The sequence below is a fragment of the Paenibacillus alginolyticus DSM 5050 = NBRC 15375 genome (genome assembly GCF_000422905.1).
Classification (GTDB): Bacteria; Bacillota; Bacilli; order Paenibacillales; family NBRC-103111; genus Paenibacillus_E; species Paenibacillus_E alginolyticus.
On record NZ_AUGY01000054.1, the window covers coordinates 1 to 54852 of the forward strand.

A 54852-nucleotide genomic window follows, 5' to 3' on the forward strand; every position below is an offset into this window, starting at 1 on the left:
AGAAGAAGCCCAACTGCTCTTTCAAGTGATTGCTGCAAGTTACGAACGACGAAGCCTCATCATTACGACCAATCTCGAATTCTCCAAGTGGGGAGGCATCTTCACCGACGACCAGATGGCTGCGGCGATGATTGACCGTCTTGCTCATCACGGACAGCTCATTGTTTTTGAAGGAGAAAGTTACCGCCTTAAGCACGCATTAATGCGTCAAAAGTGACCGATTAACTGGAAATTCCACAGGGAATTTCATGATAAAACCAGGGAATTCCTGATGATAAAACCAGGGAAAAACCGATGATTATACCAGGGAAAAGCTGTTGATAAAACCAGGGAATTTCACTTGACAAAACACATGCCAAGCTATTATACAGGGGGGATCAGAAGTCATTACCCCTGGATTAATTCATGCAGTTGCAGACAGTAGTTTGAGACTGGTACAACCCTTGTTCGAAAGAATAAGAAGAGGGGATACGGCAGCGTTAGTTGAGTATGAAGATGTAAAGCCCGATTGGACGGAATTTAACGAGTATTTAAAAGAAGTGACTCATAGAGTTTATGTACATGGTGAATTGGCTGAAGAGCATGAACGGGTCATTCAATCTAAGAAAAGGGATGAAATCTTGGCTAATCTCATACAATTTGCAAGTAAGATGGTTGACATTGAGAAGGCCGAGTTACTTTCCAGGACAGTGTTTGACGCTAGTAGTGGAATGGGGGATGTTAGCTCCATGTATCAACAATTAGCGGATCTTATATTGAAGCAAAAGCAAACCAGCACAAGAAAGAGAACGGAAAGTACGAATGCCCTGCCCAAACTTGCGAAAATTAAAAAGGAAAATCCTTTAATGAGTGAGGATGATCTTAGGTTTATTGTGAATAAGGGGGCAATCCAAGGCTTATCTGTAGAAGAATCATTATTTAAGGTTGGTGTAATTAAGATACCAACAGAATTTATCAGTTAAGGGGGATACATGGTGATTGTGTCATTTCCTATGATGTTACCTGATGAACTCTTCTCAGAGACAGATGTGAACACCTCTAGAAAAACAAACGCGGAATCCGACCCCTTGCACCACATGCTTATTCAAGAAAACGAACAAGAATTATTACGGAACTCGCTTTATTCTCTTTCCAAGCAAGCTCGCTCGTTGTTGACTTCGTTTGCTTTAGAGGATGCGACACCGGAAGAATTAGCATTTCGTTACGAAATGAATAAGAGCAATGTCTACAACATTCTCTCCCGTTCTCGAGCAAAAGCCAATGATGAGCGGTTCCGCTGTGAAGTCGATCAACATATTCGGGAACGAAGACGCCTTGGGTTACCTTCTACCCACCAATTGCAGCCTCCTTGTTATAGCCGGCCTTATGCTCTGATATCTATACTAATCGGCGAGGTACTTCGGATGGCAGGTGAGCCTGACTGGACGCTTACCAACCTGATGGGTATTTCTGGTGATGCCTTTCGTTTAAATGTTACAAATGGCTGCAACTGGCGTGGTATTTCGACGTTTGATTGGAGTTATTCGACATATCGTACATTAGAAAGATTAGGTTTAAGCGGGACTTGTTTCGGTAGACCTGGCCGGGCATCCATTTCGCCGGAACACCAAATAGATATGCTATCCACGATACAGGATACTATAGTCCGTGGCTTACCGGTAATTATCTGGAATATGGAGATTAATGAGTTCGGTTTTGTTTACGGTTATAACGATGAGGAACGCACGATCTCTTATCTTAGTTATAATCGTAAAATCCGAAAGTTCCAATACGAACAATTAGGGCGTACAGGACAAGAACCTGCCCTTTTCATAGCGGCCATACGACAACGTGTAGCCTCGCCTGCCTCCGAAAGGTAGGATCGTAAAATGTTCGATTAATTCGTCCAGTTCCCAATTTCGCTTCATGTTATCCCCTCCAAAGTAAAGTTCCTATAACAGTAAGTATCGGAATTTATCTTTCAAAATGAGTATATAGAACCCGCTAATTTTCAGCAATAGTGGATCTCATATCAGTTAAGTTCAATTTCCAAAAATATTCTCGGAACTCAGAAATCAACTAGGAACAAATATTGTAACAATCAGAAATAGTAAATACATGCATGAAATTTATGTCGAATTTTTCCATGTTCTGCCCTTAGAGATCGTGATTATTACCATTTTATTGGTATATATAACTAATTTATACATATTATGAAACTTTTCTTAGTTAGAAGGTGTCTAATCCATTGAACGGAAAATATTTCAAGAAAGTGGGTGTCGCCTATGCATTTATAGGGGTACCGCATGGAATCTGGAGGTGGTTTCTGGAAGAACGCTGAAACGATGTGGCATTCCTGGATGGGTTGCAGCGGATCGGCTCACTTGCGGCGGCCAGACAGAAAAACCATCACGGCGTGCCGTTGGCATCGCAGTAAAGCAGCCGGTCACCCAGCGCTGGCACTTCGGCTCCGGACGAACATCTAGCTCGAGCAAACCGGTATTCCTGGATGGGGCATGATAAAAGTTCTGTAAAACTTGGATGGGTTGTGGTAAGTTGAGTAATTAAATACATTAAGACCAGAGTAACCAGCCACATATTCTCTACCTGTGACTGGAGAATTAAATATAGATAAGACTTTCATTTTCTAGTCTCATCTATAACATTAAATATCTAATGATAATTAGTGAATTTTGGGAGGGTTTGTATGAAAAAGATTCTTATTTGTTTATTTGTTTTATTGCTTGCTCTACCAGTTTCAAGTGCCTTTGCTAAACTATACGTCTATGACGTAACTGCAGATAGTTTGAGTGTACGTACTGGCCCAAGTCCAGTCTATACCAAAATAGCAACCCTTTATAAGGGGGCAGATGTAGTCGAGACTTGCCAGTACAGTTCCAATGGTAGTTGTAAAGTAGATACTACTTATAATGGTGTTTCATTTAGAATGGAAAAAATGTATTATCCAGATTCAAGTGTAGGGTCATATTCTAGTCTTGTGACTGGTTGGATAGCTAGAAAAGAAGGTAGTGTTGAGTACATAAGTGTAAACAATGTTGCAAAAGTAAGCAAAACTGGTGGAACACCAAGCGATTATGGTGGTTATAACCCTAGCCTTGTTTATCCTTCTTCGACACTAGTCCCAAATGGATCTGATGTCTACTCAATTTCCCAAGATAAGATATATGCAGAAGATACTAATCCTAATGCATGGGTAATGATGAATTGGGTAGGTTCTGGTGTTAACACAGTACACATGAATGGTTGGCATTTGAATGCATATGCATATTAATAAAAGGAGGACACTAAATTGAACAAAAAATATATAATTGTTTCAAGTATCGCTTCGGTTTGCGTATTAGGCGCAATTTATATCGGATTTTTTGGTGGAAATACACAAGTTGAAGCAAGTGCTAATGAGATTGCTTCTAAAGCACTTGATACATTAAAGGTAAGCGGTGTTGAACACATTAAAACAACTTCAAAATCTAGTAAAACGGATCATTACAGAGATGTTAAAGGATCGAGAGAAGTTTCGATCGAATATGGGGCTGATGGTTCTTTAATAAAGAAGACCATTGTGGACAAGGCCGGGGAAAGGGTAACAGTTGTTGGCCCTGAGATTGATGGAAAACAGGAAGCATATACTTGGACATTACCAAAGGATATTGCTGAAGAAAATAAGGAATTATTAAAGGCCTCTTTGTTGGATGAAATAAAAAAAGAGCTCGATCAACAATCATGGACTTTTGATGCAAGTGTAAAAACTAAAGAACAGGCAATTGTTTTTAAGCAAGTAAATAAGGACAAAAATGAAAATAATGTAGTGAAAGTCTACACAGATTCTAAGACATCATTCCCAAAAAAGAAAGAAACTTATCAAGTAGTTGATCGAAGTGAGGAATTAGTTAGTACAGAGGAATATAGTATTGAGAGTGACAATGACTCAGTTTTTGACACTTCAAAAATCTCACCAAAAGAAATTCCAGCACCAGTTACAACTGAGGCAACTAAAAAGGGCAATTAAACTTTATCCATCATTAAGACATTTTTCACATATAAAGCCCGGTTTTTCCTTCGTTAAGGATCAATCGGGCTTTTATTTTTTCTTTACCTTCCTAGTTATCATTAAATAAAGCTGCGGATCAACTCCGTAGTAAAGGGACTTTACGAGAGGATTTGCTAAAGCATATGTCCCCACTGGGTTGGGAGCATATTAATTTCCTAGGCGAGTATCGTTTTGATCCAAAAGGGGTTACCACCTTAGAATCATTACGGCCGTTGAACTAAAAAGTAGAAATAAAGCCGGGTTTCACCAAGCTAAAGGTGAAACCCGGCTAATTTTATGGTCAAAATTCCTTAGCGTTGTAAATCCGCGTTTTGCTGGCGGTACCCCTTAATCGATGATTCAAACAGATCTCGGCCAACGGGTTTATCTTCTATGGAAAGGGTGGAGAAATTGCCACAAATCGCATGGAAGATCAAGAGATGTCCGTTTTATCTCTTCATCTACTGCAAAATTGCTTAGTCTAAATTAATCCCATCATGTTCCAGAACGTTTTATCGGAGAAGAAATGGTTTGATCTAATGACTCCGGAAGATTTACGTGCAGTGACACCCTTGATCTATACACACGTTAATCCATATGGAACATTCCGATTGGACATGAAGGAAGGACTTCCATTGGAAGGTGAACTAGCATGATTGAAAAACGCGTATCAGCAAAAAAGAAAGCCCGGGAACTGGCGAAGTATCTTCGCGCAGAACGACCGGACTATGCTTACTTAAAAAGTTTGGTTCAACATTTAAGAAGCGGGCTTGAATTTGAGGTTCCAAATTCATCAAAGAAGCTGCCTTACGTGCCCGCAGAGGAAGAATTAAAAAGATACTATGAAGTGGTTTGGAAGGCTAAGAATTTTTAGGACATGATGATCGTGAAAACCCTCATGTATACAGGTGTCAGGGTCAGTGAGTTAATCAGCATCAAGCTTTCGGACATCGATTTTATTTACTGCCAGATCCGGATCAACAAAGGAAAGGGGTAGCAAAGACCGCATTGTTCCATTTCCTCAGAGTTTCAAAGAGCTGCTGGCCATGCATGCAGATACGATGAAAAAGAAGCAAGCGGCCTATTTGTTTGAGTCCTCATGGAAGAAAAAGTACACAGACAGGGGAATCCGCAAGATTTTGGCCAAATATTCAGAGGAGGCCCAGTTATCTCAAAATCTGTCTCCTCATAAACTTCGTCACTTCCTTTTAACCTGGCTAAAAAAGCAAGGCATCGATGATGCGCTGATTCAACCGTATTCCGGCCATGAAAGCAGAAAGTCGTTAGAAGTTTATTCAAAGCTTGCGATTACCGATGCGCAAAATGAATATAACGAGCTCATTAATAAATTCCCAATTTAATCCATGCGTTTGCGGGTGGTGTCAGCTACGCTGGTACTACCCCGCTAGGCCATTGCAATTGGAGATTGAAAAATTTTTAGTTATATACTGACTATTACCCTAAATTGGGTGTCTATATATGTAGGAGGGAATATTTGTATATTAATATCTCGTTCGGGAGGTATATTGGCATCTAATTGTGATAAGGGTTTGTATTCTGATGTATTGCATATCTTTTTGTAAGGTGGAGGAGTGTTTTGTACCTTTTCAACGAGATCCCGTGCGATGTGTATTCAACATATGAATTTGATACTCATAAAGAGATCAAATACACTCACATGATATTAGGGGTAAATTCTCCAGATTCAGAAGATTGGAAAAGACTTAAAATAGGGGTTGAATCTGGAATAACAACGTACCTCATGGTACGGGACCCCCTATCACAAGAAGATATTAATCGCAATTTGGAAATAGGTGTGAAGAACATCACGATCAATCCTGTTTTACAAATTCTGAATGCCGTTTCGCATTCACCAGAAAACATTTTTTCGTTCTTCATGCAACCGGAGATAAAGATAGCCGAGGAATCACCTGAGCTTTTGTACATCGGCTCCAATACTTATTTTCATCCAAGGCAATATTGGGTCAAATATGAAGACTCCAAACTTGACCTGACTGAGAGGGAAGCTGCTCTGCTGCTTTTTTTTATAGAGCACGAAGGGCGGTTGATCACCAAATACATGCTTGCTGAACATCTATGGGGTGGGTTTATTCAACCCGATGGAATACCAAAAGTCGTATCTCGTCTAAAAAAAAAGCTAGGACCTGCTTGTGATCTTATCTCATCTCGGAGACTGGGCGGATTTCTATACTTACGGAGCTAGCCTGAACATAAATCAAAATAGGAGTGATTATAATTGAAGAATTTCAAACAAACATTGTCTATTGGTATCTGCGCTGTATGCTGCTTCGTCAGCTTAACTGGTGTGGCTACATTTGCAAATGAGAGTTCTTTTTCAGATGTATCACGTGATTATTGGGCATACTCCAATATTCAATGGGCTATGAACCATAATGTCATAAATGGGTACCCAGATGGCACGTTTAAGCCCAACCAAGTAGTCAGTCAAAGCGAGTGGTTTGCAATGCTTATACGAGCATTCCAACCTTCTGATTTTAAAAATGACTCGAAATCATCGGGATGGGATGCTTCTTATCAAGATTATGCTGCAAAGATAGGGTTGACATCTATCGTTTCCGACAAGAGCCACCTGACACGAGGTAATATCGCGGAGTATCTAACTGAAGCAAGCGGAAAACATTATAATACGGATGACTCTATTCAGTATATTCTCGATATTGGACTTTCCGAAGGCAAGAGCTCCAAATCGGTATCGGGATTCAAGAAAAATGATTTTGTAACCCGATCCGAAGCTATTACGTTTATCGAAAGGTTTAACCAGAAATTTAGTCAACTAAGTACTAGCCCTTCCGGCGTTGAAACCTATAAGGGTGCTGAAGATTCAAGCATATATGAAAATACGAAATATAACTTTACTTTGAAGCTTCCTGACAACTGGAAGGATAAATACGAAATAAAGGAGCAAAACAATGCTGATGCTCATATTGACAACGTAGTATTCATTAGCAAGGCAAACAAAACTTCGGGAGGAGTGCTCTTCATGATATCGATATGGTCCAAGGCTGACTGGGATGTTCAGGGGGATGATATTATGAAGAATACCCATACTATAAAACTCGCTGAACGCGGGGACAAAGTATTTACTATAACTACCCCTTCGGATGTTGAGACAGACAGTAGTAATCCTTCTGCCAAAAGTGAGTACAACAACATGTTCAATTCTATAAAGGACATTCAGAGCACATTCACTCTACAATAACGCTTACGATACGAAAAACGGTTGAGCGGAAATCCTCAACCGTTTTTCGTATGTTTTCAAATAGGATTAGTTGATTGCATACGAGGCGCTAATGTAATAGTAATTAAACGTAGATCCGAAGTTCGCAAAGGAAGCCTTTAATCTGTCATTCGTATGAGCACTGAACAGCATTGTAACACCATCGTTTGCTACGACAAACATCACGTGCGAACCGTTTGTCTCAAAAATCCAACCGCCGGCAGAGACTCCGGATTTCGTAGTTTGATAAAAGTAGCCTTTTGTATCGACCATGTATTGTTTCAAACCATTGCTAATCGACTGTCCGGTATTGACCCATGCGATCGCTTCCGGTTTCCAAGTGGTATCTACTGGTATACCGCCTGCAGAAATGGCTTGTGAGACGTAGTTTGCACAGTCAACTCCACCACTCTCTGTGTGATGAGCATATCCTGGGTTCCATTTTGATTCATTGAAGCCATTAGGTACTTCAGAAGTCCATGTGTTTGCGTAATCCCTTGCGGCAAGTCGATCATATTGAATGATAATGGATTGAGGAGTAATAACTCCTGCCGAATTTGTATTGGCTTTCATAACATTTTTTTTGTTTACAGTTATGGCATCAGTTAAATCATCTTCGCCATGTTTAGAAATTGTAGCATCTGTTGCCGGAATGAATGCTGTTGCCGGTACCCAATCCAAGAAATCCAGAAATTCTAACTTAGCATTTTTCAAATCAAGTTTGTCGTTAACAACATTTGCAGTAATCCTGAAGGAATCATTTTGTTCTTGGGCAACGCCAATATACGTGCCGATTTCTTTGGATTTGTCGTTTACAACTTGTTCTGCGTCAGTAACATTGGCGGCCTTTGCTATCTTCAGATCTGATAATTTCTTTTTCAAACCCTTTACATAAGGTACATCATCAACTGTCTTCGCCTTTAACGTCTTTGTTAAAGATATATCAACTTGCGCAGTAAGCACGTTGTTTTGAAGCGTGTAATTCCGAACAGTCAATTTAGTAGAGTTTATTGTGTAGTAAGGGACGTAAGCAGTTTTTACGAAAGACTCCACATCATTTTTAATCGCATTTTGGAGAGCATCGTCCTTCGTAGTGCTTGGTCCAGCAGAATTAGCAAAAGCTGTTGCTGACGTAAAAGTGGTCAACATCAATGCAGTTAAAAGTACTTTTTTCATTATCATAAAATGAAAATCCTCCTCATAATTTTTTTATACAATAATAAACGCTATTTATGAAAAAAACCGTAATAATTTTTGAGAATTCCACCTCCGTATGATCTATCTGACATGAATAACTTAAAGAGCTGCCTTACCCTTATTTCTCCTTTAGTGTAAGGCAATTTAGAACAACTCACTACAGGCAAACCGAGGACAAAGTGCTAGAATCTTAGAGACATATTCTTGATTTTTCTGATTTTTGCATTCAAATGGTTGGATTCTTTGTTTTTTCAACAGGGCAGCCTCATTTAGTTAACCTGGCAGGAATCTTAAAATCTATTCCTTTCCACTATGTATCAGAAATTTTATATTGAATGTATCTTAGTTTATACTCTTCCATTATGCTTTTTTCTATTGATAAATGTAATTTGCTTCCTCGCTATAGTACATGATTTGAAGTACATTGAACTAACTCAGAACAATAGTTGAATAAACCGCGATCCTCTGGCAGCATAGTCTTAGAAGATCCGTTTAGCTCATGTAAAAAGTACTTCAAAACTTATTTGTAATTCGGGTGTTAAACCGGAATATACTACTTCAAAACTTAATTTGTAAATCGATTTTGAAAGAAAAGCCAGCAAACCCTTGAGTTTGCTGGCTTCTTGCACTTCAAAACTTATTTGTCACCCAACATTTCCAACTGTTGGGTGACAAATAAGTTTTGAAGTAGACAATAAAGTCTTGAAGTGACAAATTAAGTTTTGAAGTAAGTAGGCTTTCACTCTATTGGGTGAACTCTTATTATATTTTCTTGTATTCTTAGATCTACTTTCTCTATCATTCTATTTAATTATTTCACTTAAATGAAACAGGGACAGTTGTACAAATTCTCCTTGAATAGTTTTTTGATGAGACTACTGCTCGGACAGGTATCCCACGCAATTCTACTTCTTTGATCATATATATAGAAATATGATATGAATTTAAAAGGAGGATACCTCATGGCTGTTTTAGATACTGGCCCAATTGATAACAGGGCCGTCTCGAGGACAAAACAACTGGTTATTCGGGTTTCAAACGGAGGAAGAGACCCTGCGTCCGCTGCTATCGAAGTCTACACACTTACTTCAACAGGGGAAGGATTTAGCTCCCGATCGTTATATGATCTTAGGTTCTTCTATTTGCCTCCAATCGGCTCGCCGTACAGTGTGTTCACGCATACCGCATTCGCCAATCCAGATGTTTTCGGCGTTCGCATGATTTCAAGCGGACTTGGAGGCAGCAATGTCTCCGTTACAGTCACTGAACTGGACAGCGACGGTCAAACTGTTCAGGATCGCATTCTGGAAGGTGAAGGAGCCCTGATTCCGGACTTATTATTTGCCTACAATGCCAATAATGGTGATGACACCATTACCGTCATCAATATGGAAGCTAATACCATCAACGCCACCATCCCCTTGCCCGCAGGCAGCAGTCCACTCGGCATTGCCATAACTCCTGACGGTACCCGCGCTTATGTCGCGAATTTTGGAACTGATTCCGTTTCAGTTATTGATACGGGGTCAAATACAATAATTGATACCATTTCCCTGCCGGCGGGGAGTCTACCCACCTCAATTGCCATCACGCCCGACAGCTTTCGTGCCTATGTAACCCACTTCACGGATGCCGTTTCGGTCATCGATACAGTTACAAACACACTCATTGCCACAATTCCGTTTCCTGCAGGCAGCCGACCTTTGGGGATTGCAATTACACCTGACGGTACACGGGCTTACGTTACAGATAATGGGAATAACACGGTATCTGTTATCAGCAGGCAGACCAACGTTATTATTGCAACCATCCCTTTGCTCGCAGGCAATGGTCCCAGTGGCATCGCCATCACACCAGATGGCAGCCGTTCCTACTTAACTAATCAAAACTCCGACAACGTTTCGGTGATTGATACAGGGACCAATACGGAGATCACAACCATTCCATTGGCACCTGGTGCTGTTCCCTTTGAAATCGCGATTAGCCCGGATGGGTCGAGAGCCTATGTAGCCAGCAATTTGAATCACACCGTAACTGTGATCAACTTAAGAACGAATGAAGTTATGACGGAGATTCTGACCGGCGGCCAGCCGGTTTCCGTTGACGTGACCCCAGACAATAGACGCGTTTATGTGGCAATTCAAGCCAGCAACGTCGTTTCAGTGATTGACGCAGCAAGTCAGACGGTGATAGCTGTCCTACCTGGAGGGAGTGCACCGAGATCTGTGAAGATTACTCCAATCTTGCTATTTTGATTTGAGCATCTTTCAAGCGGAAACGCTTGTTGATAGAGACCTATAGATGCATTTATGTAAAAAGTACTTCAAAACTTATATGTAAATCTGCATTTTTAGCTAGAAAAACCACTTCAAAATTTTATTTGTAAATCACTTTTATAAGAAAAGCCAGCAAACCCTTGAGTTTGCTGGCTTCTTGCACTTCAAAACTTATTTGTCACCCAACACTTTCTATTGGGTGACAAATAAGTTTTGAAGTAGACAATTAAGTTTTTAAGTAACAAATAATGTTTTGAAGTAAAACTCGAAAAACTGTGCATCATATTTTTGGTTTCCTCAATTACTGGCTGTGGTTTTTTTTAGTGAAAGGGCAGTTTACTATGATATGTGGTGTTAATCATAGAAGCGAAAGACGGCTAAAGTCGTTATATGCATAGTGAAATGTCGTCAAAACGGTAGCTAAGATGGTTGGAATCCTATATGATTTACATTGGCGTACTAATGAATAAAGACGGACTGCTGAGAGTATTCTCGGCGGTCCTTTTAGATTTCCAGAAGGGAGAGACATTAGATGGGACTGCGGCTTCCGCATATAGCATGGAATTCCATTCGGTTCAAGCTAGTAGCCGGGCTGCTCTTTGTGACAGTTCCTCTCATCACGCTACTGATCTATAATAATTTCTACAGCATTCATGTCGTACACAATCAGGTGGCGTTGTCCATCAAAAATTTAATCTCTTTGTATGAGGGGCAAATTGATACCCAACTGCAAGATGCGGATCGAAATTTGATCAGCTTAGTAACTTCGGATAATGATATCCGTTCAATGAATACTCCTAATTCGGAGGACGAATATCAGCTGGCCAAACATAGCGTTTCGGATAAACTAACTAACAATATTATTCTTTATAAATCGGTCGATGCTTTTTTTGTGTATTCACAGTCAAGGCAGGATTTGTTGGACGTTTTCAAAGCATCAGTTACATTTCAAGAGAGGGACCATGTCGAGCAATATTTACATCGTTTGCTGAGCGAACGTCCTAATCTCGCTGAGATCCGCGGTAGCGGCTGGTTTGTTCAGAAAATCGGACAAGACTATTACATGTTGCGCGTCATTCAATCGGATGATCTGTATATTGGAGCATGGGTCAACGCTAAGACACTGCTCATGCCGTTGAATCTAATTAATTTGGGCAGCGAAGGGAGCGCTCTTTTTGTAACAAATCAAGGGGAGTTGATGGTCAGCACCAATCCATTGGCTGATGAAAACATTGATTTCTCGAAAAGCTTTCAGCAGTTTTATATATCGGGAAGCAAGAATAACTTGCTAATTGTCGGGGAGCCCTCGCAAAAAGGCGACTTTAACCTGGTAGCGGTTATTCCGGATAAACAAATTTTACAAAATTTGCCTAGTTTGACGCGCATCATAGAGTTGATTTCACTTGCCTCCATTGTGCTTATACCGATAAGTCTTTTTTTTCTCCGCCACATTCTGCTCGTTCCGCTTAAACGGATGATTGCAGTTATGAGAAGGATCAATGATGGAAACGTGAACGTTCGAATCGAGTCTTATCCGGCTTCTGATGAATTTCTATTGGTCAACCAAACCTTTAACCGCATGATGTCGCAAATCGAAGAGTTGAAAATCAATGTGTACGAAGAACAGCTTAGTAAGCACAAAGTGGAGCTTCAGCACTTGCAGCTGCAGATTAACCCGCATTTTTTCATGAATTCTTTGAACATCCTGTTTAATCTGGCTCAAGTGAAAAACTACGAATTAATTCAGGAAATGACATTATGTCTTGTCCAGTATTTCAGATTCATGTTTCGAAGTAATTTGACGTTTGTTACGTTGCGGGAAGAATTGCAACATGTCCGAAACTATATCCGGATTCAGGAGCTCCGGTTTCCAAACAGCTTAACTTGTACGATCGATTCGCCCGATTTCCTGGTAAATATTCCGATCCCCCCCTTGGTGATTCAAACCTTTTTGGAAAATTCCATCAAGCACAGTGTCACGCTGGACAAACCCGTGCATATTTCCGTTGCCATCGATTTGTTGGAAACCGGACTGGAGCCCTATATCGAAATCATCATTCGCGATACTGGCAAAGGATTTTTGGAAGATGTATTAGCCGAGATTCGTTCTGGAAACCGAGTGGTCGACGAACAAGGCGAACATATTGGTATTTGGAACGTTCGTAAGCGATTGCAACTGTTATATGGAGAGCATGCGGCCATATCCTGTTACAATGGTTTCCCTAGCGGCGCTGTTATAGAAATCAAGCTTCCATATCAATCGGAAAGATAGGAAAGGGGTTCCCTAGTATGCTTCAATTATTGATTGTAGACGATGAAATTCATGCTGTTGAAGGAGTCCGGTCGGGAGTCGAGTGGCAGAAGCTTGGTATAACCGCAGTATTCTCGGCTTTTACCGTAAAACAAGCGAAAGAGCTGTTCGAAAATGAGCGAATCGATATTATGCTCTGCGATATCGAGATGCCGCAAGTATCGGGACTGGAACTGGCGGAATGGGTTATGGAACGATATCCGAGCACCGCGATGATTTTCTTGACCTGCCATGCTGATTTCAAATATGCCCAACAAGCTCTCCAGTTAGGGAGTCTCGACTACATTCTCAAGCCGATTCCTTTCGATGAGTTGGAAAAAACGATCCTCAAAGCGGTCGAGAAAATCAATAAAGATTCGGAATTAGTTGAATTCAGCCAATATGGCCAATTCTGGTTCCAACATCAACCAATGCTGATTGAGCGGTTCTGGCTGGATATCATCAACCAGACGATACCGCCCAGAGCGGAGTCAGTAAGTCGAGCCGCGGCGGATCGCAACATTCCTTATGCCGAGAAAATGACATTTGCCCCGGTGCTAATTAGTATGCAGAGATGGCACAAGCATGTGACGATGCGCGAAGAGAAGATATTGGAATATGCACTAACAAATACGGCTGAGGAAATCATTCTGGAGAACAAAAAAAACGGACAAATTATAACGTTAAACAGCGGAAGATTGCTAGCTATCTTATCTGCCGAAAGTTATTCCGACATCGAGCTGTTGTTGAAGCAATCTTGCGAACGTTACATTGACGCCTGCAGGAAGTATTTTTACTGCGATATTTCCTGTTATATTGGTGAAAAAGTACACGGTCACGAAATGTTTGAGATGGTAAAACGACTTGGTGAAAATGAGAAAAACAACGTGGCCTATAACAATAAGATTTTCCTGCTTTCCGGGGATCAATTACAACCTGTTAGTAGACAACTCCCCGACATGAGCACGTGGTCTATTATGCTGAAGGAGGGGGAGTTCGCTAAAGTATTGGAAGAAGCAACTTCTTTTTTGGATCTGTTGTTGGGGCAGAATGGCTTGGATGCCAACCTGCTCCGCCAGTTTTACCAGGATTTTCAGCAAGCGATGTATTATATGCTCCAGATGAAAGGTATTCAAGCTCACCAATTGTTTAGCAATACTATCTCGCTGGAGTTTTCCGCAAACGCGACCCGCTCGGTAACCGATCTGATCGCATGGATGAACCACGTTGTAAGCAAAGCGATGGCGTATGTGAACACAGTTGAACAATCTTTCAGTGTTGTCCAAAGAGTTATTAGCTACATTAAGCAGCATATTGCAGAAGACTTGTCGAGGGAAGAGATTGCGAATCACGTGTTTTTGAATCCGGACTATTTGACCCGGATCTTTAAAAAGGAAACGGGCATGGCCGTATCGGATTATCTGTTTCACGAACGGCTCAAGATTGCCCAGAAACTGCTTGCGAAAACCGATATGCCGATCAGCGCCGTGGCATCGCATATCGGGTATGCGAATTTCTCCCATTTCTCCCGGATGTTCAAGAAGCATAACGACCTGAATCCGATTGAATACCGCCAACTGCACCAATCACTTCAAAGTGAAAGGTAGTCGGCAAATGCACAGCGAAAAGTCGTGAGCGGAGTAGAGCCGAATCTGCAGCAAAAGTAAAATAGAGATATGCTTGCTGAAGATCCCGAGTATCGCAAACGGTTTCAGTAGGCAAATGCCAACTAGTAAATGGGGGAGTACTATGAAGAAGAGATTCATGTCCGCAAGCGCACTCATTATAGGGTCTATGCTTTTTCTATCCGCATGCGGCAACAATAGTGGAGATACGGCACCAGTAGCCGGGGATAAAACGGCAAAGCCGGAGGAAAAACCGACGGAACTGACTGTTGCTTTTCCGATTTTCGGTGCAGTGCCTAAGGATTTGTCCTTGGTGCAGGATTCCATTAATCAAATCACACAGAAAAAAATCAATGCAACTGTGAAGTTGACGCCGATCAGCTTTGGGAACTGGGATCAGCAAATTAACCTGATGTTGAGCAGCAGCGAAAAGCTGGATTTAATGTTTGTTGGAGGCAACAATTACAGCAGTTATGTTTCCAAAGGTCAAATTGTTGCCCTTAGCAAACTGCTCGAACAGCATGGCCAAGGAATAGCAAAAGCGATGGATCCGGCCTACTTGAATGCAGCCAAGATTTCTGGATCAATCTACGCAATTCCAACTGTCCGCGACTTTGCCGCGTATAATGGTCTGACAATGCGGAAGGATTTGGTCGACAAGTATCAAATCGATGTCAGTAAAATTCGTACGCTAGACGATGTGGAGGCCACATTGAAAACGATCAAGGAGAAAGAGCCAAATGTGACGCCGCTGATTCCAGGCAATATCGGCAGAACGATGCTCGATTCGTATCGGACGTTCGATATGCTCGGTGATTCTCTCGGCGTTCTTCCGAATTTTGATAATAACCTCAAAGTAGTCAATTTGTATGAAACGGAGGAATATGCTCAGTTTGTCAAGAAGATGAGGAACTGGTACACATCTGGCTTGATTCTGAAAGACGCCGCAACGAACAAAACTTCTCAGTTTGATTTGATTAAGTCTAACCGCGGATTCGCCTATTTCTCCAATATGAAGCCAGGGTTTGAGCAGCAGGAAACGAAGAGCAGCGGTGTGCCGGTTGTCACAGCAAGCTTGCTTCAGCCTGTTTCTACAACAACGAACGTCACTGGTGTCATGTGGGGGATACCAATTAACTCCAAGACACCGGAAAAAGCCATGGATTTCCTTAATCTGATGTATTCGGACAAAGATATCGTCAACCTGTTCGATTGGGGTGTGGAAGGGAAACACTATGTCAAATCGGACAATGTCATCGACTACCCTCAAGGCGCTGACGCCAAAACCTCGGGCTACAGCCTGAATATGGGATATATGTTCGGTAATCAATTCCTGTCCTATGTATTTAAGGGTGACGATCCAAAAATTTGGGAGAAGATGGATCAATTCAACAAATCGGCATTAAAGTCGAAGGCGTTGGGCTTTACGTTCGACGCAAATCCGGTCAAGGCTGAATATGCTGCGGTAACCAACGTGGTTACGCAGTACAAGCTTCCGCTAGAGACGGGGGGTGTCGATCCGGAGAAAATCTTGCCAGAGTTTATCTCCAAGCTGAAATCCGCCGGAATTGACAAAATTATCGCAGAGAAGCAAAAGCAGCTCGACGAGTGGGCGAAAAAAAGTAAGTAATCATTTCGCACTTATTCATTTGCCCCGGTCAACATCCTTGTTGGTCGGGGAATTTTTTGACAGAAATACGATCATCAGAAATAACCACTGAAAGGGGAAATTATTATGGTACAAATCATGCCATTAAACGATCACTGGATCTTCACGAAAACTAATAATCCCACCTACGTATTCGAGTCCATACAAGATGGTCAGTCTGTCACACTGCCTCATTCTTGGAACGATACAGACGGTCAAGGTGGTAGCGAAAAGTACTTTCGGGGGCAATGCTGGTATCAGCGGATTTTGGACATTTCCCACGAGGATTTGACCAAACGCATCTACCTTGAAATCGGCGCCGCCGGGAATATGGGTCATGTTTATGTCAATGGCAACATGGCCGGGGAAAGCCGGTGCGGATATGCCATGTTTAGGGTCCCTTTAACCCCCTACTTGAAGGAGGGGGAAAATCTTATCACCATTATGGTTGATAACGGCTATGACAGTACGGTGTTCCCTCTAATGGCGGACTTCACCTTCTATGGCGGCTTGTACAGAGAAATGAGTCTACTTGTCATGGACGAGGTCCATTTTGACCTTATGGATAACGGACGGGATGGTGTCTATCTGACACAGCGGAAAATCTCCCCAGAAACGTTTGAATTGGACGTTCATGGTCAAATCGTGAATGAATCCTCCGTTTTGAAAGAGGGGTCACTTCAGATACAGGTTAGGGATGAAGCAGGAAAAACGGTTTTGGAGGCAAGCTCAGAACTTGCTCTTGGAAATGAAGCGAAATTCAGTATAAAAAGCGAAGTCGCAAATCCGATTCTATGGGACGGCGTAGATCAACCCTATTTATACACGGTAGAGGTATCCGTCCTCTCCGAGGGACAAGTCTGCGATTCGCGGATTATAGCAATAGGTTTTAGAACGGTTGAAGCGACTACGGAACAAGGTCTGCTCTTGAATGGCAAGCCAGTCAAGATAAACGGCGTATGCCGTCATCAGGACTTCGCCGGTGTAGGCAATGCCATTACGAAAACGCATATGGATGAAGATATGGCCTTGATCCGGGAGATCGGAGCGAACAGCCTTCGTCTTGCCCATTACCAGCATGATGACTATTTTTACAGCTTATGCGACCGTTACGGACTGCTGGTATGGGCCGAAATTCCATTTATCAGCATTCCTTCCACCAAGGACCCGGAAAATCATAATGCGGAAGAACAGCTGGAGAAGCTTATTAAGCAGGCCTATAATCATTGTTCTATCTATTGTTGGGGTATTCAAAATGAGATTACAATTGCCGTAGAGACGGAGCAAACCTATAAGACTATCAGAAAACTGGAGGTTCTAGCTAAACATTTAGACCCTAATCGCTTAACTGTTCAAGCCAATATTAACGGCGTTGAAAATAACAGTATTATAAATAGCTTTACTGATCTGATTGGATACAATTTATACTATGGCTGGTATTATGGTGAAATCAAAGATTTGCAAGATCGCCTTGATGAGTTTCATCGAGCTCAACCTAAAATTCCTATAATCGTATCCGAATACGGGGTGGATACGAATCCTAAGTACCATTCTTACACGCCTCAAGTCCAGGATTATACGGAGGAATACCAGCTGTTATTCCATCAAAATGCTCTGGAAACCTTCGATAAGCGAACGTTTGTGTTGGGCGGATATGTATGGAACATGTTTGATTTCGGCAGCGCCAATAGAAATGAAGGCGGCGAAACCGGGAAGAACTTGAAGGGACTTGTTACCATTGACCGGAAAATCAAAAAGGACGCCTTTTATCTTTATAAAGCTAACTGGTCTAAGGTTCCTTTCGTTCATTTAGCCGGCCGACGATTTACGAATAGACACCAAGAGCTTAATGATATTGCGATCCTGTCTAATGTGCAAGATGTTAAAGTTTATTTAAATCATACCCTTCTTACCGAAATTAAGAGCGACTCACCGATGAAAATCATAAAGGATGTTCCATTGATCGCTGGGGAGAATTATGTAAAAGTCGAAGCTGCGGATGAATTTGGCGTCATCCATACGGATGAAATTGTGCTTCATCATGCAGCGGAAATAGATCGAAATTATATCCACGTTAAACCGGAAAAGGAAAAAAATGTCGTTAACTGGTTCGAAAAATTTGATCTGTCCAATGCTGAAACTATCGAATTGAGAGATGGGTACTTTTCTACCTTTGACACGATTGAAGACCTCTATAGCAATGAAGAGGCTAAAGCGGTATTTCTCAAATATTTCGAACATGTGACGAATAATCCTTTCTTTGAGGTGACGAAGGACGTCATATCAATTGAGAAAATGGCCCAATTGACGTTCTACAATATCCCGCCGGAATTAATCCCTGTTATAAATAAGGAACTTAATGCCATCCAAAAATAAAGATTTACGTGCCCTGGTCAATATGCCCGTGACCAGGGCTGTTTTTCGTCAAAAATGGTTGTAAGGATAGTCGTGAAAGTGCAAACCAGAAGTCGTAGAAACAGTAGTGGGACGAACAGGATTTCATTATTATGAGTGTAGAGCAAGATATATGGAAAGGGGAACTTACGGAATGACAAAACGTACACAAAGCAATGCCAGGAAGAGAATATGGAAATACAGTCCACTCTATCTAATGATGCTTCCGGGCATTGCATACTTGATCATCAATAATTATTTACCAATGTTCGGTCTCACGATTGCTTTCAAGGACATCAATTTCGCTAAAGGAATATGGGGGTCCGATTGGGTAGGTTTTCAAAATTTCAAGTTTCTGTTCCAAACATCTGACGCTTATGTCATTACCCGCAATACGATTCTTTATAACGCAGCTTTCATTGTGATCGGCCTCGTCGTTGCGGTGGGCTTCGCCATTCTGCTTAACGAAATCAAGAGCAAGTTTGCGTCCCGTCTGTATCAAAGCATTATTATTCTGCCATTTCTGATTTCGATGGTATTGGTCAGTTATCTCGTATTTTCGATGCTGAGCATCGAGAGCGGATTCATGAATAAGACGGTCCTAACGGCGCTAGGCATCGAGCCGATTTCTTGGTACAACGAGCCGAAATACTGGCCGGTCATTCTGACCTTGGTCCATACCTGGAAGGGCGCAGGGTACGGATGTATCATTTACCTGGCTGCAATCATCGGCATTGATCCAGAATATTACGAAGCGGCGAAGCTGGACGGGGCATCCAAGTGGCAGCAAATCCGTACGATTACGATACCGCTGATCACTCCCGTCATCATCATGCTGACGCTCCTAGCGATCGGGCGCATTTTCTACTCAGACTTCGGCCTGTTTTATCAAGTCCCGATGAATGCAGGAGCACTCTTCAGTACTACGAACGTCATCGATACGTACGTGTTCCGCGGTCTATTGCAGCTTGGTGACATCGGCATGTCATCAGCTGCTGGCTTCTATCAATCGATAGTCGGATTCGTGCTCGTTATCGTCTCCAACTATGTTGTTCGAAAAGTCAATAAAGAAAACGCGCTGTTCTAAGGGGGATATACATGAATAATGAAAATCGTGTTTGGCAGTGGGCCGCACATCTTGTGATGATCTTGTTTTCACTCAGTTGCCTGCTTCCGTTTGTGCTTTTGACAATGTCGTCTGTAACGGATGAAAAGACAATCCTGCAGAATGGGTATTCTTTTTTTCCAAAACAATTCAGTTTAAACGCATACGAATATTTGTGGCAGCAATCGTCGCTCGTTTTTAACGCTTACGGGATTACAATTCTCATAACCATAATAGGGACAACGGTAAGTCTATTAATCACATCGTTGCTCGCTTATCCTTTATCGCGTCGAGATTTGCCGGGCGGAACGTTCTTCGCCTTTCTGCTGTTTTTCACTTTGTTGTTCAATGGCGGCCTTGTTCCAACGTACTTGATTTATACACAACTATTCCATATCAAGAATACGCTGTGGGCGTTGATTGTTCCGGGACTTTTAATGAATGGCTTTAACGTGCTTCTCATGCGAACGTTCTTTATGACGACAATTCCGGTTCCGGTATTGGAATCGGCCAGCATAGACGGTGCAAGCGAATTTAAAATGTATTACAAAATTGTACTGCCACTCTCGCTGCCGATTCTGGCCACCGTCGGCTTGTTTCAAGGATTGGCTTACTGGAACGACTGGAATAACGGATTAATTTATGTAACCAACCCCAAATTGTTCAGTCTACAGAACGTACTCAACCGGATTATGAGCGACATTCAGTTCTTGGCTAGTAACAGCGAGATCGGCTCGCAAGCTGGGGAGAGCATTGCGCAGCTGCCGAGCGAAACATTCCGCATGGCGATTGCGGTGATTGCGGTGATCCCGGTTCTGATCGCATATCCGTTCTTCCAGAAATACTTCGTCAAAGGCATGACCATTGGTGCTGTTAAAGGTTGATTTCATTACATTAGGAGGGTAACCATGAAAAAAAATATTCAAGAATTGATTTCACAAATGACTTTGGAAGAGAAAGCTTCTCTCTGCTCGGGACTTGACTTTTGGCATACGAAAGGGATAGAGCGGCTCGGCATTCCGTCCGTCATGATGACGGATGGGCCTCATGGACTTCGTAAGCAGCGCGCGTCGGCAGATAATTTGGGACTGTTCGATAGCGTTCCTGCTACGTGCTTCCCATCTGCAGCGGGGCTTGCTTCTTCGTGGGATCGTGAGCTGATCGGCAAGGTCGGTGTGGCGCTAGGGGAAGAGTGTCAGACTGAAGACGTCGCCATTTTGCTTGGCCCCGGCGCAAATATCAAGAGATCGCCGCTATGCGGGCGAAATTTCGAATATTTCTCGGAGGATCCGTATTTGTCTTCTGAGATGGCTGCTGCTCATATTCAAGGGGTACAGAGCCAGGGCGTGGGCACGTCGCTAAAGCATTTTGCGGTAAATAATCAGGAACACCGTCGGATGACGACTAATGCGGTTGTGGATGAGCGTACGCTGAGGGAGATTTATTTGGCCAGCTTTGAGGGAGCAGTTAAGAAAGGTCAGCCGTGGACGGTCATGTGCGCCTATAACCAACTGAACGGCGAGTACTGTGCGGAAAATGAGCGTCTGCTTACGGACATTTTGAAAGACGATTGGGGACATGAGGGGTTTGTTGTTTCCGACTGGGGCGCAGTGAACGAGCGTGCAGACGGTTTGGCTGCAGGTCTTGAGCTGGAAATGCCGACAAGTAACGGCGCCGGTGACCGTAAAATCGTCGAATCGGTGAAAAGCGGCAGGTTGTCAGAGAAAAAGCTCGACTCGGCTGTTGAGCGAATATTGAACATTGTCTTCATGGCAGTCGACAGCAAGAAGCCGGATGCTTCCTATGATCCGGAGGCGCATCATATTCTAGCACGGGCAGTTGCGCGTGAAAGCATGGTGCTGCTGAAAAACGAGGATGGCATCTTGCCATTGCCGAAGTCCGGCAAAATCGCTGTCATCGGGCAACTCGCCAAGCAGCCGAGATATCAAGGCGGAGGCAGCTCGCATATTAAGCCAACCAAGCTCGAGGATATCAGCGAGGAGCTTGCCAAATCGGCGGGAAGCGGCGCGGAGATTGCGTATGCCCAGGGCTATGAGTTGAACGGAGACCAAACGAATCCACAGCTTTTGAAGGAAGCGATCAAGCTTGCAGAAGATGCATCGGTCGTTATTCTCTTCGTCGGTTTGCCTGACCGATATGAATCGGAAGGATTTGATCGCGAGCATTTGAACCTCCCGCTCAATCAATCGCAGCTGATCGAAGCGGTGACGGCAGTGCAGAAACGGACCGTGCTCGTGCTAAGCAATGGAGCTCCGGTGGAAATGCCTTGGATCGGCGGCGTAAAGGCTGTGCTCGAGGCTTACTTAGGCGGCCAAGCGCTGGGCGGAGCGATTGCCGATCTGCTTTTCGGCGATGCCAATCCTTGCGGTAAGCTGGCCGAGACGTTCCCTGTTCAGTTGAGCGACAATTCGTCTTATTTGAATTTCCCGGGTGATGGAGACCTTGTGGAATATAAGGAAGGGATCTACGTAGGTTACCGCTATTATGACAAGAAGAAGCTTCGGCCACTGTTCCCATTTGGTCACGGGCTTAGCTATACAACTTTTGAATACAGCGGACTGGTGCTGGACAAAGATGAGATGGACGACACCGATTCAGTCAACGTCTCGGTCAATATTAAAAATACCGGCAGCCGAGTTGGTAAAGAGACCGTGCAGCTTTATGTGCGGGATGTGCATAGCAGTGTGTCCCGCCCGGAGAAGGAACTGAAAGGATTCGTTAAAGTAGCGCTTAAGCCTGGAGAAGAGAAAACCGTCACCTTCACTCTCGACAAGCGTTCCTTCGCTTACTTTAACATGGAACTTAACGACTGGCATGTTGAGACAGGCGAGTTCGAGATTCTGGTCGGAAAATCTTCAGCGGATATCGTACTTAAGAGGACCATGCGAGTGAACTCGACGATAACGATAGCGAAGACGTATACCCGAAATTCAACAGTTGGCGATCTGATGGAGGATCCGCAAGCCGCTTCAATCGTAGGGGATTTGCTGAAGCATTCGCCGTTCGGCTCTTCTAACCACGAAGGGGAAGAGATGTCAGAACTGATGGCTGCGTTCCTGAAGTATCTGCCACTGCGCGGCTTAGCTTCATTTAGCGGAGGCGGACTTACAGATGAGTCTCTTGATTCATTGCTCGAGCGGCTGAATCAGGCAAACTTCATACCAAATGTGGTGAAATAGTAGGTTGTAGACAGATATTTGTAAGGAGTACTTCAAAACATATTTGTAAATCACCCTTTTTTGATCCAATTATCACTTCAAAACATTATTTGTAATTTATTTTTATATGAAAAGCCAGCAAACCCTTGTGTTTGCTGGCTTCTTGCACTTCAAAACCAATTTGTCACCCAATATATATGTTGTTGGATTACAAATTGGTTTTGAAATTGCCAATAAAGATTTGAAATGACAAACAAAGTTTTGAAATAAAAAAGCGTTCACTCACAATTCTGAGTGAACGCTTTTTTAACATTATAGAAAGTATAAGTTTTTTGGGGTGGAACCGGAGGTTCCCCCTTTTTAATTTTTTGCTAAAGTAAGGATATGAAACAGGACATCCTACACCGGATCTTCTTTGATGAGCACAGGCACTGGGAAGCCTTTGTAACCAAGCATGGAAAGAATATACGATCAGTAGTACTCAAAGAAATTGAAAAGTTTCGAGACTGCGGTAACCCAAAAAAGGGATTCAAACTGATGGCCTGCGAAGGATGCCATGACTTGAAGATGGTGCCGTATCGTTGCAAAGGGCGCTTCTGTACGACATGCTCTTGTGGTGAAACGGAAGAGTGGAGTCGTATGTTGACAGAGGACGTATTTCAGGTGAATCACCGACATGTCATCCTAACGATAGACGAGGGTCTACGAACTCTATTCCTGAAACATCGGGATTGGTTCAAACCCTTTAGGGATGAGGGAGTACGGTTAATCAAGGAGTATTTTGAAAAGAAATACAAAGTAACGCCAGGAGTCATTGCGGGGCTACACACATTCGGATCAAGGCTGAATTTCAACCCTCATATTCATATGCTAGTGACGATGGGAGGGATGGGGAAGAACGGGGAGTGGAAACCGGCCAAGGATTACATCCCATTCGAGATGTTAAGAAAACAATGGCAGACGGTGGTTTTGACAATGCATTAAATTCGTCCTGAAGCCTTAAATGATGGCATGAGAAGAGGGGCTGTGCCATGGGGTTTAGCCGATTTTTCGTCAATATTGGCGGGACCCAGTTTTGTTATAGGGCTAAAACCGCCAGGTTTACAGCAACCTATCCGAAGACCCGATCCGCGCCTTCGGATAGGTTGCGACCGTACTGCCGCTTGCGCCGACCGCCCCGACGATTCTCCCTTCGAATGACAATGGAATCCCCCCTCCGAACACGACCACGCGTCCGTGGTTGGTCGTATTGATCCCGTACAGCTCCCCGCTCGGGACGCGTTATCATAAGCGATCGAGAGTTTTGGGTGGCGAATAGCATACGGCTTCAGAACCGAATCATTCGATGGCTGGATATCCGTTTCCCCGAATTTACTTCAGTTTTTTCGGATTGGACCTGCAAGCGATCCATGGCGGCGCTTTATGAATTCCCTGCTCCAGCAGACTTACCTGGGGTGACTACAGCAGAAGTCATAGCAAGCTGGAGAAAGCACATGAAATGAGCAGGCGGAACCACAGGGCTAGAGAAGGCTACGCAGCTCATCGCTTCTCAGCTAGAAGTATAGGAGAAACGACAGTTCGGGGATTCATCGGGAGCATCTTTCTCCAATCGCTCGATATGCAATTTCCCGTTCTCCAAATTAACGCCGTCCAGCTCGTCTATGTGATCCGAACCCAGTTTAATCTTTGAAGAAGTGATTCGGTCCGTTCTTGAAGATATCCCTTTGCGGACAAGCTAACGGCAAGCTTTGTAACGTTAGGATCGATGCCATTCCAATTTGCTTTCGGTACAAGGTACTCTTCGAAATCTTTATGCTGACGGCTCCCGACAATGGATACGTCCCCGGAACGAACGTAATTCCTCAGTTCTGTCAGAAGTGCCATTTCGTAGTAATGCCGGTTGATGGTTCCGTCATCGTCGTAAACGTGCTTTTGGAGAGGCGAATACTTTTTCTGGACAACTACTTTTGGGCAACCCAGGTATTTAAAATCAGGAGTTTGGAACATATGTCTGCTGAATTGCTTCATAAGGGGTCAAATGACAGGTTCATCATGTAAAAAAAGTGCCGGTGATCGTCTGCGCTCTTTTTTGACTTTATCAGGAATTAATTTACTTACACCATCCGTTTTGCAAGGGATGATTAACAATAAATTGGGGAATATAAAAAAGACCGTGTATCAGAGAGCCTGCAAAAGCCTTGCTTTTGAAAAATCCAATATTTTAAGGGATACATAAATGTCTCCCCGACATCAAAACGAGCCTTAGAATTGATTCTAAATGCTCGTTTTTCTCGGGTCTTTAAGTTGATACTCAAATTAGCACTTTTGCAGCAGTCTGTATCAGGGTCCTGTTTTAGAAAGCGTAGATGATGATTCGTGGAAGCAAATAAAAGTGCACGAATTTTAATCTTGCTGTAATTGAACTTCGGCTTACCACCGATATCCTTGAGCGTTTTAAAATCTATTGTTCCGTTTTTAATGCCTTGGTATACTTTTCTTGTTCCTTAGCACTAATGGCACTAACGGAACCTTTGATAACGTTTTCTACACCAACAATATGACAAAAAAGCTTTTTCTTGAAAATCCAGACTAAAAACAAACCCGTCTCCGAGCTCATAAGTGAACCTGTATGGTTTCAAATAATCATCGTAGAAATCTTGAAATCAAGGTAATGCGTGCAGAGCCGACTTGTACCCACAACGGTTCGGTTTCCGGCTCCAGGGCTGTGATGGATACGGCACGGAAGGTCGCAGAGGTGGCTACCGGGTTATGCTGTCTTTGGGCTTTATAGAGCCAATATTTTAACTGGTGCAGCGTCAGGTCCTGTTCCGTACACCAAGCCTTCATCGTTTGCCCGCTTGCCGCCTGATAGGCCGCGATGCGCTGGGTCCATATTTCTTGCAATGTCTCTTCCATCATGAATCCATCCTCTCCATCTACGATGGATTCATGGTGACACGTTTTGCTTCCTATGAACAGGTGTGCGGGGATTGACGCTTACGTTGAACTATTCCCCCGTAAAAGGAAGAAAAAACTGGCCGTTGTTGTTTAACGAAGTGGGAGAACCGAAAAGGCGTTTTGGACAGTCATATTCTCCATCGAAAAGCCCCGTTGAAGCCAATATTGTCGGACAGGGTTCAAACCCCTCAACTCCCCAAATCCCTTGCCTAATATATGGAACCCTTTCAAGGGTACTTAAAAATTTCGCTTCAAACATGATATGAAGAACAATATCATTAATAATTTCAAGTTTTCTTATCACAAATTGAAGCCGACTACAAACAGCAGTCGGCTCTAACTTATTTCTTCTTGCGAATAAACGTATCACCTGCTTATTGGGCAAGGGAATTCTATTGTGTGCTTTCCAAGAACAGGTGTTTAAACAAAATTCTCTAGAACAACCTTGCCAATCGTCCTATTGCTCTCCAATAGCTTGTGGGCTTGGCGAAGATGCTCTGCTGAGATCGGTCCAAGTACTTCGGCGAGCGTTGTCTTCAATTTTTGATGATCCACAGCATCAGCTATCAGATTGAGCAGTAAGTGTTGCTCGATCATATCATCCGTTTCATAAAGCGAGCGCGTAAACATAAACTCCCACACGAAGGTGGCGCTTTTTTGCTTAAGCAATTTTAGGTTGAGCGGAGAGGTAGGATCATCAATTGCGCAAACGACTCCTTGGGGAGAAACGACTTCGCTGATGCCGGCCCAGTGTTTTTCCAAAGCATTCAGGCAGAAAATATACGGAACGCTTGAAAACCCAATTGCTTCAAGCTGCGGAAGGAGCGTGTCATGGTGATTAATAATATAGTCGGCGCCCATTGATTTAACCCAATCGACGGTTTCCGGCCGGGAAGCAGTCCCGATTACAATGAGCCCCGCTTGTTTTGCAAGCTGGATGGCAATGGACCCTACACCCCCAGCTGCCCCGATGATCAGCAGGGATTTTTCTTGGTTGGCGCCCGAATCTTGAGAAATCGACATTCGGGTAAATAATGCTTCCCAAGCTGTGATAGAGGTTAAAGGAAGAGCTGCCGCTTCCGCGAAATTCAAGGAAGTTGGCTTGCGCCCTACAATCCGTTCATCAACCAGATGGTATTCACTGTTTCCGCCTTGTCGTGCAATGCTGCCCGCATAAAAAACTTCATCCCCCGGACGGAACAACGAGCAGTCCGGTCCCGCCTCTTCAACAATTCCTGCAACATCCCAACCTAAAATTTTAGGAACTTCTTCAACTCTGTCTTTAGGCGCACGTACCTTAGTGTCAACCGGATTGACCGATATGGCGATAACTTTGACCAAAATGTCACGACCCGTCGCTCTTGGTTTCTCCACAACTACATCTACTAAGCTTTCTGGATTTTCAATTGGAAGGTATCGGGTTAGTCCTACCGCCTTCATTGTAGCCATAATAAACCACATCCTTTCCTTACTATTATACCCTTAGTAAGGTAATGATTAAAATACTGTTAGCCGTTACAAACAGCGCGGGGAACCATACGGAGAAGAGGGAATATCATATGCTTATTTCTAACCATTTAATATGGTAGTAATTAATTGAGCTCCCTCAGTATGATTTAATTTTCACACGAATGCTTATCGAAAAATCGTGAGAATTCCCAATTCGGTCGTCGTAGCGCTCTATTCAGTAATATCAATCCATTTCACGGTAATTTGATTATTTGCATTAATTACCATTTTTTTGGATTCCGCAATTCCTATTTCGTATGGATTGTGGTTTACGCTGTCGGAGACAATACAGTCCGCAGCTTCTTACTCAAGACTCATCGAGAAGATGAGTCACGTTTCTTTAGTATAATTATAAGACTATTTAAGACTTTTACGGTTTGACGTAATTCTTCAGCCATTTGATTAGCGGCCAATTTGGCCTACGGACATCAGCGAATCGTTGAAATTGCCAGGGCGTTAGCCGCCAAACCGAAGCTTCTGCTATTGGACGAACCTGCCGCGGGTTTTACCTCGGGGGAGATCCTGGAGCTTGAACGAGTGATTCGGATGAGCTTAAGGAAACAGGTTAACCATCATCCTGATCGAGCATCATATGGATTTTGTCACTCGAATTTCGGATAAGGTGGTAGTGATTGATTACGGAGTGAAAATCGCCGAGGGTAAAGCGGAAGAGGTTCAAAGTGATCCCAAAGTCAGTAGGGCCTATCTCGGAGAGGAGGAAGCGGAAGATGCTCAAAATCTCTGATCCCCATATGTATTATGGCGGCGTTCATGCCCTCAAGGGTTAAGTATAGAAAAAGGAAGGGGAAACCGTTTCCGTCATTGGATCTAACGGAGCCGGTAAAAGTACGCTCTTGAAAGGAGCTGCTTTTTGAAATAAATAAAATGCTTTTTTCGAAAGATGCGTTCAGAACAGTAAAAGAGCTACAAAGCTTTGTTTTACTAAAGGTCATGTTGTCCGTCTCAAAAAATACAAAGACCGAACTCGTTAATAAGTATTTGGATTATACGTATAGACGGACAAAGCTTCGCAGACGTCGAACAAGAGTTATCCCGTTTCTCGAAGGCATCAAGAAAAACTCCGAACGGGAAGACATGCCGACCCGGAGATGATCGGGTACGACCGGATTTTGGGTAACTCAAATTTTGATATGTCGGATTTTGAAACGGACTCTATTTCGCAGGATATAGCCAATGCGACACAGGCGGCCGAGTACATTAAACAGGATAAAGGAATCAATCCCAATTATTTGATTCCCCCGTTCCCTTTTTTCGATAACGCCCAAAATCGCGAAGACATGGCCGGATTTCTAACATCGGCACGCGTGGTTGACTGTTGTGCGGGAATCGTAATGGACGCGATTCGGGAATCGGGGCACGTAGACGATACCTTTATCATTTTTACGACAGACCACGGCATCGCTTTCCCAAAAATGAAATGTAACCTGTATGACACGGGGATTGGAGTTTCGTTAATCCTGAAATTCCCAGAAAATAAGCGCAAGGGAGAAGCGGTGGACGCTTTGGTTTCCCAAATCGACCTGTTTCCGACACTCTGCGAGGTGCTCTCGCTAGACAAACCGTCCTGGCTGCAAGGCACTTCGATCATGCCTCTCATGGAAGGCACAGACATCAGAGTGCGTGATGAACTGTTCGCTGATGTGACTTATCATGCGGCTTATGAACCCGTGCGGGCAATCCGCACGGAAAGATACAAGCTGATCAAGTATTTCGATATCCACGAAAGTTTCGTTCCCGCCAAATATCGATGACTGCTTAACGAAGGATTTTCTGCTCGAAAGCGGTTATTTGAAAGGAACACGAGATAGGGAAATGCTCTTTGATTTGTATCTGGATCCGGTGGAGCGGGTTAATTTGGTCGGGAATGAACGTTATTAGGATGTTTACATTGACTTATCCGGCCGTTTGGATGCTTGGATGAAGAAGACTGATGATCCGCTGCTGGAGGGCAAGGTGGAAAAGCCCGCGGGTGCCGTTGCGAACAACTTAAGCTGCATCAGCCCCAAAATCGACGATTTTGAATAGAAGGTGCTTATGAACATGTCGAAGAGAATTTGCCTAGATACGATGACCATGTGGCCGTTCTTAATTTTAATTATGTAAAATAATAATTTGATGAAATACAAATAAGCCATCCTATGCAAAGAGTATAGATCCTTTGTCCCATTCATTTTATATAATATCCAAAGGTATTTTTCTTGTTGGTTTTGGAAATACCTCGTCAAGTCTGTTCAGATCTTCTATGGTCAATGGAATAGTAGCAGCTTGAGCATTGGCTAAAACATGTTCTTCCTTAATAGCTTTTGGGATAGCAATTACGTTGTTCGAACGAATGGTCCACGCAAGAGCAATTTGTAATGGCTGCACATTGTATTTTTCTGCAATCTCAATGATGGTTGGATCGCTTAGTAATTGTCTTCTTAAGCTCCCTCCCTGGGCCAGGGGACTATAGGCCATAATTGGCATGTTATGTTCATGATGCCATGGTAGGAGATCATAATCAATTCCTCTAGAACCTAGATGATATAACACTTGATTTGTCATACATTTTTTTCCGTTAGCGGTATCCCACAACTCTATCATATCATCCGTATCAAAATTAGAAACTCCCCATCTTACAATTTTACCATCCTTGCGCAGTCTCTCCATTCCTTCAATCGTTTCTGCCAAAGGAACACGACTTCTCCAGTGTAAAAGATACAAATCAAGATGATCTGTTCCTAGTCGCTTTAGACTATTTTCACATGCTCTTTCAATCAAATCTAACCCGGAATGATGAGGATATACTTTCGATACTAAAAAAACTTTATCTCTAAGCCCCTTGATTACCTCACCAACTAAACGTTCGGAATCGCCATTTCCGTACATTTCAGCCGTATCGATTAGCTTCATGCCTAGTTCTATTCCAAGTTGCAAAGCTTTGATTTCTTTGTTTTTCGATTGAGGATTTTCACCCATGTACCATGTTCCTTGACCAATGCTTGGAAGAAAGGTTCCATCAGGTAAAGTTACTACACGTTTTTCAAGTGAATGCTTAATTCTCAATATTTTTTCATGGTCACTTAAACTCATTTTCATCATTCCTTTCATATCTCACCTTGTTTTTCTTGAACTGCAATTCTTCAATCATTACCTTCCATTTCAAACCGCATAGAGCGGTTTGTGAAAGAGGGGGAATAAAAATGATCAAGATAGGAGAGCGCCAGTCAGGACTCCTTTTGATTGACGAGATGAATACAACTTGCTGCTATGCAGTTCAAGATAAAGTCTGGGTTTATGATCCTGACGGAAATGCATGGGAAATTTTTTATACAAAAGAGGACTCGGAATTTGAAAGCGCAGGAGAATCAAACGATATATCACTTTGCTGTGCTCCAGTTAAAACCTCAGCTGAAGCGTGTTGTACGCCGGTTTCCGGAGCGACTACAATTGAATTAGGTTCATTAAAGAAAAACAGCGATACACGATCTTTTTGCTAAAAATAAATGACACCCACCATATTGTCGGGTGACAAAAACATAGTAACATTCCCGATGGGTGACAAGAACTTTGTAACATTTCCGACGGAACATTTTTCAGGAATATTCCCTTGAGCTAACGCGCAGGTTGAGAAGTTAAACATTGCATGCCAGCTGCTTGATAACGGAGCACCTTTAGATTTTATTCAAGGAATGCTTGGTGATGAAAAAGCTCAATCAATCAAATCTTTGTTCAGCTCCACGGAGAACGACCGGGAGAACTGTATCCCCGATTTTTTTAGCGTTGCATTCCCCTTTAGAGATTCGCTGCTATTCAACTAAAGGGCAGTAGAGCGTGGTGACAATTAGCGGCTTGTGTGAACTACGCGGGGAACCGTATCATAAATGACGGCTAATTTTTGGCATTACATGCTCGCGGGGCGAAGAAAGTCGCCTCGGAAGAGAACTACGCTTAACTTACATAATGGTTAATCTTTAGGAACTACATACCTAGATAATCTGATGCCTTTACTAACCTCAGCTGCATGAGAAGGTCTAATCCCAGTTACATCGACAATTTCTTTCACACTTAGATTATTTTTGATTATCACTTCGGCATATCTAATACCAAATAAATTTACTACTCCCTTAGGCTACATATAGTGTTGTTGTGTGATTCAAACCACATCTCGAAGCCAAAGCAAGCACCAATAAATCGATTTGTGAGCCTCATAGAGCCGATTTTTTAAGAGTTACGAAAATCTCGAGAATACCAAGCTCAGGATAAAGTTCCTTACTGTCAATTTTCTTATGCTGCTCTCTTAACGCGCTGTTTTCACTAACCGAGGATTACTCCTCTTTAAGCACCTAGCATCAATCTTATTGCAAACAAAAAACCGCTTATTTCAAGCGGCTCGGAACGATTTGCTTGTTTTGAATCACATCAACCGCTCAACATTAATTAAAGGATGTATTTTGATGTCGTAGTCAACATTAATTTTCATATTTCCCCAATATTTCAACCATTGCTCTTCCGTTATTTCTTTAGAAAACGGCTTAAGCGAATGGGTTCCGACCTCTAAGGGATCCACTTTCCACCGTTGCATTCTTTTTAATAAATCTGACGTTTGTTCCTCAAGGTAGGCCTCAATCTCATGAATTAAATGTTCCAATTGTTCCTCACTTTGAATATTCTTTTCTCCCTGGTATTCCTCAATTCTTCCGTTCAATCCCACGTGTAAAGACAAGGATGAATAGTCCCTCGATAGTTTCATGCGAACATTGGATCGAATACGTCCTAAACTGATAGTTAACTTTGGAATGGCCAAGACTTTTAGGAAATGATCGTTATCCAGAAGTTGAAAAATTTCATCGTCCACATCTTGAATGACCATTACTTCTTTATCCTTTTGGAAGAAGGCTGTCCCTACGTAATTGAAATTGTTCTTATCCGAATGAAAAACCGGCAGGATCGGATCCTTAAGAGGGGAATATAACATCTTCATAAATTGATGAATATTGACGATGCTCATTTCACCTTGGTTATGCTTCTCGTAATGCTTTAACATCCGATAAAGAAAATAATCTTGGTTTTCTTGCTTCGTCAATTGATTTTTTATGTATTCATCAAAATCGCCTCTGACAATCAATAAATAGACACGCATTGAAATATCGGGATCAACCAATATCGTATTGATCAGCTTTTCAATGCCTCCTTTTTTTGCCAGCTCCTCATTGATTAATAACATTCGCAGCTGCCCCTGCTTTAATTCCCGATAATAAATTAAATTAAACTCCTTGCCTCCCTGCTTTAACAGATCGACTTCCTTGGAGAGAAAACGTTTTTTTTCTTGGATGAGCGGTGGTACTAAAGTGCTGATTTTCAGCTTTCCTTCCGTCCCCTTGTCAACCGACCAGAAAACTACCGGAGCGATCTCTTCGATCATATTGTTCTCGACATATGGAGAAGAACAGCCGTCCAACAACATAAGGCTTACAATCGCCAATAAACCATAGTGCTTGTATGGTACCATGCCTACACACTCTCCTTTCGTTTAACTGCAGTGAAAAGGATCGTAGGAACAAGTAAATAAATGAATGCGCCGAGCCAGATTTGAATGTTCAGTAACATCTTTTGACCCGGAACCGTTTGCCATAACCATTGATCCATTAAGATGATGCTTATCAAAATGACGAACCAACTCGACAATAATCCGATCCGAGTTGTGCGTTCGTTCATTTTTCTCATAAAGACTCTTCCGGCTCCATAAAAACACAACAGAAGAATTGAAATGTCAAACACATAATTAAACATATGGAAAGAGATAAAGATGTAATCGATTCGTTCTAAACCGCTCGTTTGAATGTAGCTTCCCATATATACTACCGGAAAATTGATCTTGCTTAAGAAGTTCGAACCGTAAAACAATACCGAAGCAATGAACAATAATGAATATTCCATGATCGTCAGCATGTTTCCAATGACCAGATATTTCGATATTTTTTTATTGGAGCTTAACCATGGAACCATAAAGGCCAAATAGACTGGACCGGAAAATGCCGACCAAATAAACAACAAACCCTGCCATGATTGTCCTGACCATTCGGTGGGTATGAGAGGATACAAATCGCGGTAATTTGCAATCGGCGGAAAGAAAAAAGGAATAAACACGAGTACGATCCAAGCCCCGCAAAGAAAGGCGATGACGACAAAACGCAATGTTTTCTCCATTCCATGTGAAGCCACAAATAAGCTGATCAAAAGAATCATTAGGATCAGCCACTTTTTATTCATTGATGGATACATAAAACTATGGATCATTTCAACGTATCCCATTGTGATGATTGAAATTTTTAACAATATTATCAAAAAACCAAGTATTGCGAAAACTTGAACCGTCCGTTTCCCAAAAAGCTGTAAAAATCCTTGATATCCTTTCGCTGCATAACTGGAAGTAAACCATTTGGACAGCATCATCACATTAAGTTGGGACAGCAGCCCCATCACGACAATTCCCCAAACCATATACGAATGAACCAAATAAACCGGCATGATTAAAATAAAATAATGCATTTGCGTGCGATTCACTAATAAAAGGAAATAGATGCCGCCAAAGGTGGATGTTCGATTGTATAAGGATAAACTCTTCACTTCTTCATCTCCTTCCGCCATTTCCGCAGTGGTTTTAGGTAATTCGGACGCGTTTTCATCCATATTAAAGGGCCGCGGATAAAGAGGTCGATCCAATCCTTCCCATAAAAAGGGGCAATCGGCGCTAAATAAGGTTGACCTAATGACGTTAATCCATGGAGATGTGCAAGAATCCCAATCAGCCCGATCACGATTCCCGGCAACCCAAGAAACGATGAAAGGATAAGAAGAAGAACTTGCATCAGCACCATGGATTTTGTTATTTGATAATTGGGAACTAAAAAGAAAGCAATAGCGGATATACCCATCAAAACAATCAATACTTTACTTGCAAAGCCTGCTTCTACAGCCGCTTGTCCAATGACGATACCACCGATAACCCCTAACGTTTGACTGGTTTTGGTCGGCATTCGCAAACTTGCTTCTTTGATGATTTCCAGCGTTATGATCATGAAAAATCCTTCCGTAAACGGAGTAAAGGGCAATTTGCTTCTCGATTCCAATAATACGAAAAGAATCGGCAGCGGAACCATTTGGTAATGAAATGTCGTTAACGCAACATAAAATGGAATCATCGTTAAAGAAATAATAAAACTTCCGTACCGGATTAAACGTAAAAAACTGGCTACCGGCCAACGAAGGAAGTAGTCTTCCGGCGATTGCATTAGATGAAAAAAAGTAATGGGAGCAATTAAGGCAAACGGTGAATTGGAGACCAATAGCGTCAGCTTTCCCTCACCTAAGGCGTAGGCGCAGGCATCCGGCCGATCCGTTTGTAGTAACTGCGGAAAGACCGTATGATGATGATCTTCAATAAAAGCTGCAAGCTGAGAGGAGTCTAAAAATTGATCGAAATCCACACTTTCAATTTTCTTTCTTGCAAGGGAAACAAATTCCGGATTAATTAATCCGTCTATGTACAGTAACACAACTCTCGTTTTACTCAGTGAACCGACAGTGAAGCTTTCCGTTTTTAATGTCGTTATAGGTAAACGCCTGCGCAACATTGTAATGTTTTTATCGATTTGTTCGCTGAAGCTGTCTTTCGCTCCATATATAACAGTTTCCGTTTGGGAAGTTTCAACTGCCCGACCAAGAGGATTTTCCAGTTGAACGCCTAACCATTGATCGTTGACTAAATCGTTTAGAAGAATAAATCCTTGCATTATTTTTTGTTGAGCATCTTCGATCGAAATAACTTCCGAAACTTTGGCATTGGTTATGCATGAAGAAAGCGAATTGCCGGCAGATCGATGAAGTGGCTGAATAATCGCCTCGTTTAAACGCTCTTGATCGATTAACGTTTTTATGTATAAAAGATGGACTGAAGCACTGGTACCCATTCTGTGCTCAACGACTTCGGCATCATCCATATGGTTTAATTTCTGTTTTAATTCATCAAGCCATGTGGACATTTGATGATTATTCATTTGAGGGTCATATTTTTCATCCATAGTCTTCTCCATCATTAAAGTAATCAAAATCATCTGGTATTATCTTGCTCTGTAATCGAAAAATAATACGACCGGCAATTTGTATTTCAAGCCGCATAACGTTTCGGGTTTGATTGCTCTCAAGTCATTACATGGTTGATTGGGTGTTCGCTCTCAAAGTATAGCTGCCCCCCGTTATCGGGGCGCATACTTCGTCTGCCGGTGCCAACTTTTGCAACCTCCAGCTTTGCGGATAGCGCACCGGTTCAATTAGACAGCGGAAAACTTCAAAATAATCGGGTGCTGATTCCTTTGCGGGCTGTATCGGAGAATTTGGGTGCTGATGTACAGTGGAATCACAACATCTAAATATGCCAAAGGGCTATAGAGATTCGATTATAAGAGCCTTCGAACTAAACACCTCGGCGAACGTTTGTTGAATGGAACGAATGGAACTTTTATAAATGATTGTAAAAAGTGTTCAAAACATATTTGTCACCCAACAGTTTCTTGTTGGGTGACAAATTAAGTTTTGAAGTAAAGTAGGCATTCACTCTATTGGGTGAACGCTTATTATATTTTCTTGTATTGAGGAAGTCCTTAGTAGTCGTATGGAAGCAAGTCATTCAACCCGGGGTGATTAAACGAACGGGCAGGATAGTTGTAAGGATTGCTTGAATACCGCGTGAAAGAAATAGTAAAAATGAATTGACATTGGAGTTTACTCCAATGCTATTGTGAATGTATGGAAAAACAATATTCTATAAAAGAGGCTTCACGGATACTTGGTATTCCGAAGGATACGCTTCGGTACTATGACCGTATTGGAATCGTATCGCCGTCCCGAGAACACAATTCTTACCGCAGGTATTCTAAGGACGACCTCTTCGATTTGATGAATATTCAAATCATGCAGTATGCGGACTTTTCTCTAGAAGAAATCAAGGGGAAGTTTCAGTTCCACAGAATGCAGAGTGTAGATCCTGCTTATTGCCAGGAGGTCGCTGAATTCCTTGATGCCAAAAAAGCAGAAACGCGCAAGAAAATTGCACATCTTGAAAAGGTCAGTCAGTTGCTCGACGTAGCAGTTGAAACGCTAAGGGACTTTAATCATGAAAGTGACCAGCGGCTGGCAGTGTTCGTTCGGGAGATTTACCGGGATCTTCACAAGAAAGATCCTGGAATAACTAAGGAGGATTGTGATGGACATCAAAATTAAGAATTATTATTATCTGATTGCTGGCGTTCTTGCGATACTGTTTGCCGTTACGCACGCTTGGAACGGGCAATCCGCTGTACTGCCGACGCTCTTTGTGAATGATATAGCCATGGATACACGGATAATATTTAGGTATGTCTGGCACATTATCACCGCAGAGAATCTGGTCTTCGGCATTGTATTCATTATCCTGTCATTTCAAAGCGAGCGATCGAAGATCCGGTCTGCTGCATGGACGATCGCGTCACTTCTGCTCGTTCGTCTGATGGTCATTCTCGGCGTAACGGCATTTTATGATGTTTCGGCACTTACGGATACGTTAATCGATTCGATTGCCATCCTAATCTATGTCGCTTTCATCATATTGGGCATAAGAATGAAGAAAAAAGAGTTCGGAGGTCAATCGCCACAAACCAATAGGAAGGTTTGAAGAACTAAACTGCGTTTCACTGCCAGTGATTTACCTAAATTCTGCAATTAAAAGCTATGCAAAAAGCAACGTCCAATCTGGTAATTGGAACGAACATGAATCTATTAGTAAGGCATTGCGTGGAAAAATCCATATTCAACACAACCTAAAGGAAGTTGCAACAAGGAAAAGAATATGATAATATTCAACTACATTTAACGATTGGAGATGAAGAGGATAATGTAATATTTCTTGCCCTTTTTCTAAGAATAGAACAGTGCTTGTTTTATTTCTTATTGGCAAGAAAGTTACCTTATTCTTTTCACTCAAACTATATCCTTTTTCATACCCTGGCCCGGGTTGAATTTGTCGTATTTTTTTGAGCTGCAGGAAAGGTAACTTTCTTGCAGCTTTTTTTTTTCGACAAAGGAGGATATCGGAGTGTCTACTATTAACGTATCAAACCTGACCTTTGCCTATGAAGGCAGCTACGACAACATCTTTGAAAACGTCAGTTTTATGATGGATACTGACTGGAAATTGGGCTTTACAGGGAGAAATGGCCGGGGGAAAACGACGTTTCTCCAACTATTGCTCGGCAAGCATGAATACAGCGGCTATATTTCGTCGCAGGTAGAGTTTGAATATTTTCCATTCCATGTGGAGCGCAAGGAAAGTCTAACGTATGAAGTAATTGAAGATATTTTCCCGGACTATGAGCACTGGCAATTAATACGGGAGTTTTCGCTACTAAAAGTGTCCGAGGACGTTTTGTATCGCCCTTTCAATTCGTTGTCCAACGGAGAACAGACCAAGGTGCTGCTAGCGACCTTGTTCATTAAGGAAAACAGCTTCCTGCTCATTGACGAGCCGACAAACCACCTAGATATGAATGCGAGGAAGCTTGTAAGCCAATATTTGAGATCAAAGAGCGGGTTCATTCTTGTATCTCATGACAGAGCGTTTCTCGATCATTGCGTCGATCACATTCTCTCCATCAACAAAACCAATATCGAGATCCAGAAAGGTAATTTTTCGAGCTGGTGGGGAAATAAGCGGAGGCAGGATCAGTTCGAACTTGCGACGGACGAAAAACTCCGTAAGGACATCAAACGGTTGTCCGATTCGTCCAGACGTACTGGGGATTGGGCGCATGCAGTAGAAAAAAGCAAAAACGGCACAAGAAATTCCGGCTCCAAAATCGATAAAGGCTATGTAGGCCACAAAGCCGCCAAGATGATGAAGCGCTCGAAATCGATTGAACAAAGGCAGCAATCAGCCATCGAAGAGAAATCCAAGCTTCTGAAAAATATTGAAAGCTCAGAAAGTCTGGAGATTACGCAGCTCTCTTATCATAAGCCTCAACTTGTGGAGCTGGATGCGGTTTCGATTTATTACGGGGAAAGACAGGTATGCGAGAATGTAAGCTTTACGATTGAGCCAGGCGAATCCATTGCGCTAATAGGCCCGAACGGTTCGGGAAAATCTTCGATTCTCAAGCTGATATGTGGTGAGGGGCTAAGCTACACTGGAAGCTTACGGAAGGATAGCCAGCTTCGAATATCGTACGTATCACAGGATACTTCCCACCTTCGTGGAAATTTGTCGGACTATGCTAGGGAGCATGGAATTGACGAAAGTTTGTTTAAATCGATTCTTAGGAAACTTAATTTCTCCAGATCGCAGTTTGAAAAGGATATGTCGGCGTTTAGCGGCGGCCAGAAGAAAAAGGTGCTGATCGCCAAAAGCTTGAGCGAGCAAGTGCATTTGCATATTTGGGACGAACCGCTTAACTTTATTGACGTCATCTCGCGTATGCAAATCGAAGAACTGCTGCTTGAGCATAACCCAACCATTCTATTCGTGGAGCATGACAGCGAGTTTTGCAAGAATATCGCAACAAAGATTGTAGAACTGACAAACTAACCTTTCTTGGAGGATGAGGGCAATGATGATTGAGGTTGAAGTTGAGGTTGTAGATGATTTTGTGAACCTGTTCATTTCGAATGAGAAGGTTCACGAAAATATAATCTCGGTTTCTAATGTTTCGCAATTTAGAAGGAACATCGGGGAGGCCCCGTTATCAACGGTAAAACGTCACATTTGTGGCAACTGTACCACGGGAATCATGCTCTCGTCTTTTACTTTTAAGAGGCGGGAGCTTTTTTATTTTAGCTTGTCAAAATCAGATGACAAGAGCTTGAGGACATTCCCGATTTTGACAAGAACATTATGACATCCCGACGGATCGCGCTACTAGATATGGATGGCTATGTAATCTTGGGCAAGTTAGTTGCAGGTTGAAACGGGCAGAATAGTTCCAATATGTGGTACCATTAATGAGCATAAAATTTGCATCGGGGGCTGGTTGTTATTAATAAAAAGAACGAAGTAATTAGGCGTTCACTCAACCGGGTGAACGCCTTTTTTTATAGTATAGGAAAATGAAGGAATTTGCACCGTCGTTCGAGCGGACAAAAAACCAGCATAACCACCAGCCATACAAGTATTAATGATTAGTATAGGGCAGGTGAAAAATAATTCGTCTGTCCTATTTGCTGTTGAATGGCTCCAAATGATCGCAAAAGTGAAATAAAAAGGTCGTCATATTGGATGTGAGCCTCCATATGTTTACGGTAGAATGAAAATACGCTCTCATTCCTTGATGGGGCTGGAATTGGAATCCCGGACCCGTTATGTTTCCGCGCAAGACAATTTCTGGCGGGAGTCAAACATTTCATTTGAGAAAAAGGAGGAATTTTCTATGGGAAGAAGCTACTACTCAATCATCGAGATAACAGATCATGGTCCATACGTTACCAAACTGGTGCTGCCCATATCGGTGAACGTGAAGGCTGAAGAAGTGAAGCCGGAATGCTTTAGTGTATATGTGGAGCGGAAGGACAAGAAGGGCGAGATCCTGAAGCTTTCGAGGAACTGGTTAGAGAAGACGGAAAAGGAGTTAAGCAAGGGCTACTGCGTGGTGGAAGCCGCTTATCCTTCCTGTAGCCAGGGTGTACGAAGAGAGGAAGGGGAATTCGTGACTCTAGAAATGAAGTATGGACCGCTCGATTCCTTATCCGCTGCAATTGCCTGTCCGAGCGACTTCAACGAGTTTATCTTCAGCGATTATCGGATTACACAGATTGCGGAAATTCCAGCGGAGGAAGAGAGGCTGACGGGATTGGTATTCGACCTGTGTGCAGGCAATACCATGAAACAGGCGGAGAAGTTCCTGCACGGCATTTCCTCCTATGAAGAGGAGCCGCTAAAGTATGGCTACTTCGTGCCGCAGACTGGAAACGGCAGGCGGCCACTCATCATCTGGTTGCACGGAGCTGGAGAGGGCGGACAGGATCCGACCATCGCTTATACGGGCAACAAGGTGGTGAACCTGGCCAGCGATGCAATCCAAGCGAAGTTTGGCGGAGCTTACATGTTGGTACCGCAGACACCGACCTTCTGGATGAACGACGGCAGCGGACAGTACGGCAGATCAGGTAAGTCCAAGTATGGAGTGGCTTTGAAGGCTCTGATTGATGAGTTCATTTTCAGGAATGATGCGGTAATCGACACTAACCGGATCTATATCGGCGGCTGCTCCAATGGGGGATTTATGACCATGCGTATGGTGCTGGACTATCCGGATTTCTTCGCTGCTGCATATCCTGTTTGCGAAGCGCTGTTCAATGACGTCATCAGTGATGCGGATATTGAGGCGATTAAGCATGTGCCGATTTGGTTTACCCATTCCAAGGATGATTTGATTGTAAAACCGGAGGAAACTGTAATACCGACTTATAAGCGCTTGATTAAGGCTGGTGCGAAGAATGTGCATTTCTCGCTCTTTGATAAGGTTGTGGACATCCATGGCTTGTTTGCGGATGAAAAGGGAGAGCCGTTTAACTATATAGGGCATTTCTCCTGGATATATGCCTTGAACGATGACTGTCACCTGGATTATGACGGGAAGTCGGTCGTGGTGGAGGGTAAGAAAGTATCTCTGATGGATTGGCTTGCTATGCAGAGCAAGTAAACGAAATTAGAATGTAGTTGAGTTTTAACCGGCAACAGCGGCCAGGCTTGGTCATTCACGTCCTAGTCCGCCGCTGTTGCTTTTATCGGATCGCTTCATATGGCCCTAATGCGTCCAGCAGATCGAAACCATCGAATAATACGATTTAAACATGAGTGCTTTTGTCCTTGGATGCATCCTTATCTTCTTTTGTTTTCGGAGCAACCGCTACCTCACTGATTGACCGATTGTTCTAATGATGACGTTAGGAATGAGCAGCAGCAGAACAATGGAGCCGTAAACGCCAATTGTATAGCTGGTAACGTAAATGAGACCGAATCCCTGATGAAAAAGGGAGGTGATGAGATGAATCGACATGTTCGTAAAACATAAGGCGTAACTTCGGATCATCCAATTCCGGTGCCGGATCATCCGTTTCTTTTTGATTTGTACGAGCGCCATAATGGTGATAAGCAGCCAAATAATATTAAGCGCATTGAATCCCATACTGCTAATTTTTCCTCCGGTGGCGTAAGGCGCCATGTATCCAGAAGTAATCACGACAAGGAGAACTGACACTACATAAACGTAGCCATTTATACGATGGAATTTGCGGCTTTTTTCAAAGATTCGATTAGAAAAATTGAGCAGCCCCGCCGCCATGGCGATGCAGGCACACGCAACATGAACGTGCATAACGTTTAACCAGACAGGGAGATTAAGCTCGCGCCTCAGTCCGGTTTTATGGCTTAAAAATCCCTCGGCTCTAGGATCAATCATATAATTGTCCGCCAAGGCGTAAAGGATAAATAGAATACTGACAGCGGCCAATATTCCGTATAATGTTTTCCGTTTCTTCATGTGATCCCAACCCCCTCGCGGCTCCATATTTATTGCCAATATCACAATTCTGGTTTGGAAACCTGCTTGCCTGTTAATTTGGATGCCGGCAGTATGCCGGCCCTGGCGATCCCGGTCATGTGTTCTCCGTCGGCAGTAACTTCGAATTTAAGATTTAAGCGCATTGGTTTCGTGATGCGCAGTGACCAGGTAAGTTTGTTGTTCTGTAGTACGGGGTTTATAAATTCGACCGTCTCACTCCCTCGTGTTGCCTTGCCTAGGATCATCCCATTACTTGTGGTGATGGAGAGCCTGACCTCCAGTTTTCCAACAGGTGTAGCGATTGTCGTATCCCAGTCTCCGTCGAAGTCAGTTTCCAGGGGGGCGTAAGTCATACCCGCTTTGTTCGTTACTTCGCCCGAAACTGCCTTATGAGAGCTAGGCTCAATTCCTTTTTCCCGCCAAACCGTTCCTCTCCGTTCATATTCGAACAACTGCTCTACCGCGTGTGCGATACGGGGTCCAAGCTCTCGTTCCACCAGATACAGCGCTACATCGAGTCCCGAAGTGACGCCGCCTCCGGTTATCAGGTTTCCGTCATCCACTACGCGTGCCGGGACGGGAATGACACCGGTTGCTCCTAGTAAATCCATGCCCAGATGATGCGTTACTGCCGGTCTGCCATCCAAGAGCCCTCCCATGGCCAGCAGCAGGGAACCGCCGCAAACCGTGACGACGACGATGTCTTTTTGCCCGATTGCCTGCCCGATCATTCCGATCAATTCTGTATTCATTGCTCGCGTCAGGATAGCCGGGATCGAATCGTGGCCATCTCCTTCGATGTCACCCGACGCGCCAGGCACGAGAATGATGTCCGCACGTTCCGGGTTCAGTCTGCCGTTCGCTTCCATTTTTAATCCGTTGATGCCGCTAACCACGGACCTTGGCCCTTCGGCGGTGACGAATTCTACGCTTAACGCGTTTTCAGCATGCATGGAAGCGGCGCAAAAAACCTCGTAAGGTGCAATGGCATCCAGAAGGTCGAAGCCGTCAAAAAGCACGATTTGAACCGTTAACATCCATAAACCTCCTCGTTTTATTTTGTCAGAAGATATTTCAGCCGGTGATATTCCTTCTCGTCAATTTTCACCCTTAGCTTACGCTAGAAGAATCATAACAAATGAATATCTCAAACGAAGCTGTAAAAAGGTAACAAAACAATAAACATTTCATCACAATACATGAGATGTCGTTCGTTCTTGCAGAAAAAATGATAAACTGGACTGGACGCAAAGGTGGGATATTCATGAGTGAAGTAAGCACGATACTGGTTGTGGACGATGATCAAAGTATCGTCGAACTATTGAGGGATTTTTTAGAGTACGAAAACTTTCACGTAATAACCGCTTGTGATACCGCTCAGGCGTGGGCCTTGTTTGAGAAGAGCTCCATTCATTGTATTGTGCTTGACATTATGATGCCGGGACAAAACGGATTTGAGTTATGTCGCCGGATTCGGGCGGAGAGTAACGTTCCAATCCTTTTCTTGAGCGCACGCAGCGATGATGTGGACAAGATTCGAGGACTAACGCTTGGCGGCGATGATTATATCGTTAAAACCGCTTCACCTGGTGAGATCGTAGCCAGGATAAAAGCTGTATTGCGGCGTTCCGCTTCTCAGCTGCAAATGGATGGAAGGATCTTGGATTTTGGTCGCATGAAGCTAAATCTCTCATCAAGAGAAGTGATAGTGGATGGGAAGAATGTCGTACTTACGCCGCGGGAATATGAATTGCTGCGATTATTCGTCGAACACCCCAGGCATGTTTTTACATATGAACAGATACTTTCAAAATTTTGGGATGGGGTGGGCGATAGGCATACGATCCGGGTGCATCTCGGTCGACTTCGCGAAAAAATCGAATCCGATCCGAACCATCCGCAATTTTTGGTCAACGTATGGGGTGTAGGGTATCGCTTCGAGGGAGGATAAAATGAGAACACTTCGCATTCGTACGTTTATTATGCTGGTCTTCTTCTTTATATCGCTACTGCCGTGGATCTTCTATGTTGCAGCCCACTTCATGGAGACAAAAACGCTCAGCTTCGCAATAAGCGGGTCGCAAGATGAGATTCTGCAAAGACATTTAAACGAGACCATACACCTGATCGAAGCGGGCTCGGACAATTGGAGGGATCCGAATTGGCAAAACCTATTGCATACACAGTTGACGCAAACGGAGATGGAGGTAGATATTCTATCCGCGTCAGATCAGGAAATTTACCGGTCTAATCCGGGGCGCCATAGCGCATTGTCGTCAACTGAACGTTTCTCCGTCATAGCGGACGGTCATTTACTTGGAAGGGTCGTCATTTATCTGCCGAAGTCAAATACGGTTCAGATGATTTCAATGTTTGCTGGACTATTGTTAGCTTTCTTTATTATCGGTGTTGAAATGCGAAGGTTCCTTCTAAAGCCTCTCGAAAGGATGAGCTCTGCAGCCAGACAAATTGCCGCAGGAGAATGGGAAGTGGAGTTACCCAGGTCCAGGATCACCGAAATCTCCGAAGTACGCGATGCATTCGAAGTGATGGTGAAGGGGCTTCAAAGATCTTTTCAAAAACAAGCGGAATTGGAAGAAGAACGTCGATTCGTGATCGCAGCTGTCGCGCATGATTTGCGGACCCCGTTATTCGCCCTTAGAGGTTATTTGGATGGTTTGGAGCAAGGCATCGCCCAATCTCCAGATAAAATAACAAAATATTTGTCGGTTTGTAAGGAAAAATCGGCGCAATTGGACCGATTGGTAGAGGACCTTTTCACATTTACAAAGATGGAGTACTTGGAAATGAAACCTCATAACCAAACGATTGATTTTAAACTCGTCATCCAAAAGTCGATTGACAGTCTAAGTCCGCAAGCTCGGCAAAAGCACATCTCGATCTCAAATCATGCTGCAGGCGAATGCTTCATTAGCGGTGATATGCACTTATTGGAACGCATGATGAACAATTTTTTGGATAATGCTGTCAGACACACACCTTCCTATGGTGAAATTGTTGTTCAATGTTATAAAGATGGTAACAATGTAAAGTTTACGATACGTGATACAGGGCCGGGCTTCTCTTCGGAAGAACTGCAACGAGTTTTTGAACCTCTATATCGTGGTGAAGAATCTAGAAATCGCTCAACTGGTGGCAGCGGATTAGGGTTAACCATTTCGCAAAGAATTGTAAGGCGGCACGGAGGCGATCTTGCTGCAGGTAACCATTCGGAGAGGGGAGCACTGTTAACAGGTTGGATACCTGTAACTGCTTATGATTAAAATTCAATTTTGAAAACTCAAATGAATCATCAGCTTTATGCTAGGCGGAGTTATTGGGAAAAGTTGCTTACATCAAGTTACTGTCCTTTGTATTATTTATTTACTTGGGTATATGTGTATTGTACTATTGTAGTAGTAAAAACAAGGTGGAAATACTACATCATGGTGTAAGGAAGTGGCATAATGGGGAACGGGTTTATTACGAGTATTGAGCATTTTAAACCCCATACCTTTCAGGCAGAGCAAGGTGAAGGGTTGTATATTTCTCATTCTCATGATTATGATGAGCTAACGCTTATTCTCGATGGGGAAGGGTATTACAGCTCGGCGGAACAGAATATTAAAGTCTCAAAAGGTGATCTTATTTTAATCCCTTCACAGCTTCACCATGGATTTGTATGTATTAAGCCGTGGAGAGGGATATCGGTCCATTTTATATTTGATAGAATACCTGCTTATTGCCAATACTTGTTTCTCAATGCTTATCAAAAGCCGCTTCACATTCGGATTTCTCACTTACATGAAGAGCATTTGGAATGGGCGAATATGTCTCTTTTGCAGCTGGAATTGGAGTGGAAAACAGAAGAGAAGAGCGAGTATTCTTATGACTTAATGAGGAATATTCTTGAAACCGTTTTATTGCTATATCATAAAAATATGATAACTCCGCAGTTGCTGCCAGAAAAGACGGATGACAGCTTGATCATTCAAGAGGTGTTAAGAGAAATCCATAGACGCTATAATACATCCATTACAATTAACGAAATTGCTTCACGACATTTCCTTTCGGAAAGTCTTTTACGCAGGAAATTTTCGGAGATGCTTGGCATTTCTCCAAAACAATATATTATCAATCTTCGCTTGGAGGAGGCAAAACGACTGCTCCAGCAAACAGACCTAGCTATTGAATATATTTCTTCTGAAGTTGGATTTACTTCCTCCAGCAGGTTTTATGATCTTTTTGTTAAAATGGTGGGTATGACACCTATGGAATGGCGTAAGCTGAATGAATAAAATAACTATAAATGAAATGCCACCTTTAAAGGTGGCATTTTTTTCGACCGTCGAAACCGAACAATTAACGCTTATTTTTGTATCAATATTAAAGCGGTTTCATGAGCAAGGCGTTCAAGATCTCTTATACAATATAGAAGGAAGAAAAATAAAAAGGGCGAGGGGATTGAAAGAAATGAGTAGTATGAAAAGTAAATCTAGTAAAAGCTTATTGATTATAACTTCGGCATTGATACTTGCGAGTCTTGTAACCGCTTGCGGTAAGACCAGCAATGACCCTACTCCGACTTCAAGCGAAACCAGCAAAGTTGCTACCGCAACACCCGTTGCAAGCACTTCGGCAAGCAAACCCGTAACCATAAAGTTCGCTGGTTGGGGCGACCCATCTGAGAAAGAAGTCTTCACGAAGCTGATCAAGAGTTTTCAGGAGAAAAACCCTAACATTAAAGTTGAATATCTGCATATCCCGGCGGATTACGTAGGCAAGATGAACACCATTCTTGCCGGCGGTGACGCTCCCGACGTCTTTTATGTACCGGATGGAGACTTCGGTCGTTGGGTTAGCCAGGATTTACTGCTCCCGATCGATGACTTTATGAAGTCCAGCAAAATCGATACTGCCGACATGTGGAATTCCGCACTGGTTCGTTATCGTTATAACGGCGCTGTTACCGGACAAGGCAAATTATACGCTTTACCGAAGGATATTGGGCCTACGGTTCTTTACTATAATAAAGATATTTTCAAAAAAATGAATGTGCCTTTCCCAAGTGCTGATTCGCCGATGACTTTTGATCAGTTGCTCGATACCGCAAAGAAATTGACAGTCACTAATAATGGCAAGACCGAGCAATACGGAATGGGACCTATTTGGTGGGAAGGATTCGTAATGGGCAATGGCGGCAAATTTTTGAGCGATGATAAAAAAGAATTCCTGCTTAACAGTAAAGAAGCAACGGATGCCTTGCAATTTGCGGCAGATCTCTCCAATAAAAACAAAGTGGTTCCAAGCGCAGCTGCGTTGAAAGATATGAACGATGGTCAAATGTTCCAAACCGGTAAACTTGCCATGATGATTCAGGGGCGTTGGATGGTTCCGGAATACCGCAAGCTGAAATTTGACTGGGACGTAGCGCCACTGCCGACGAATGGCAAATGGGCCGGATGGAGCGGTTCTGTAGGACTTGGCATCTTCAGCAAATCGAAGAATAAGGAAGCGGCTTACAAGCTTGTAGAATTCTTGGGCGGACCGGAAGGCCAAAAAGAGCAATCTTTAATGGGTTTTGCGATTCCGAGCTTTAAATCGATGGCGAACACGGATATATTCCTTCAACCCGGACAAAAGCCGGAGCATGCAAGTGTATTTATTAAAGCGGCAGAAAATGAAATTAATGGGCCTTGGACGAATTTGCCAAACGCCAAATGGTGGGATTTACTCGGTCAAAGTATGGGTCCAATGTGGGAAGGTAAGATCTCCGCTGTTGATCTGATGAAAGATCTTAAACCTAAGATAGATAAAGCAATCCAAGAAGGTAATCCAGCATTGTTTAAATAATTGATATGTATAAGGGGAAGAAGGGGAACGCCCGAAACATGTTCTCCTCTTCTTCTTCCATTATATGAAGGAGGATTAATATGCAGAAAATAGAGGCCTCCATCGACTATCATTCCATCGGAAGGTCGTATCAAAGAAAGCGTGGGAAATACAAAGAGTATTTGTGGGCATATTTATTCATCTCTGCTCCGATCCTAGGATTTCTGCTGTTTGCGTTTATTCCTTTAAGTTTCTCTGTCTATGTGAGTTTCACTCAATATAGCGGCTATCAAACACCTGTTTTTCAAGGTGCAGACAACTATTCACGGCTTCTTACAAAAGACCCGTTGTTCTGGAAAACGTTATTTAACACTTTTTATTCAGCGCTTGGGATTCAGATTGGGATGGTAATTGCCTTAGGCATCGCTATGTCATTAAATCAAAAAATTCGCGGAATTCAGTTCTTCCGAACGGTCTTTTTCCTCCCTACGATCAGCTCTGTGGTTGCTTTAACACTCCTTTGGAAATGGATGTTCAACTCCGAATATGGGATGTTGAATTATTTGTTGGATTTGATCGGTATTCATGGGCCAGCATGGCTTAGCAGTGAGCGATGGGCGATGCCGGCCATGATCATTCAGGGAGTCTGGGGCGGCCTCGGTTTTTATATGGTCCTATATTTGGTTGCGCTTCAAGGCGTTCCGAAGAGCCTCTATGAATCTGCGGAAATGGACGGGGCGAATGGCTGGCAGCGGTTCCTCCGAATCACGATTCCATGTATATCGCCTACTACGTTATTCATTCTTATCACCTCGATCATCGGGGCTATGCAAGACTTCCCGCGCTTTCAAATCATGACAGAGGGCGGTCCGAACTACTCGACGACCACGATTGTATACTACTTGTTCCAAAATGCCTTTCGCTATATGGAGATGGGATATGCTTCGGCAATGGCTTGGGTGCTTGGCATTCTGATCATGATGATCACGCTGCTGAACTTCTGGATGTCCAAGCGTTGGGTGCATTACGAATAGGAGGAGGAAATTCATATGTCCAATCTCGCAATAAGCGTGAGGCAAAAAAAGAAGAGGTCTCAAGAACAGATTCGCAAGACAATCGCTTACCTTTTCCTTATTATCGGGTCTTTCGTGATGGCGATCCCTTTTTTATGGATGCTGTCAACGTCCCTTAAAGAACAAGGGGTTGTATTTGATATGCCTCCAAAGTGGATCCCGGAACATTTCGAGTGGAGCAACTATGTATTCGTATTAACAGAAGCAAATGTGTTGAAAGGTTTTATGAATACGATGCTAGTCATTAGTCTGCCTTGCGTGATCGGTTTATTTACAAGCGCACTGGCTGCGAATGCATTCGCACGGTTGAGCTTCCCAGCAAAAAATGTGCTGTTTATGATGCTATTGGCCACTATGATGATTCCAGGCGTCGTGACCATGATTCCTACCTTTATTTTGTATAAAAATATTGGTTGGGTAGATAGCTGGATGCCGCTGATCATTCCGGGAATGTTTGGGGCTGCGGCGGCGGTATTTTTTCTTAGACAATTTTTTATGACGATTCCCATGGAGCTTGAGGATGCCGCAAAGATGGATGGCCTCAATCCATTCCAAATTTTTATCCGAATTATGCTTCCTTTATCGAAGCCGGCTTTGGTCACGCAAGGAATTTTTGGTTTCCTGGCGGGTTATAACGATTTTCTTGGACCGCTCATTTACATCAACAGTCCGGAAAAGTTTACACTTCAGCTCGTGTTGGCATCTTTCCAAGGATTCTATAACGCACAGTGGACGTATATCATGGCAGGGGCTGTGCTGGCGTTGATTCCGACCATTTTGTTATTCTTTTTCGCTCAGAGGTATTTTGTTGAGGGGATTACCATGACGGGAATGAAGGGATAAGAACTCCATGTCGGAAGGGACCAGGGAAGTGCGAATCAGAAAGCAAGCAATCGGTATCATAATTCTCCTGATTGTGGCAGCTGTCACTATTTGGTGGAGTTTTATCAAAGAACCACAAGGGAAGCAAGTAGCTTATACGAATCCCATCTATCATCATGATGCGCCGGATCCAACGATTATAAGGGCAAAAGACGGTTATTATTATGCGATTACAACACAAAGCGAGTATAACGGGAATCTGGTAGCTCTACCCATTATACGTTCTAAGGATTTGATTGATTGGGAAGAGAAGGGTTCGGTATTTACAGGGGAACAAATTCCTTCATGGGCGACATTGGGCTATATGTGGGCACCTCACATCACCTATCATCAAGGAAAATACTATGTTTATTACTCAACCAAGGTGAATGATGGGGATCCGCTAAAAGGCATGGGGATTGGTGTCGCTGTCGCTGACAACCCTATGGGACCCTATAAGGATAAAGGATCACCACTCGTTTGGGGTACTGGCTTTGAAAAGATCGACCCTTATGTTTTTCAAGATGACAATGGCAAAAGGTATATGTATTGGGGCTCCGATAGACAGCCGATTTATGTACAGCAGCTTTCTGATGACGGGATGAGTGTTGTTGGAGAGGAGACTGTTGTTATGAGTCCAGGCGTTCAAAGCCGTAACGGCTACGACTATCTTGTTGAAGGTCCTTGGGTAATGAACCGAAACGGTTATTATTATCTGTTTTACTCAGGTGATTACTGCTGCCAAGATAGCGGACATAATCCGCATTATGCGGTTATGGTTGCACGCTCCAAGTCACCTACCGGTCCATTCGAAGCATATCCCGACAATCCTATTCTTGAAAAGAATAATTCATTCCTAGCACCGGGTCATAATGCCACCATTCAAGATGATGCGGGTCAAGATTGGATGTTATACCATGCGTATGATTTGAAGGAGACTTCATCTTCAGGTCGCGTCTTAATGATCGATCGGATCAAGTGGAAGGATGATTGGCCGGTCATAAATGACGGTAATGGTCCAACTTCAACGCTCCAAACAGATGGACCGGTTATTAAACAAAGAAAATAAAATTAGAGGAAACTTTAAGGAGAGAGAACAAATGACAGTAACATTTCGCAACCCCATTCTCGATAAAGCAGCTGACCCTTGGATATTTAAGCATAGTGACGGTTTTTACTACTTTATGTCAACACAAGGCGGACAGTTGGAGCTCAGAAAATCCGCTTCCATGACTGGAATCGCAAATGGGCAAAATAAAGTAATTTGGAAACCGGAAGAAAACGGTCCTTACAGTTATAATTTGTGGGCTCCGGAGATTCATAGGTTAGAAGATAAATGGTATATCTACTTTACTGCGAATGATGGCGGTGGCGACGATACTCGGCGAGTATGTGTACTGGAGAATGAAGCAGAAGACCCAATGAACGGCGAATGGGTGTGGAAAGGGGTCATTGCAACTGAATACCCCGGTCTGGACGGTTCAGTGATGACCCACCACAATCAACTCTATTTTATGTATGCGGGATACGGCCATTTTCCTGATTATGGGTCGGCGGTTTATATTGTGCGTATGACGAATCCATGGACCGTTGAAGGGGGAAATGTGTTGCTAACGGCACCAACATTGGAATGGGAAAAGCAAGGCGGAATGGCCATTAACGAGGGCCCTGTTATTTTGAAAAGAAACGGAAAAGTATTTCTCGTCTATTCTGCAAGCACCACATGGTCTGAAGACTATGCGCTAGGCATGCTGACGATGGACGAAGCTTCGGATCCGATGGATCCTTCTTCTTGGGAGAAATCCATGGTGCCGGTGTTCCGGAAAAGTGTGGAAAACGGTGTTTTTGCAACAGGTCATAATAGTTTTACGGTATCGCCTGACGGAACAGAAGATTGGATTGTCTACCATGCCCTTTCTGCCCCAAACGAAGCTACTAGTCTACGCAGTACCCGGGTGCAAAAGTTCAGTTGGCGCTCGGATGGTACTCCGGATTTTGGGATTCCGATCGGGACGACAGAGGACATCGCTGTTCCTTCAGGGGAGTGAACGAAAGAGAAAATTAAACAATGTCAATTAGAGAGGAGGTGACAAATTGTGTAGTGACTTGCTGAGGCAACTTCATATTCAAAACGAAAACAAAACGGAGGTTTGAGATGTTAAAAAAAATGAAAATTGCTTTGTTACTTTCATTAATGCTGACGTTATTTACTCAACTGTTCGTAATTACATCCGCAAAAGCAGCTACATCGGGATCGGTCATTTACAGTAATACGGCGGAACCCGAGCCTTATTATACTAGGGCTGTAAAGCTGAACAATGGGAATATACTGGCCACGTTCACAAGGAAATTCCCAGGAAACACGGGCTTTGTTGGTATGCAGGCGTTCAATTTTTACCGAAGCACCGATAACGGTTTGACCTGGTCTTACTATACTCAGATTGATCCCAACAACTACGGCTTAAATCGGGATCAGCAAGGGATGACTACACTATATGTTTTGCCGCAGCAAGTGGGCATTTACCCAGCCGGTACGCTCTTGTTCGCATCATCGGACTGGAGTGCCGGTACTCAGTATACAATCCATATCTGGAGAAGTACGGATAACGGTGCTACTTGGCAATTGCACTTTGGCCGCACAAGGCGGCGCCGGCACACATCACACTTGGGAGCCAGAATTTGCTGTTTCCAGCGATGGCAGACTGATTTGCTATTATTCCGATGAAAGGCAGGCGGGATATAACCAAGCGATTGCTCAGGAAATTTCGAGTGACGGGGGTCTCACTTGGGGGAACTATAGCATTATTGTCGGCAAGAATACGGACAGTGCTTGGCGTCCGGGAATGCCGAGAGTTACCCGTGCGAAAAACGGCACTACTTTATGTTTTATGAGCATTTGGGTGCAAGCCCTAACTTTGCTGTCCGATTTAAAACATCTACAGATGGGATCAACTGGGGAACCCCATCGGTGTTGGGAGCTGTGGTTGGTACAGGGTTTTATCGTGCATCTCAGTGCCCGGAAGTAGCATATGTTGATGACGGAAGCACTTATGGCAGATTATACGTACGAGGTATGTCGGATGTCGTCTCCAACCATAATAAAATGTTTACGAGCAGCGACAACGGTGCCACATGGTCAGAAATCGACGCTCCGTTAACGGTATCGGGAAGCAATAATAATACAGTAGCGGGTTGGAGTGGCACGCTTCTATCTTTAAGCAACAATCTCTTGCTTGAGGTCAATAGTGTAAAAAATGGCAGCCTTAATGAGATAAGAGCAAATGTTGCTCAAATCAATGGGCATTCCATCATCGTATCCGGCGCCCAATATAAATTCATCAATCAAAATAATAACCTTGTCTTAGATAATGCAGGGGGAGGTTCGCCTGCGGGAACCAAGGTTATCGAATATAATGATCTCGGGTTAAATACGCAATGGTGGCTGACAGAGTATAGGGGCAACGGCTTTTTTAGGATAATGAACATGAACAATAACCTTGTACTGGATGACCAAAATGGAGTGAGAACACCCGGGACTGAGGTCAATCAATGGACGGACAACTACCTGGATACGCAGCGCTGGAAATTCGCTTACATGGGTAATGGTTATTACACCAGTATGAATGAACATAGCGGTCTTTTCTTAGATAACGCAGGAGGAGGCGCACCGGCCGGAACCAAGGTCATTCAATGGACCGCTAACGGGCTTGATACGCAGCGTTGGAAATTGGTACGTGTAGATTACGAATTACCTGTAAATCAATTTGAATCCTCCAATATTCCCGATACGTTTATTCGCCACCAAGATGGCAGAGGCAAGATCAGCAGTAATCTGGGTACATCTATTGCTGATTCTGGGTGGAAAATGGTTCCCGGGCTTGCCAATGCAGCAGCGGTTTCCCTTGAATCGGTCAACTTCCCCGGCCATTTCTTAAGACACCGTAACGGTGAAGTCTGGATGGACATCAACGACAATTCAACTCAATTCAAAAGCGATGCGACTTGGAACCGTCGCTCAGGTCTATCGAATGCCTTAGGGGTATCTTTGGAGTCCTACAACTTCCCGGGTCAATATATGCGGCATATGAATGGTCTGCTTTATATGACAACAATTTCAACGACTCTGGATCAGCAAGATGCTACGTTTTTTCTAAGATAATAAATAGGGGCTCCTTGCCATCGTGCGGGGCCCTTTTTTAAATCAATAATTCGGGGTTAGCCCGAAGAGGTGTAGAGAATGGAATTTAGAAGACTTGGACGTACGAACTTAAACGTTTCTTGTGTTGGATTCGGTGGCGCACCGATGGGACTGGATAACTATTTGGAACCGTATGAAGCAAAGAACAAACGTTTCCGTTGCCATATGTGGTATGCGGACCATTAGAGAAGTATTGGATAATGTTAGAACTGAGGATGAAAAAGAATGGCGCTAGGATTTTAAGCTTGACCGCGGTCAAGGCGGAGTCCAATTTTGATTCATCTAAGATAGAAAAGAGTAACCTAATACGAATAGCCCTTTCGATTTGATGATTGAAAGGGCTATTCGTATTAGGGCTATCCTAGACTGCCGCTGCTTTTATTGAACTCCCTTGGGGAACAAGGTGAGCAGACCAGACGGATCGTCGGGATACGGTGTGACTTCCTCAATTGTTCCACGCAGGTAAATTAACGCCCATATACGATGCAATTGGTTTTAAGAAGTACTTGAATATTTAGGCTCAACCTCAAAATCAGTGCTTGAATATTTAGCTTGAAAGTCGATGAAGATTACATTCAACTAAAATGCCCGCTTTGTATCGATCTGGGTTACGCAAGAAATAATGACGTCGTTGAAATGCTTTAATACGGTTATGACGACCTTCTACAGTAGCATTTGTCCAACGGCAATGGTGGTAATTGAGGATTTCGTCCTGCCAGTTACGCATCGTTTTCAGCGCACTTTTGACAGCTGTGTGAGCGATTTGTTCACCCTGCTCAAGCCAACGATTAAAACCATGCGTTGCGACTTCGACATTCGGAGAATAATCATAC

At 43.2% G+C, this 54852-nt stretch carries 47 protein-coding genes and 8 pseudogenes; 42 read left to right on the forward strand and 13 right to left on the reverse strand.

Annotated features, from left to right (window positions below):
• Positions 1–13: 13 nt before the first annotated feature.
• The 12 genes and pseudogenes from G519_RS0122705 (at position 14) to G519_RS0122745 (ending at position 7268) form a co-directional block, all read left to right on the forward strand.
• Entirely contained in the window at positions 14–217 is a 204-nt protein-coding gene (locus tag G519_RS0122705; RefSeq protein ID WP_409371982.1) for an ATP-binding protein, read from the forward strand.
• A 208-nt stretch (positions 218–425) separates the two neighbouring features.
• Complete coding sequence (locus tag G519_RS0122710; RefSeq protein WP_154669602.1) at positions 426–962, forward strand: hypothetical protein; 537 nt, start codon at positions 426–428, stop codon at positions 960–962.
• 9 nt (positions 963–971) lie between these two features.
• Positions 972–1859 carry a sigma-70 RNA polymerase sigma factor region 4 domain-containing protein gene (locus G519_RS0122715; RefSeq protein WP_029196658.1) on the forward strand — a complete coding sequence of 296 codons (888 nt, stop codon included), beginning with the start codon at positions 972–974 and terminating at the stop codon, positions 1857–1859.
• Between the two features lie 426 nt (positions 1860–2285).
• Positions 2286–2465: a hypothetical protein gene (locus G519_RS0122720; RefSeq protein WP_029196659.1), complete on the forward strand. Its 180-nt coding sequence runs from the start codon at positions 2286–2288 to the stop codon at positions 2463–2465.
• Between the two features lie 221 nt (positions 2466–2686).
• Complete coding sequence (locus G519_RS0122725) at positions 2687–3271, forward strand: SH3 domain-containing protein (protein ID WP_029196660.1); 585 nt, start codon at positions 2687–2689, stop codon at positions 3269–3271.
• A gap of 18 nt (positions 3272–3289) precedes the next feature.
• The gene (locus G519_RS0122730; RefSeq protein WP_029196661.1) at positions 3290–4006 is read left to right on the forward strand and encodes a hypothetical protein; all 717 of its coding nucleotides are present in this window, start codon (positions 3290–3292) and stop codon (positions 4004–4006) included.
• Positions 4007–4107: 101 nt separating this feature from the next.
• Positions 4108–4269, forward strand: a pseudogene (locus tag G519_RS50405) (Tn3 family transposase); the annotation flags it as partial.
• Between the two features lie 129 nt (positions 4270–4398).
• Positions 4399–4683 (forward strand): annotated as a pseudogene (locus G519_RS49170) (Tn3 family transposase); the annotation flags it as partial.
• Positions 4680–4901: a hypothetical protein gene (locus tag G519_RS52290; protein ID WP_244280181.1), complete on the forward strand. Its 222-nt coding sequence runs from the start codon at positions 4680–4682 to the stop codon at positions 4899–4901. The pseudogene G519_RS49170 and the gene G519_RS52290, both read left to right, overlap by 4 nt.
• Positions 4902–5073: 172 nt before the next feature.
• On the forward strand, positions 5074–5388 hold the full coding sequence (locus G519_RS52295; RefSeq protein WP_244280182.1) for a site-specific integrase: 315 nt from the start codon (positions 5074–5076) through the stop codon (positions 5386–5388).
• 266 nt (positions 5389–5654) lie between these two features.
• Positions 5655–6251, forward strand: coding sequence for a winged helix-turn-helix domain-containing protein (locus tag G519_RS44100; protein ID WP_154669603.1), 597 nt, complete (start codon positions 5655–5657; stop codon positions 6249–6251).
• 33 nt (positions 6252–6284) lie between these two features.
• A complete protein-coding gene (locus G519_RS0122745) occupies positions 6285–7268 on the forward strand; it encodes an S-layer homology domain-containing protein (RefSeq protein ID WP_029196662.1) in 984 nt (327 codons plus the stop codon).
• Positions 7269–7334: 66 nt separating this feature from the next.
• Here G519_RS0122745 and G519_RS0122750 read toward each other — a convergent pair whose 3' ends face one another.
• Complete coding sequence (locus G519_RS0122750; protein ID WP_029196663.1) at positions 7335–8468, reverse strand: amidase domain-containing protein; 1134 nt, start codon at positions 8466–8468, stop codon at positions 7335–7337.
• A gap of 977 nt (positions 8469–9445) precedes the next feature.
• Between G519_RS0122750 and G519_RS44105 the strand changes: the two genes are divergently transcribed.
• The 9 genes and pseudogenes from G519_RS44105 to G519_RS44110 form a co-directional block, all read left to right on the forward strand.
• Complete coding sequence (locus G519_RS44105) at positions 9446–10738, forward strand: beta-propeller fold lactonase family protein (RefSeq protein WP_051253601.1); 1293 nt, start codon at positions 9446–9448, stop codon at positions 10736–10738.
• 553 nt (positions 10739–11291) lie between these two features.
• Positions 11292–13031 carry a sensor histidine kinase gene (locus tag G519_RS0122760; RefSeq protein ID WP_029196664.1) on the forward strand — a complete coding sequence of 580 codons (1740 nt, stop codon included), beginning with the start codon at positions 11292–11294 and terminating at the stop codon, positions 13029–13031.
• 17 nt (positions 13032–13048) lie between these two features.
• Entirely contained in the window at positions 13049–14656 is a 1608-nt protein-coding gene (locus tag G519_RS0122765; protein ID WP_029196665.1) for a response regulator, read from the forward strand.
• A gap of 142 nt (positions 14657–14798) precedes the next feature.
• Entirely contained in the window at positions 14799–16304 is a 1506-nt protein-coding gene (locus tag G519_RS0122770) for an ABC transporter substrate-binding protein (RefSeq protein ID WP_029196666.1), read from the forward strand.
• A gap of 105 nt (positions 16305–16409) precedes the next feature.
• Positions 16410–18698, forward strand: coding sequence for a glycoside hydrolase family 2 protein (locus G519_RS0122775; protein ID WP_029196667.1), 2289 nt, complete (start codon positions 16410–16412; stop codon positions 18696–18698).
• 172 nt (positions 18699–18870) lie between these two features.
• Positions 18871–19803, forward strand: a complete 933-nt coding sequence (locus G519_RS0122780) for an ABC transporter permease (RefSeq protein WP_029196668.1) — start codon at positions 18871–18873, stop codon at positions 19801–19803.
• A gap of 11 nt (positions 19804–19814) precedes the next feature.
• Complete coding sequence (locus tag G519_RS0122785) at positions 19815–20705, forward strand: carbohydrate ABC transporter permease (protein ID WP_029196669.1); 891 nt, start codon at positions 19815–19817, stop codon at positions 20703–20705.
• A gap of 24 nt (positions 20706–20729) precedes the next feature.
• Positions 20730–23021, forward strand: a complete 2292-nt coding sequence (locus G519_RS0122790; RefSeq protein WP_029196670.1) for a glycoside hydrolase family 3 C-terminal domain-containing protein — start codon at positions 20730–20732, stop codon at positions 23019–23021.
• 363 nt (positions 23022–23384) lie between these two features.
• Positions 23385–23978 (forward strand): annotated as a pseudogene (locus tag G519_RS44110) (IS91 family transposase); the annotation flags it as partial.
• Positions 23979–24101: 123 nt separating this feature from the next.
• Here the strand turns inward: G519_RS44110 and G519_RS53625 are convergent.
• The 4 genes and pseudogenes from G519_RS53625 to G519_RS0122820 all read right to left on the reverse strand — a co-directional run.
• Positions 24102–24278, reverse strand: a pseudogene (locus G519_RS53625) (heme-binding protein); the annotation flags it as partial.
• Positions 24279–24582: 304 nt separating this feature from the next.
• A pseudogene (locus tag G519_RS0122805) lies at positions 24583–24935 on the reverse strand (Tn3 family transposase); the annotation flags it as partial.
• Positions 24936–25643: 708 nt separating this feature from the next.
• Positions 25644–25919 (reverse strand): IS66 family insertion sequence element accessory protein TnpA, encoded by a 276-nt coding sequence (gene tnpA / locus G519_RS44115; protein ID WP_036633635.1) that lies wholly within the window; start codon positions 25917–25919, stop codon positions 25644–25646.
• Positions 25920–26378: 459 nt separating this feature from the next.
• On the reverse strand, positions 26379–27407 hold the full coding sequence (locus tag G519_RS0122820) for a zinc-binding alcohol dehydrogenase family protein (protein ID WP_029196672.1): 1029 nt from the start codon (positions 27405–27407) through the stop codon (positions 26379–26381).
• A gap of 474 nt (positions 27408–27881) precedes the next feature.
• On the opposite strand from G519_RS0122820, the gene G519_RS53630 reads away from it, so the two are divergent.
• From G519_RS53630 to G519_RS44125, 4 genes and pseudogenes are all read left to right on the forward strand, one after another.
• A complete protein-coding gene (locus tag G519_RS53630; RefSeq protein WP_208860904.1) occupies positions 27882–28088 on the forward strand; it encodes an ATP-binding cassette domain-containing protein in 207 nt (68 codons plus the stop codon).
• Positions 28060–28212, forward strand: coding sequence for an ABC transporter ATP-binding protein C-terminal domain-containing protein (locus G519_RS51680; RefSeq protein ID WP_244280184.1), 153 nt, complete (start codon positions 28060–28062; stop codon positions 28210–28212). Before G519_RS53630 ends, G519_RS51680 begins: the two co-directional genes overlap by 29 nt.
• 55 nt (positions 28213–28267) lie before the next feature.
• Positions 28268–28342: pseudogene (locus G519_RS52300) on the forward strand (ATP-binding cassette domain-containing protein); the annotation flags it as partial.
• Positions 28343–28618: 276 nt separating this feature from the next.
• Entirely contained in the window at positions 28619–29239 is a 621-nt protein-coding gene (locus tag G519_RS44125; RefSeq protein ID WP_161632950.1) for a sulfatase/phosphatase domain-containing protein, read from the forward strand.
• A 421-nt stretch (positions 29240–29660) separates the two neighbouring features.
• On the opposite strand, the gene G519_RS0122840 is transcribed toward G519_RS44125, so the two are convergent.
• Positions 29661–30560, reverse strand: coding sequence for an aldo/keto reductase (locus G519_RS0122840; RefSeq protein ID WP_029196674.1), 900 nt, complete (start codon positions 30558–30560; stop codon positions 29661–29663).
• Positions 30561–30706: 146 nt separating this feature from the next.
• On the opposite strand from G519_RS0122840, the pseudogene G519_RS49190 reads away from it, so the two are divergent.
• A pseudogene (locus tag G519_RS49190) lies at positions 30707–30967 on the forward strand (hypothetical protein); the annotation flags it as partial.
• A 467-nt stretch (positions 30968–31434) separates the two neighbouring features.
• On the opposite strand, the pseudogene G519_RS53915 reads toward G519_RS49190, so the two are convergent.
• From G519_RS53915 to G519_RS0122860, 4 genes and pseudogenes are all read right to left on the reverse strand, one after another.
• Positions 31435–31575, reverse strand: a pseudogene (locus tag G519_RS53915) (HTH-like domain-containing protein); the annotation flags it as partial.
• Positions 31576–31884: 309 nt separating this feature from the next.
• Complete coding sequence (locus G519_RS0122850) at positions 31885–32979, reverse strand: Ger(x)C family spore germination protein (protein ID WP_029196675.1); 1095 nt, start codon at positions 32977–32979, stop codon at positions 31885–31887.
• 2 nt (positions 32980–32981) lie between these two features.
• Complete coding sequence (locus tag G519_RS0122855; RefSeq protein WP_029196676.1) at positions 32982–34097, reverse strand: GerAB/ArcD/ProY family transporter; 1116 nt, start codon at positions 34095–34097, stop codon at positions 32982–32984.
• Positions 34094–35551 carry a spore germination protein gene (locus G519_RS0122860; RefSeq protein WP_029196677.1) on the reverse strand — a complete coding sequence of 486 codons (1458 nt, stop codon included), beginning with the start codon at positions 35549–35551 and terminating at the stop codon, positions 34094–34096. The genes G519_RS0122855 and G519_RS0122860 overlap by 4 nt, the downstream gene beginning before the upstream one ends.
• 201 nt (positions 35552–35752) lie before the next feature.
• Here G519_RS0122860 and G519_RS53635 point away from each other — a divergent pair, with 201 nt between their 5' ends.
• The 5 genes from G519_RS53635 (at position 35753) to G519_RS0122885 (ending at position 41194) form a co-directional block, all read left to right on the forward strand.
• The gene (locus G519_RS53635; protein WP_161632951.1) at positions 35753–35899 is read left to right on the forward strand and encodes a stalk domain-containing protein; all 147 of its coding nucleotides are present in this window, start codon (positions 35753–35755) and stop codon (positions 35897–35899) included.
• 376 nt (positions 35900–36275) lie between these two features.
• Entirely contained in the window at positions 36276–36749 is a 474-nt protein-coding gene (locus G519_RS44135; protein ID WP_029196678.1) for a MerR family transcriptional regulator, read from the forward strand.
• Positions 36733–37179, forward strand: a complete 447-nt coding sequence (locus G519_RS0122870; RefSeq protein WP_174806675.1) for a hypothetical protein — start codon at positions 36733–36735, stop codon at positions 37177–37179. Before G519_RS44135 ends, G519_RS0122870 begins: the two co-directional genes overlap by 17 nt.
• 420 nt (positions 37180–37599) lie before the next feature.
• A complete protein-coding gene (locus tag G519_RS0122875) occupies positions 37600–39084 on the forward strand; it encodes an Lsa family ABC-F type ribosomal protection protein (RefSeq protein ID WP_029196680.1) in 1485 nt (494 codons plus the stop codon).
• Positions 39085–39922: 838 nt separating this feature from the next.
• Positions 39923–41194 carry a prolyl oligopeptidase family serine peptidase gene (locus tag G519_RS0122885; RefSeq protein WP_029196682.1) on the forward strand — a complete coding sequence of 424 codons (1272 nt, stop codon included), beginning with the start codon at positions 39923–39925 and terminating at the stop codon, positions 41192–41194.
• Positions 41195–41401: 207 nt separating this feature from the next.
• Here the strand turns inward: G519_RS0122885 and G519_RS0122890 are convergent, their stop codons facing one another.
• Both G519_RS0122890 and G519_RS0122895 read right to left on the reverse strand, forming a co-directional pair.
• Positions 41402–42034, reverse strand: coding sequence for a DUF2306 domain-containing protein (locus G519_RS0122890; protein ID WP_029196683.1), 633 nt, complete (start codon positions 42032–42034; stop codon positions 41402–41404).
• A gap of 41 nt (positions 42035–42075) precedes the next feature.
• On the reverse strand, positions 42076–43092 hold the full coding sequence (locus G519_RS0122895; RefSeq protein WP_029196684.1) for a DJ-1/PfpI family protein: 1017 nt from the start codon (positions 43090–43092) through the stop codon (positions 42076–42078).
• A gap of 227 nt (positions 43093–43319) precedes the next feature.
• Between G519_RS0122895 and G519_RS0122900 the strand changes: the two genes are divergently transcribed.
• The 11 genes from G519_RS0122900 to G519_RS50415 all read left to right on the forward strand — a co-directional run bounded on the left by G519_RS0122900 (position 43320) and on the right by G519_RS50415 (position 54205).
• Positions 43320–44006, forward strand: coding sequence for a response regulator transcription factor (locus tag G519_RS0122900; protein WP_029196685.1), 687 nt, complete (start codon positions 43320–43322; stop codon positions 44004–44006).
• A 1-nt stretch (position 44007) separates the two neighbouring features.
• On the forward strand, positions 44008–45339 hold the full coding sequence (locus G519_RS0122905) for a sensor histidine kinase (protein WP_029196686.1): 1332 nt from the start codon (positions 44008–44010) through the stop codon (positions 45337–45339).
• A 183-nt stretch (positions 45340–45522) separates the two neighbouring features.
• Positions 45523–46353, forward strand: a complete 831-nt coding sequence (locus tag G519_RS0122910; RefSeq protein WP_029196687.1) for an AraC family transcriptional regulator — start codon at positions 45523–45525, stop codon at positions 46351–46353.
• Between the two features lie 175 nt (positions 46354–46528).
• Positions 46529–47908, forward strand: a complete 1380-nt coding sequence (locus G519_RS0122915; protein ID WP_244280185.1) for an ABC transporter substrate-binding protein — start codon at positions 46529–46531, stop codon at positions 47906–47908.
• Between the two features lie 80 nt (positions 47909–47988).
• Entirely contained in the window at positions 47989–48921 is a 933-nt protein-coding gene (locus G519_RS0122920; RefSeq protein ID WP_051253603.1) for a carbohydrate ABC transporter permease, read from the forward strand.
• 15 nt (positions 48922–48936) lie between these two features.
• Positions 48937–49803: a carbohydrate ABC transporter permease gene (locus tag G519_RS0122925; RefSeq protein ID WP_029196690.1), complete on the forward strand. Its 867-nt coding sequence runs from the start codon at positions 48937–48939 to the stop codon at positions 49801–49803.
• Positions 49804–49810: 7 nt separating this feature from the next.
• Positions 49811–50890, forward strand: a complete 1080-nt coding sequence (locus G519_RS0122930) for a glycoside hydrolase family 43 protein (protein WP_051253604.1) — start codon at positions 49811–49813, stop codon at positions 50888–50890.
• 31 nt (positions 50891–50921) lie between these two features.
• The gene (locus G519_RS0122935) at positions 50922–51869 is read left to right on the forward strand and encodes a glycoside hydrolase family 43 protein (protein WP_029196692.1); all 948 of its coding nucleotides are present in this window, start codon (positions 50922–50924) and stop codon (positions 51867–51869) included.
• Positions 51870–51976: 107 nt separating this feature from the next.
• Positions 51977–52546, forward strand: coding sequence for a sialidase family protein (locus G519_RS52305; protein ID WP_244280186.1), 570 nt, complete (start codon positions 51977–51979; stop codon positions 52544–52546).
• Between the two features lie 243 nt (positions 52547–52789).
• Positions 52790–53980 carry an AbfB domain-containing protein gene (locus G519_RS52310; RefSeq protein WP_244280187.1) on the forward strand — a complete coding sequence of 397 codons (1191 nt, stop codon included), beginning with the start codon at positions 52790–52792 and terminating at the stop codon, positions 53978–53980.
• 78 nt (positions 53981–54058) lie between these two features.
• Positions 54059–54205, forward strand: a complete 147-nt coding sequence (locus tag G519_RS50415) for a hypothetical protein (RefSeq protein WP_154669604.1) — start codon at positions 54059–54061, stop codon at positions 54203–54205.
• A gap of 361 nt (positions 54206–54566) precedes the next feature.
• On the opposite strand, the gene G519_RS0122955 is transcribed toward G519_RS50415, so the two are convergent.
• Positions 54567–54852: transposase (locus G519_RS0122955; protein WP_029196693.1), on the reverse strand; the 286-nt coding region annotated here is incomplete at its 5' end.

Bases quoted from the DNA above. Each gene is read 5' to 3' on its own strand.
- G519_RS0122890 (WP_029196683.1), bottom strand. From the start codon at position 42,034: ATGAAGAAACGGAAAACATTATACGGAATATTGGCCGCTGTCAGTATT.
- G519_RS44135 (WP_029196678.1), top strand. From the start codon at position 36,276: ATGGAAAAACAATATTCTATAAAAGAGGCTTCACGGATACTTGGTATT.
- G519_RS0122780 (WP_029196668.1), top strand. From the start codon at position 18,871: ATGACAAAACGTACACAAAGCAATGCCAGGAAGAGAATATGGAAATAC.
- G519_RS44125 (WP_161632950.1), top strand. From the start codon at position 28,619: ATGTCGGATTTTGAAACGGACTCTATTTCGCAGGATATAGCCAATGCG.
- G519_RS0122765 (WP_029196665.1), top strand. From the start codon at position 13,049: ATGCTTCAATTATTGATTGTAGACGATGAAATTCATGCTGTTGAAGGA.
- G519_RS0122750 (WP_029196663.1), bottom strand. From the start codon at position 8,468: ATGATAATGAAAAAAGTACTTTTAACTGCATTGATGTTGACCACTTTT.
- G519_RS0122840 (WP_029196674.1), bottom strand. From the start codon at position 30,560: ATGAGTTTAAGTGACCATGAAAAAATATTGAGAATTAAGCATTCACTT.
- G519_RS0122930 (WP_051253604.1), top strand. From the start codon at position 49,811: ATGTCGGAAGGGACCAGGGAAGTGCGAATCAGAAAGCAAGCAATCGGT.
- G519_RS0122720 (WP_029196659.1), top strand. From the start codon at position 2,286: ATGGAATCTGGAGGTGGTTTCTGGAAGAACGCTGAAACGATGTGGCAT.
- G519_RS50415 (WP_154669604.1), top strand. From the start codon at position 54,059: ATGGAATTTAGAAGACTTGGACGTACGAACTTAAACGTTTCTTGTGTT.
- G519_RS0122775 (WP_029196667.1), top strand. From the start codon at position 16,410: ATGGTACAAATCATGCCATTAAACGATCACTGGATCTTCACGAAAACT.
- G519_RS0122915 (WP_244280185.1), top strand. From the start codon at position 46,529: ATGAGTAGTATGAAAAGTAAATCTAGTAAAAGCTTATTGATTATAACT.
- G519_RS52305 (WP_244280186.1), top strand. From the start codon at position 51,977: ATGTTAAAAAAAATGAAAATTGCTTTGTTACTTTCATTAATGCTGACG.
- G519_RS0122905 (WP_029196686.1), top strand. From the start codon at position 44,008: ATGAGAACACTTCGCATTCGTACGTTTATTATGCTGGTCTTCTTCTTT.
- G519_RS0122900 (WP_029196685.1), top strand. From the start codon at position 43,320: ATGAGTGAAGTAAGCACGATACTGGTTGTGGACGATGATCAAAGTATC.
- G519_RS0122760 (WP_029196664.1), top strand. From the start codon at position 11,292: ATGGGACTGCGGCTTCCGCATATAGCATGGAATTCCATTCGGTTCAAG.
- G519_RS0122910 (WP_029196687.1), top strand. From the start codon at position 45,523: ATGGGGAACGGGTTTATTACGAGTATTGAGCATTTTAAACCCCATACC.
- G519_RS0122925 (WP_029196690.1), top strand. From the start codon at position 48,937: ATGTCCAATCTCGCAATAAGCGTGAGGCAAAAAAAGAAGAGGTCTCAA.
- G519_RS51680 (WP_244280184.1), top strand. From the start codon at position 28,060: ATGGATTTTGTCACTCGAATTTCGGATAAGGTGGTAGTGATTGATTAC.
- G519_RS0122860 (WP_029196677.1), bottom strand. From the start codon at position 35,551: ATGGATGAAAAATATGACCCTCAAATGAATAATCATCAAATGTCCACA.
- G519_RS0122870 (WP_174806675.1), top strand. From the start codon at position 36,733: ATGGACATCAAAATTAAGAATTATTATTATCTGATTGCTGGCGTTCTT.
- G519_RS0122935 (WP_029196692.1), top strand. From the start codon at position 50,922: ATGACAGTAACATTTCGCAACCCCATTCTCGATAAAGCAGCTGACCCT.
- tnpA (WP_036633635.1), bottom strand. From the start codon at position 25,919: ATGATGGAAGAGACATTGCAAGAAATATGGACCCAGCGCATCGCGGCC.
- G519_RS0122725 (WP_029196660.1), top strand. From the start codon at position 2,687: ATGAAAAAGATTCTTATTTGTTTATTTGTTTTATTGCTTGCTCTACCA.
- G519_RS0122770 (WP_029196666.1), top strand. From the start codon at position 14,799: ATGAAGAAGAGATTCATGTCCGCAAGCGCACTCATTATAGGGTCTATG.
- G519_RS0122715 (WP_029196658.1), top strand. From the start codon at position 972: ATGGTGATTGTGTCATTTCCTATGATGTTACCTGATGAACTCTTCTCA.
- G519_RS0122885 (WP_029196682.1), top strand. From the start codon at position 39,923: ATGGGAAGAAGCTACTACTCAATCATCGAGATAACAGATCATGGTCCA.
- G519_RS52295 (WP_244280182.1), top strand. From the start codon at position 5,074: ATGCATGCAGATACGATGAAAAAGAAGCAAGCGGCCTATTTGTTTGAG.
- G519_RS0122850 (WP_029196675.1), bottom strand. From the start codon at position 32,979: ATGGTACCATACAAGCACTATGGTTTATTGGCGATTGTAAGCCTTATG.
- G519_RS0122920 (WP_051253603.1), top strand. From the start codon at position 47,989: ATGCAGAAAATAGAGGCCTCCATCGACTATCATTCCATCGGAAGGTCG.
- G519_RS0122820 (WP_029196672.1), bottom strand. From the start codon at position 27,407: ATGGCTACAATGAAGGCGGTAGGACTAACCCGATACCTTCCAATTGAA.
- G519_RS52290 (WP_244280181.1), top strand. From the start codon at position 4,680: ATGATTGAAAAACGCGTATCAGCAAAAAAGAAAGCCCGGGAACTGGCG.
- G519_RS0122895 (WP_029196684.1), bottom strand. From the start codon at position 43,092: ATGTTAACGGTTCAAATCGTGCTTTTTGACGGCTTCGACCTTCTGGAT.
- G519_RS0122785 (WP_029196669.1), top strand. From the start codon at position 19,815: ATGAATAATGAAAATCGTGTTTGGCAGTGGGCCGCACATCTTGTGATG.
- G519_RS44105 (WP_051253601.1), top strand. From the start codon at position 9,446: ATGGCTGTTTTAGATACTGGCCCAATTGATAACAGGGCCGTCTCGAGG.
- G519_RS0122790 (WP_029196670.1), top strand. From the start codon at position 20,730: ATGAAAAAAAATATTCAAGAATTGATTTCACAAATGACTTTGGAAGAG.